The following is a 43209-nucleotide window of genomic DNA, read 5'->3' on the forward strand; positions in this document are numbered from 1 at the left end:
TTCTATCTTTTCAGGAATATGATATTTATTCTTGAAATAAGAAATGCAGATATTTGTATCAAGCAAATATTTCCGTCTAGTCATTTAAAGGAAGTATTTCGCGTTCGTAATCGGCTTTTCTACCTTCGGCAATGGTTTCTTCGATAGTATCCATACTCGGATCATTCTCCCAAACACCTGCCAACTGTTTGAAAAGTTTATATCTTTCAGTCTGCTTTGCCATATTATTCCTTTCTTTTCTAGCTTCTTCGATGAGCCTTTCTCCAAGTCACTGCTTATTACAATAGCTTAGTGAAAATGAATTGATATAATCTAATAGATTGTTGAGTGGAACTTGTGCCTGCATAAAATCTCCTTTTTATTCGTCTTCCTTGCAAACTTACACAAAAGTTTTGATATTCCATACAATGCGAGGGATTTATCATTGTGAGGCAATGCACAATAGGGATGTAGCAAGAATGATAAATGCTAGCACTAGAGATGGCATGTAGTCTGTCTCGCAAGGTCTCATACCGATGATTGGTAGACTGGCTATAGGGAGACGGAGTACACTCCGTCTCTACTGTTCGACACTGCTTTTTATAGGTGTTTTTGTTGGCGTTGAACTTACACTTCTTCTCCAAACAGTGTGGCACTCGTGCTTCCGGTGATTCTCACTTTCACGAATTCACCGATATGATGGTTGCCTTTATCGAAGATGACAGCCTTGTTTTGTTCGGTTCTACCCATCAATTGCTGGCGACTGCGTTTGCTGAATCCCTCTACAAGTACTGTAAATTCCTTGCCTTCATCCTTTTTATTCTGCTCGGCACTGACCTCTGTTTGCAATTGTATCAACTCGTTCAAGCGGGCAATCTTTTCTTCTTCCGGCACGTTGTCGGGTAAATGTTTGGACGCATAAGTACCCGGACGCTCGCTGTATTTGAACATGAAGGCCGAGTCGAAGCCTACCTCGCGTACCAACGATAACGTCTCTTCAAAGTCGGCACGGCTCTCGTTGTGGTAGCCGATGAATATATCGGTGGTGATACCGCATCTGGGGATGATGCGACGGATATTGTCTATCATCTTCAGATACTCTTCGCGGGTGTATTTGCGGTTCATCAGTTTGAGCTGACTGTTGCTTCCACTCTGTGCCGGGAAGTGGATATGCCGGCATAGGTTGGGCTCTTCGGCGATGGCATACAGGATGTCTTCGCTCATGTCTTCGGGATTTGAGGTGGTGAAACGTACGCGCATGTCGGGTACCGATTGCGCTACTGTCCTCAATAGTTGGGCGAATGAGGTGCTGCCTTCTTCGCGTTTGCCCGATGGCGACAGTCCGTAGCTGTTCACATTCTGTCCGAGTAGTGTTACTTCTTTGAATCCCTTGTCGTGTAGGTCGCGCACTTCTTTCAAGATGCTTTCTACATCTCGCGAGCGTTCACGGCCACGGGTGAAGGGCACAATACAGTAGTGGCAGAAGTTATTGCAGCCACGCATGATGCTCACAAAGCCACTCACATGGTTTCCACCGATACGTTGTGGCACCACATCGCGATAGGTCTCGGTCTTTGAAAGCTCGATGTTCATGGCCTTATGACCTGTCTCTACTTGCGCAATCATATCGGGCAGGTTCAGATAACTGTCGGGGCCGCATACCAAATCGGCATGGTGATTGTTGATTAAGTTGTCTCTCACGCGTTCAGCCATACAGCCCAATACGCCCAAAATCAGTTGTCTGCCTTTCTTTTGTTCGGCATGTAATGTTTCTAATCGGTTGTAAATCTTGTTCTCCGCATTCTCTCTGATGCTGCAAGTGTTCATGAATACAGCGTCTGCTTCGTCTTCTTTCTCGCAGATTTCGTATCCTGCCATCTGCATTACAGAGGCTACTACCTCGCTATCAGCAACGTTCATCTGACAGCCGTAGGTTTCTATATATAATTTCTTCATCCGTTTTAATTGGTTATATGGATCATCTGGGATGTGAGTTATCCGATGCAAAGATAGCACAAACGAGCGCAATGAAAATTTATTTTCAAATTGCCGAGTGCAGTTTAGCTTATGCAAAGGTAGTGTAAATCAATAAGATAAGCAAGTAAACGACTTCTTTTGTGATGATGACCAAGCTACTTGTTGATACACATTTAGTCTTATTCTCTTGTGGAATGAATAACTAATAAACTCAAAAACTTATGAACTCAATTTGCTGCAAAGGCGAGGCAATATTGCTGCAAAGCCCGGACAGCGTTGCTGAAGAACCGAGGCAGAAAGACTGGGGAGGCACTGCAAAAGCCCCTCTCCAACCATCTACAGCCCCACCCCAACCCTCCCCAAAAGGGGAGGGAGATGGTTTTAAGTTGACAAGTAGACGAGTTTAGGTTTTAGTATTTAAGTTTTTGAGTTTATAAGTTTTAAGTTGTGGAATCGAAAAGGCTCATCTCTTTCTCCCTCTTCTTTTGGAGAACCATCGGTCATCGACCGAGTAGTCGCAGTCGACTCAACCGGTGCGATAGAAAACGAGGGAGATAATGGCGGGGGAGAGACTCCTGTAGAGACGGAAAGTTTTCCGTCTCACAAGCAAAAGGGTGCAAAAAACAAGTCCCATCTTAGCTCTTTCTCAAGGGGAAGAATGTTGTATTGAGTTGATAAGTTATGGGTTGGGAATTAAGTTCATGAATTTTTGAGTTCATGGGTTCTTTGTTCTTCCTTCCTCTTTGGGGAGGGATAGGTTGGTTTTTATGGTATATGAGATTGGTGTACACACCATCTCTACAAAGCAAATATAAAGGTCATTGCTGGTCTTGTTTGATGGATTCTATCAGTCGGGCGAACATTTCGCGCATGCCGTAAGCCGGTTTCCAGCCCAAGGCCTGCATGCGCCCGGTGTCCAATCGCAGCTTAGTGGTGGGCGAGTAGCCCATTCCCTCGGTCAGGTTGACGACTACTTGCACGATAGGATTGAACTCGTGGCAGAGCATGCGAGCCATGTCGACGATAGAAATATAGGTCTCTTCGTTGGCTATGTTGTAAGCCCGACCGCTTTCTCCTTGTGTCGCAAGACAGAGCATGGCAGCCATGGCGTCCGTCGTGTAGCAATAGCAGCGGCTCAATTCGCCTGTGGTGTGCAGTTCAATGTCGCGACTGTCGATGATGGCGCGGGCAAACTGGGCAAACACCCGGTTGTCGTCGGCTGCCACACCGGCTCCAAACGTCTGTGCCAGTCGGGCTATCCTGACAGGCAGTCCGTACTCGGCGGCATAGGCATGGCATAGGCATTCGGCCGCGCGCTTGGCCATGGGGTAGCTGCTGCGCGTGTCCATAGGGTCTAAGAATCCCTGCCGGTCTTCGGTCAGCGGTGTGGAATCGTCGTACACCGTGCCGTAGACTTCGAGCGTAGATGCATAGACCACCGACTGCACGGCATGTCTTCGGGCATACTCAAGCAGCGTGCGTGTACCGTCGAGGACGGTCGTAAAGGTCTCCGCGGGATGTTCCACGAAGTAGCGCGAGGCCGTGGGAGCAGCGAAATGGATGATATGTGTGGGTGCCTCGTTGGGCAGGAAGGGCAGCGAAGCGGCGAAGTCGTAGACATAATATTGATGCTGTGGCGTGGCCGCACCGAGCAGCTGGGTGGCTTTTTCTAGGTTTCTCACCACGCTGATGATGCTGATATGGAGCTGTTGTTGCTCGTTGAGAGCCTGCAGACAGCGTACCATGCACGAGCCAAGGAGTCCGGTGGCACCGGTCACCATGATTCGGCTGCCTCGCAATGCGCTACCGTCAAAGTGGGCGGCAAAGCGGAGAAAGTCTTCTTTCTGGACGTTGTTCATCGTTTAGAGTCCGAATATTTGTTGGTCTTCGTGTACCTTCACCATCGCCCGGAACACGAAGAAGTCGGTCGGGGTGGTAATCTTGATATTCTCCATGGGACCGATGACGGTGCCTAGCTTGTAGCCATAGTGGCTCATCATGGTGCATGAGTCGATGAAATCGTGCAGCCCCTCGGCGATAGCCCGTTCGTGGGCGGAGAGAATGTCAGACAGTTTGAAACTCTGAGGTGCGCGTGCTATGAGCGAATCGGAGCGCGAGGGAATCTCCAAGGATCCATCGGGCTGGCGCACGATAAAGGTTTCTGTGGCCGGGATGCACGTGATGCAACTGCCGCATTCCTCTACTTTGCGCAGGTTGTCGGTGATAGTCTGCTCGGTAATCAGGGGGCGCACGCCGTCGTGGATGAGCACCGTGGCGTCGGCTTGGGCTATCTCCTGAGCTGCTTTCAGGCCGTTGTAGATGGACGCCTGTCCCGTCTGGCCGCCGGGAACCATCTTGACCACCTTGTTGATTTCAAACTTACGCAGTTGCTTTTCGAGGAAAGGTATCCAGTTTTCGATACATGCTACCACGATGGCATCAATCTCCGGATGGTTGTCGAACAGCTCTAATGTATAGATGATGATGGGTTTTCCGTTGAGATCGAGAAACTGTTTGGGGCGCGACTTGGTGTGCATGCGCAGGCCGGAACCACCGGCAAAAATCACAGCTATATTCATATCGTGAGATGTTTTTAGTCGTAGAAGACGATGTCTATCTGGTGTCGGTCGCGTTTATCGCGCGGTGGCAGATCCATATAGTTGCCATACGCGATGCGACAAAGCTCTTCGGGATTGGACGGTCCTTCGAAGGTATGCCCCTCGAAGACGATGGGTTTGTGCGGAACCATGTATTTCTTAGGGTTCTGCTCGTAGAACCATGCGCCGTAGGAGTGCATGTAGAGTTCGGGATTTCCAAAGCACCTACCGATGAGACGGAATGCAGGGAACACCACATGATGGAGTGTCTGATAGGTCATCTGTGCCAAACGGGGGTGCGAACCGGCCAGATAGAGGTTGGTGTTGACCGACAGCTTGGCGGCCAGATGCTGTAACCATGGAATCATGTGTCCCTCGTACGGGAAGATGTCGACGTGCAGTCCGCGGAATTTCTGGGCTTCGTGCATGCGCCGGTCTTTGCTGCCGGCTGCCGCGGTACTGCGGTTTTCGCTCTTCAGGTCGCGCAGACACGACCACTCTTTGTAGAATCCGGGGTCGGTATCGTTGTCTTGTAGCACGTATTGAGGATGTGGATGCATCTTCAGATAGCGGCATAGTTTCTTGTAATCCTTGTAGCTCAACACCATGTCTATATCGTCATCCCATGGGATAAAGCCTCCGTGGCGCAGCGCACCGAGTATGTTTCCGCCGTCGAGTCGGCATGCCACGCCTATCTTCTGGGCCGTTTCTTGCAGGTAGATGGCCATGTCGAGCATGCGAAGTTGTGCCTGTCGCAGCACCGAACCGTCAGGATTGTAGTCGCGGCGTAGGGTCTCGTCGGTCTCGCCCGTGTTATATTGTTTCGTCATTTCAAGTCTGTTTTTGGCAATTTACTTCTTCACCCAAAGGCGATAGTTGTACATTTGCATGATGGGATAGAGGAGGGCACGCAGCCATTTTACGATTCCACCACCCGGAGTTTGGAACAATCGGCTGCGATGTCGGATGAAAAAAGCGGTCAAACGAGCGTAGGCTATCAGCCCGTTGCCCAATTGTAAGCGAATGAGGCGGCATCCTTCGTCGTATATCCAAGTGTTCGGATGAATCTCACGAAACAGTGCTTGTCGGCCTCGGAAGTAGCGTTGCAGATGAGGTTTGGCCTTTGTGTAGTTGCAGAGTGACCATTTGAGGATGCGAAAGGCATTGCCTACAGTGGGTAGACTGCCACTGTATGCCACGTAGGTGGCCGCATTGGCATAGCGACGCTGGTGTACCAGTACCTTGTCTACAAATACAATGCTGTCGAAAGCGGCTGCCGTCATGCCTAGAATGGCATCGTAAAGCGAGATGCCATAGATAGGATTATCTTGGGGTAACAGCTCTATCAAGCGACGATTGATGAGCATGGTGTGACCGGGAAGGCTGGCAAAAAGCAATCGGATGAGGCTGGTGTTGGGACGACGGGCATCGAACGAGGCAAACGAACCGTCTTCAGAGAAAGGCTTGGAAAAGCAACTACACAGCAAATGGTCGCCAATGGCCACTGCTTGTTGCTCAAGTTTGGTAGGCTCCCACAGGTCGTCTTGGTCGCAGATAGCAATCAAATCACCAGTGGCTTTGCGTAGTGCACCGAAGAAATTGGAGTTGACGCCCTGCCCATCTTCATTCACACATACCTTGATAAACGGATAGTTGGCGGCATATTCTTGCAATATGGCCATGGTGCGGTCGGTGGAATGGTCGTCTTGAATGATAATCTCGTCGGGCAGTAGAGTTTGGGTGACAAGCGTATCTAACTGTTCTTTCAAAAACAGTTCGCCATTATAGGTGCACATCACCACTGAGATACGCTTTTTATCCATTGTTTTTCGCCCCTAAACACGGGTATTGGTTTCATGCAAAAGTACCATTAATATTTTAATATTCAAAAGAATTTACTACTTTTGTAGCTTGAAGCAAGACTCGAAATAACACTGATTTACATGAGTTCATTGAAAGAAAAAACCGCCAAGGGATTGTTTTGGGGAGCCGTGAACAGTGGCTCTACCCAATTGTTGAATGTTGTTATTGGTGTTTGTCTGGCTCGTTTGCTTGATTTGTCTGATTATGGTATCGTGGGTATGTTGACCATCTTTACGGCCATCGCAGGCAATTTGCAGGACAGCGGGTTCTCTACTGCTCTCATCAATCTGCCCAAGATACGGAATCGCGACTATAACTCCGTGTTTTGGTTTGGCGTCTCGGTGAGCATTACGCTGTATGTAATTCTGTTTTTCGGTGCGCCGTTGATAGCCGATTTCTTCCATCAACCCTGCCTGATACCGTTGTCCAGATTCATCTTTCTCACCTTTGTACTGGCCTCGCTGGGCATTCCTCATAGTGCCTATATGATTCGAAACTTCATGAATAAGGAGAAGGCCATCATGGGATTTGTGGCCTTGGTGGTGTCGGGAACAGTAGGTATTGTGTTGGCTTTCAATGGTTATGGCTATTGGAGCTTGGCTTGGCAACAGTTTCTCTTCATCCTTGTCTTGGATTTAGGCCGGCTGTATTATACACGCTGGTTGCCCACCTTTGAGTTCGATTTTGCCCCTATCCGCTCTATGTTCAGTTTCAGTAACAAGATATTGATAACGACAATGATCGGCACCATCAGCAATAACTTTCTCACATTCATATTCGGTCATCTCTTTACGGCGAAGACAGTGGGTAGTTTTACGCAGGCTTATAAGTGGGATACGATGGGTTATTCGCTCATCTCGAACACCGTAGCACAGGTGGCTCAGCCTGTTTTTGCGCAGGTGGGAGATGATAGGAGCAGGCTTAAAGGCGTGTTCCGGAAGATGATGCGGTTCACGGCTTTCCTCTCATTCCCGTTGATGTTCGGGCTTTGCATCGTCTCGCGGGAGTTTATCGTCGTCACGATCGGAGCGAAATGGATGGCCAGTGTGCCGCTGTTACAGATACTATGCGTGAGCGGTGCGTTCTTTCCTTTCTATACATTGTATCAAAATTTGGCCATCAGTCATTCGCGTTCCGACATTCTGATGTGGTGTAATGTGGGGCAAATCGCCTTGCAACTCATTTTGATATTGGTGTCGTCGCCCTATGGTATACAGGCGATGGTCGTGGTATATTCCTTGTTCAATATCGTGTGGTTGGGTGTATGGCAGTGTGTTGCCAAGCGTTTGGCCGGCATTGCCCTACTCGAATTGCTCCGCGACGTAGCGCCCTTCTTCCTCGCGTCAGTGGTGGTGATGGGGCTGACCTATGTCGTTACGCTGCCTATCCGTCCTCTTCTGCTTTTGCTTATCGTCAGAATCGTGCTGGCAGGTGGTCTCTATTTCGCCGTCATGAAAGTGGCTCATGTCGCCATTCTGGAAGAGAGTATGGGGTATTTGAGGAAAAGGCGGTAAGAATAAGAGGTTTTATGTCTTATACATAATAAAGGTGAAAAAGTGGAATCATGCTGTTATGCACGATTCCACTTTTTGTGTTCGGTCGCTCAATAGTGCTTTTTATCTGATAAACATGAGTTCGCGGAACTTCGGCAGCGTCCAGAGTTCGTCGGCGACAATCAGTTCCAGCTTGTCTATCTGATAGCGTATCTCCTCCATTTTGGGAGCTATGTTGTCGTGATAAGCGATGGCTTTCTCGCGCTCGCAGTCTATCTTGTTGGCCACTTTGCGCTCGTTGATGAGTTCTTCCACCTTTGTTTCGATGGCTTGGGTGCGCTCTGCTATCTCGCGGATAATCTTCAAGTTGCGCTCAGAGAGCTTCAAGGCCTCCTCGCGCCCGAAGATGTCGATCATGTTCTGCACGTTCTTAGCCAACTGGCTCTGGTAATGTGTGGCCACGGGGATGATATGATTCATGGTCAAGTCGCCTATGACGCGCGCCTCTATCTGTATTTTCTTGGTGTAGGTTTCCCACTTCACCTCGTTGCGTGCTCCCAGTTCGTTGCGTTTCATCACGTTCATCGACTCGAACATCTTGATGCTCGAGTCGTCCATGTAGCGGTCGAAGACCACCGGGCAAGACGTCTCGCAGTCCAATCCGCGCTTTTTGGCCTCTTCCACCCATTCGTCACTGTATCCGTTTCCGTCGAAGTGAATAGGCTTGCAAGTGCGTATGTCCTCGCGAATCACGTCGATGATGGCTCCGTTCTTGCTCTCGCCCTTGGCGATGAGGGCGTCCACGCGCTCTTTGAAGTTGGTCAATGCCTCGGCCACAGCTGTGTTCAGCACAATCATAGACGACGCACAATTGGCTTCGGAACCTACTGCGCGGAACTCAAAGCGGTTTCCGGTGAAGGCAAAGGGGCTTGTACGGTTGCGGTCGGTATTGTCTATCATCAGTTCGGGTATTTCCGGAATGTCGAGCTTGAAGCCTTTTTTGCCGGCTACGGTGAACAGTTCGTCCTTGTCGGCTTTCTCGATATGCTCCAGCAGATCGGTGAGCTGCTTGCCCAAGAAACTGGAGATGATGGCGGGGGGAGCCTCGTTTCCGCCCAGTCGATGGGCGTTGGTGGCACTCATGATGCTGGCTTTGAGTACGCCGTTGTGGCGATAAACGCCCATCAGCGTCTCTACGATAAAGACCACGAAACGCAGGTTGTCTTCCGAATTTTTGCCTGCTGCATGCAGCAACACGCCCGTGTCGGTGGTCAGGCTCCAGTTGTTATGCTTGCCCGAACCGTTGACTCCGGCGAAAGGCTTTTCGTGCAGGAGGGCACGGAAACCGTGTTTGCGAGCCACACGTTTCATGAGCGACATGAGTAGCATGTTGTGGTCGACAGCCAGATTACACTCCTCAAAGATGGGTGCCAGCTCAAATTGGTTGGGAGCCACCTCGTTGTGGCGTGTCTTACAGGGAATACCCAGTTCGAGAGCTTGTACTTCCAAATCCTTCATGAAGGCTTGCACGCGCTCCGGAATGGTTCCGAAGTAGTGGTCTTCCATCTGTTGATTCTTTGCGGAGTCGTGTCCCATGAGGGTGCGACCGGTCAACATAAGATCCGGACGAGCCAAGTAGAGGCTGTCGTCGACGAGGAAATATTCTTGTTCCCAGCCAAGATTGGTCTGCACTTTCTTCACTTTCGGGTCGAAATACCGGCACACGGCCGTGGCAGCCACGTCGATGGCGTGGAGCGAGCGCAGCAGGGGAGCCTTGTAGTCGAGCGCCTCGCCGGTGTAAGAGATGAAGATCGTCGGGATACAGAGGGTGTCGTCGATGATGAAGACCGGCGATGTGGGATCCCAAGCCGAATATCCGCGCGCCTCGAACGTATTGCGTATACCGCCGTTGGGGAATGAACTGGCGTCGGGTTCCTGCTGTACGAGCAGCTTGCCGGAGAACTCTTCGAGCATACCACCCTTGCCGTCGTGTTCCACAAAGGCGTCGTGTTTCTCGGCAGTACCCTCGGTCAGGGGTTGAAACCAGTGGGTGTAGTGGGTTACACCGCACTCCTTGGCCCATTTCTTCATGCCGTGTGCCACCGCGTCGGCGATGCCACGATCCAGTCGTGCGCCGTTGTCCATCACGTCGATGAGCTTATTGTATACGTCGGTGGGCAGATACTTGTACATCTTGGCACGGTTGAAGACGTACTTGCCGAAGTACTCGGAAGGGCGTTCTTTGGGTAACTCTACCTCGACCGGCTTCTTTCTGAAGGCCTCGGCCACAACCTCAAATCTTAAATTCGTCATATCCTCTTATTGCTATTTGTTTCCTATTCGGTCTCTATCTCTTGATACTTGGTGGCAGAAAACGAAAAAGGATTCTCATGGGCGCATGAGAATCCGTATCCGATATTTACCAGAATTTATTGTTTACTTCGCTATATTCGAAACCGGCTGTGGCCAGTTTGGCTACCAATGCTGTTCGATCTACGTCCATGTCGTCGCATAGCTCGTCGAGCGAACTGTAGTTGTCGCGCAACAACATATTGACCGTACTGAACAATATCATTGGATCTTGGGGTAATTTATCCATCTTTCGACAGTATGTTAGAATCAGATGCAAAGTTACAAAATAAAGATGAGATTTGTTGTTACTGTCACCAAAAAACGTTATGCATGTTTTTCTAGCTCTAAATAAAATTCTGCCATGTGTGTGGGCGAAGGGCATCCGACCGTATGACTTGTCACTTTTCCCTCCCAACTCGTCAGTTTGTTTACTTTTTGTCCATTTCCTTGGAACTTATCGATGTTTTTCCTAACTTGCGTCATGAATTGGGCAAACAGTATTTTTCGACCTTTATATAACCGTAATCAGTATGAATGTGATACTGACCTGTCTGATATATTTATCAGGCTGTCCATTATCGCAGCCTGTTCATGGTCTCTGTAATTCTCTGAAGACTCCCTACGCCGTCGATAGACTTTAATCGACCGGTAGACGACTCTGCCGTCTGATTGAGATATTCTATATACTTACAGTAATTATTTTCCGAAAAATTGAAACACAGAAATAATGAATAAATAATGATAATCCTTTTTATATCCAGCTTGTTAAGTGGGTATCAGGGGAGAGTAGAAGTTAAAGGGAAAAGGAATCAAAGCAAAGAAATACATTCTATAAGAACAAGGTGTGTCCGTAGAAAAATGAAAAAAGAGAACTTTAATTTCTTTATCAAGCGATTTATGAAGGATTCTACCTTTCAGAGGAGTCGTTTTGTTTTTCCACTTATAATTAAGACGTACGATCCTGATACCGATAGTTTTGCTGTCGAAGTAATCAGCGAAAAAAAGTGGAAGTTTAAGGATTTGTCAAATTTGCCCGACAATTACTTTGTGACGATAAATCGTATTTAGTGGAAATAATAGATGAAAGTACTTGATGCAACAGACTGTGTATGAAGAGAATAATAAGAAATTGAAGAAAAGAAAGAGGCAGATGGGAAATCGCACGTCAAGTTTTGTTTGTGAAATCGCATGTCGCCTTTAGCTATATATAATTTTAAGAGTTTGTTAAAACCGCTCGATAAAGTTATATATTGAATCGGCATGGATATAGCAGGAAAGGAAATGGTTAAAGATCTTGCCAAGCCTAATGTTGACGGCGAAGGACATTGGGTAAAGAAGATGGGCAAGTTACACTTCGGATACTTAATTGTACGCATCACACATTTTCTTGATAAATCAATCGAACAACATGTTTTTTCTGAATATTGCTTACACACGGTGTCTGGATACAGCTTTTACCATGCAGTAACAACAGCACATTCGAGATGCACCGAGGACAAAGTCGTGATAAAATACCTATTTTAAGGTATTGTAAGCAAAATTCCTTTTAGGTAATTTTGCACTTGTAAAAAAAATAAAAATATTCAAACATGTTTTTTAAAATTATTACTGCTATTCTTCTCTCAGCAACAATCACTTCGTACGCGATGGCGAATGACCAGACGCACAACATGATAGAGAAAGACAATAAGGAAATATCAATTTCTGGAAAAATCGTTGATTATGAAGGTAGACCTGTGATCGGTGCCAGTATCACGCTCAACGGCAAAAAAGCTGTTGCAACGAGCGACACTGATGGCAAATTCCATTTTCATGCCATCTCATTACCTGCCCCGTCTTACATACAAGTAACTTACTTAGGCATGGAAGCTAAAAAAATAACTCTGCAACCTCCATATCACGATCTTTTGATTAGGCTAAATGACAAAATCAATATGTTGGACGAAGTGGTTTCCACAGGATACAACAGACTTTTAAAAAGACGTTCGGCCGGTTCTTTTGCTGTAATCACACACGAGCAAATAGAAAATCAAGTGTCTACGTCGATTGACAAGATTCTGCAAGGACAAATTGCTGGCATGCACGTAAGCGTTCCAAACGGGAAACCCGGAGAAAGCGCTCAAGTAAGGATACGCGGAATTAACACCGTCAATGGCTCGGCTGAACCACTGTGGGTGGTTGACGGAGTCATCATGCAGGACAACTTGCCGAAAATATTGGGAACTGGCATGATGGATGCAAGTGATTTCAACAATATCTTTCGAAACGGAATTGGAGATATCAATCCTAACGACATAGAAAGTATAACCATCTTGAAAGACGCCGTAGCCTCGGCTATCTATGGCTCAAGGTCAGCAGGTGGCGTAATCTCTATCACTACCAAGCATGGAAAAGTCGGTAAGCCACGTGTGAACTACTCCACTCTGTTTACCATCGGATTATACCCCCAACGGCAGGAAAATATTATGAATACGGAAGAAAAGATACGATGGGAGCAGGAATTATGGAACGAATTTTCAGCGAAACCTTTCAAATCGGGCAATGGCTGGTACCCCGTGATCGGTATTGTGGGGATGATCCATGCAGACAAAATTGGTAAAAATGGGAAATTATGGACTGAAAACGGTTTCGAAAAAATGACAGAGGAAGAAAAGAGTGCTTATATAGAAGGACTTAAAAGAAATAATGTCAACTGGTATGACGAGATCTTCAGGAATTCCCTATCGCAAAATCACAACCTATCGTTGTCAGGAGGAACAGGCAAGATGGATTATTATACCTCGCTATCGTACACAAAGAATATGGGATTGGTCAAAAGAAATGACTATCAACGTTATACCTTTAACATGAAAATCAACGTGAATCCCACTTCAAAGTTAAAGCTCGGGTTCAAGTCAACAGTTTCCTTTCAAAAAAGCGGCGATTTCGTATCAAGCGTCGACCCGTTTAGATACGCCTATTTTGCCAATCCTTACGAAACGCCATACAACGCTGACGGAAGCTATCGGGCAGATATGACCTATTTCAATCTCACCGAAATAAATGCAGGCGACGCATCACTCCCCTACATCCCTACAAATGGTTTCAACATACTGAGGGAGATGAATGAAACATCAAGTTGCAATACCAAATTGGGAATCAACATCCAAGGAACCTTCGATTATTTTCTTACCGATAATCTTAAATTTACGGGAATAGCAGCATACGGACGAAACAACATCAATGGTACTGACGAATTGGGCAAGAATACTTATGCTGCGTTCAAGAATCGGCTGCCATGGGACATGCAAAATAGAGAATGGAATGGTTATGGAATTCTGAGACAGAACTTCAGCGAAGGGAATAATTTCATGGGAAGGCTCATGCTTCGTTACGCACAAGACTTTCGGAAATTGCACCACATAGTCATGATCGGAGGCAGCGAAATCCGATCCTCTAAAAACCAAAGGTCTATTATGATGCAATATGGATATGATCCGGAGACAAAAATAACAGGTATGCCCGAACCTCCTGAGAATGGAAATATGTCTTACTCGAAGTGGATACAGTTGATCAATAATCTTTCCTCCTCGCAGTGGAACGAGCAAAAATATGCCTCTTTTTTCGCTACCGTGGACTATGACTTCAATAATACTTACACCCTCAATGCAGCTTTGAGAACTGATGGGTCAAATAACTTCGGTGCCAAGGAACAATTTAATCCAACATATTCTATAGGCGCGGCATGGAACATTGACAACGAAAGATTTTGGAGAAGCATAAAGCCTGTAATCAACCGACTAACCATGCGCGTATCCTATGGCTTTACAGGAAACGTAGTTCAAGGCATGTTGAAAAGCTTAGTCATAAGCACAGGGCGAAAAAAATGGAACGATCATATAACAGGAACGGTGAAAAACGCCCCAAATCCACATTTGCGGTGGGAACGGACACGCGACATGAAACTGGGCATCGACATGGGACTGTTCAACAACAGATTGAACATTAATACCGAGATTTATGAAAAACTCAGCTCCGACATCATCACCAGAGTGGGAACAGTGTCCACCACTGGATTCACGGCATACAGTTTCAATACTTCAAAAATACGGAACAGAGGCTTGGAAATATCCATCTATGGAACTCCCATAAAGACGAAGAAACTAACTTTATCGACATCGGTCAATCTATCATGGAACAGAAACGAACTCGTGAAATTTGTAGCACCTCTTTTTGGAGTCAGCGATGGGAAATATCAAGGTTACCCGCTTGACGCCATTTTCAACGGTATATCAACGGGAATAGACAAGGAAACAGGATATTACAACATGAAGACAGTTCCTAATGCAAAGTTCGAAACAATTGCCGACAAGAAGAACGTGGCAAACTACAAGTTCTATCTCGGTACCCGTAACGCTCCCTATTCAGGAGGCGGAAGTATAAATGTATCCTATGAAAGATTCACGTTCAGTGTACAAGCCGCCTATTCAATAGGGGGAAAGGCACTCAACGAAATTAATTCTCCTGTCAACTATTCCATGGTAGGATATTCTAGAAACAACACTCCCCAAACATCTTTCAGCGACATTTATACCAACCACCTCAACGTGGCGCGAGACAGGATGGACAGATGGACAACAGAGAATCGCGAAGGAACGAAATATCCTCGCATTGTAGATGCGTTCGGAGCACCCCTAAACCTTGAAGGCAATATGGTTACTGGTTCAAACATCATGGACGGAATTTATCTACAGGAAACATCATTCCTGCGCATAAGAAACATTTCTTTGAGCTACCTTTTTAATAAAAACGTGACAGAAACATTGGGACTTTCAAATCTTGGCATCACCTGCTCGGCACAGAACTTCTTCACTTTCACTAATTTTCGAGGCATTGACCCAGAACAACCGGGGCTTACCTATCCAATTACGAGATCAGTAACTTTCGGCTTGCAAATAGGTTTCTAACATCATTCAAAAAGATATATATATGAAGAACTATTATCACACGGGGATCTTAATTGCGATCACGCTAATCGTATCCTCATGTAGCGAATATCTCAAAGAGAACAATTATAACAACGTTTTGCCTAAAACACCAGAGGATTACGGCACATTAATATATGCGCAACTGTCATCATTGGAGACTACCCCCTCGTCCGTTACGCTGGAATCCTACAAGCGTGCCATCGAAAAGGAATTATATGCCGACAATCTGAACGCTTCCATGAATAAAGGTAGAAGTTTGAAAGTCTTTTATGTAGGCGACGGAGCCATAGGAAACATGTATGTTTTAATGAGAGGATACAAGGAAATCAAGGATTACAACATTGTTCTTGACGCACTGAATGCATCGGACTCCATCTCACGTACACTCAGCGTTACAGCTCGTATCATGCGTGCAGTCGCATACTATAACCTGATGCGCGATTATTGCGATCCATGGAATGCAAATTCACCGGAGAAACAGATGGGACTGCCTCTTGTTACCGAGTTCAATATGGAATCAAGACCCGGACGAAGCAGCTTGCAAAAAACGGCAGAATTTATCATCAAAGAATTACAGACCGCCATCAATGACAAGCAAGAGAATGAAGAGATGTACTTTACCACCGATGTAGCAAAAGCTTATTTGGCACGGACCTACTTTTGGAGTGAGAAATGGGAGAAAGCTTTGCCAATATGCTTAGAATTGCTCAATAAATATCCTTTGCTACAAGGCAAGGAATACACCAATATGCTTGAAAATAAACTACAACGCTCGGGAAATATATTAATCATGTCAAATACAGGCTATTCCGTTTACGCATATGACAGAGACGTGAACAAACTGAAGGAGCGTCCACTTTCCATCGGCTTTTATAAGTTATTTTCCGAAAAAGAAAAGGATATTAGATTCAAATACATAGACAAGAAACTTAGAACCACAAAAGCTGCATTTACAGGGATACGAGGTGCCGAGTTCGCACTAATGGGCATGGAATGTCTAGCTCATTTAGGACGCCTAGATAAGGCTCTAAAAATGCTTAACGACTTTCGCTCACATCGTATCACCGACTATTCACCTTATATAGTAGCCACTCTTCCATCCGTTGACCATTCCGCCCTTATAAAGATTGATGCCGAGGGAAAGCCTCTGACGCCACTGATGCAAGCCATACTGAATGAGCGCAGAAAGGAACTGATGCTAGAAAACGATCGATGGTATGAACTCAAGCGCAATGGAATGCCAGAATTTTGGGTGACAGACGGAAGAACAAAAAAGATTACCAAAAAGTATCTTTACAACTTCCCGTTCCAACTACGCGACTATTTAATAAATCCTGAATTGGAAATAAATCAGGGATATGTATATCAAAATTGACAGACCATTCAAAAAGGAAACGAACATGAGATTTTTACATTGCATTTACACTTTTTCGAGCATCCTTATTTTGGCTGCCATGTCATGCACCAGCATAGAAGAAGGTGTCGCACCAGAAGGACTAACTGAGGCTCACGACAAGGGGATGGGAAATATCTACATCAAACAAGACCCTCTGTCTGAGGAAGAAAAAGATTCCATAGAACGGCTCAAGCTACAATATGAAAAAATTGAACAACAGGAGCCACATGCCATCATAGATATCAATCAACGATAACGGCCATGATAGGCCCCCAACTCTATCCTCCTTGTTTAAGGTTAGTTGGTCATCGTCAGATCAAACAGCCCCTTTTCTCTCAACTCGATCAGCCAATCGATTGGAATCCCATCTGTGGACTAGTTGAGATTGCTTATACCAAAGATGACCGTCCCACCGGTCGTCCGAGCTATGACAGCCTTGTGTTATTCAAGACCGAACTCCTTCGTACATGGTACAGCCTGAGTGACGGCGGGGGCGAGGAGCAGGTCAATGCCCGCTTGTCTTTCAGTTGATTTGTCGGCTTAGGATTGGACGACTGCGCTCCAGATAGTACGACGGTGTGTCGTTTCCGCAACATTCTGCTTGAAACCGACCTTTACGACGATGTGCTGGAAGAGATTGATCGCCAGTTAGAGTCGGCCGGTGTTTTGGTTAAGCGTGGCACCATAGTTGACGCCAGTATCACGGACATCCCTCGTCATCCCCGCGGGCGTAAGGAATACGAAGTAGTCGAGGAACGCAATGAGGAGACAGGTATGGATATAGCAGGAAAGGCTATGGTTAAAGGCCTTGTCAAGCCTAATGTTGACGGCGAAGTATATTGGGTAAAGAAGATGGGCAAGTTACACTTCGGATACAAGCGACATTTGGTTACGGGCGAGATGGGTTTGGTGATTGCCTAGGAAACTACATCGGCTAACAAAGTGACATCAAACATTTGGAAAGGCCGTTAGCAAAAGCCAAACTTCCGCAGGGTACACCTGTTTATGCCGACAAGGGACATGACTCTGCGGGGAACAAGGGTGTACTTAAACGTGTGAAGTTCAAGAGTCGTATCATGCACAAAGGAGTAAGAGGATGCAAGCTGACTGAAAGAGAGCAGCGTATCAATGTAGCCACCAGCAAGACAAAATACAAAGCGAAACGTACCTTTGGCTCTATTCGCAGGCGGTTTCATGGTGGCATTGCCAGATATGTACATTTTAATTCCGCCAACGGGTTATCCTTTTTATATCCAGCTTGTTAAGTGGATGTCAAGGAAAAGTAGAAGTTAAAGGAAAAAGGGGTCAAAGCAAAGAAATAATTTCTATAAGAAAAGGAGTATCTGTGGAGAAATAAAACAGACTAAGAAAGAAGTCATTTATGACTTTCAAATAGATGATACGGGAGTGAGCATCAAATATGTCTTTAGAATTTGTGACGATAAATGGTATTTAGTAGAGATAATAGATGAAAGTACTTGATGCAATAGATTGTATATGAAGAGAATAATAAGAAATTGAAGAGAAGGGAAAGGCAGATGGGAAATCGCACGCCAAGTTTGTTCGTGAAATCTCATGTCGCCTTTAGCTATATATAACTTTAAGAGTTTGGCAATATCGCTCAATAAAGTTATGAAAAGTGCGGCAGTGCAGACTGACGGTACGGTGGGGCAGATGAGTCTTTGTTTTCTCTTCATGCTCTATATATAATATGGTGGAAGTCTTGGATTATGAGTAAGGGGAGGGATGGAAGGGAGTCTGTGTTTGTTAACTATATTGTTTGGCAATTTACAAATTCAATAAGTTATAGGCTCATAAAACTCAATAACTCATAAGCTAGTACTTTTATATGATAGTTACAAATAACTTACTAAAGTTATATTTTGTTAAATATTTAATCTGTAAAAATATCGCGGCTTATATATGTTAGGTAATTCAAATAATTGTTCGTACCTTTGCAGCCCGAAATAGCATGTTGTATTGTGTCTGTTTCGTAACGGTTTGATAATAAACAAAATATATATAATTAAAAAGTAAAATTATGCCTACTATTTCACAATTGGTAAGAAAAGGCAGAAAGGACATCGTAGACAAGAGCAAGTCTCCGGCTTTGGACAATTGTCCTCAGCGCCGTGGCGTTTGTGTTCGTGTTTACACTACAACTCCTAAGAAGCCTAATTCGGCAATGCGTAAGGTTGCCCGTGTACGTTTGACAAACTCTAAGGAAGTGAACTCTTACATCCCCGGAGAAGGTCATAACTTGCAGGAGCACAGTATTGTGTTGGTACGCGGTGGTCGTGTAAAAGACCTCCCTGGTGTTCGTTATCACATCGTACGTGGTACTCTTGATACCGCAGGTGTAGCTAACCGTACCCAGCGTCGCTCTAAGTATGGAGCTAAGCGTCCTAAGGCAGCTAAAAAGTAATAAGCTGTAAAAGACATTGCGAGTAGGCTTGGTGCTAGTGTTTTTGCTAGCCTTCTTGTCTACTTGTTATTTAAAGAAAAATCGTTTTGCTGGAGAATTGTTAACGACAGGTTGAGTAAATGTCCGAGTGAGGATGTTGAAGAAGACAGAAGTACAGCCCCAAGCAGAATTTTATTTTAAAAACAAAAATGAGAAAAGCAAAACCAAAGAAGCGTGTGATCTTACCAGATCCAGTCTTCAATGACCAAAAGGTCTCTAAATTCGTGAATCATTTGATGTATGATGGTAAGAAGAATACATCTTATGAAATTTTCTACAAAGCTCTTGATGTGGTAACAGAGAAGATGGCTAAGGAAGAAAAGTCAGCTCTTGAAATCTGGAAGCAAGCTCTTGATAACATTACTCCTCAGGTAGAGGTAAAGAGTCGCCGTATCGGTGGTGCTACATTCCAGGTACCTACAGAAATTCGTCCCGATCGTAAAGAGAGTATTTCTATGAAGAATCTAATCCTCTTTGCTCGTAAGCGTGGTGGTAAGACGATGGCAGAGAAACTCGCTGCTGAGATTGCAGATGCTTACAACAATCAGGGTGGTGCTTATAAGCGTAAGGAAGATATGCATCGTATGGCTGAGGCTAACCGTGCATTTGCTCACTTCAGATTCTAATCATATTAATCAGGAAAAGAAAAAATGGCAAATCGCGATTTACATTTGACTCGTAATATCGGTATTATGGCTCACATTGATGCCGGTAAGACAACAACATCAGAGCGTATCCTTTTCTACACAGGAAAGACTCACAAGATTGGTGAGGTACATGATGGTGCTGCAACCATGGACTGGATGGCTCAGGAGCAGGAGCGTGGTATCACTATTACATCTGCTGCTACTACTTGTAACTGGAATTACAATGGTAAGTCATTCAAGATAAACCTGATTGATACTCCGGGACACGTTGACTTTACAGCAGAGGTTGAGCGTTCACTTCGTGTGCTTGATGGTGCTGTGGCTACATATTCTGCAGCTGATGGTGTTCAGCCTCAGTCTGAAACTGTATGGCGTCAGGCAGATAAGTACAATGTGCCTCGTCTCGGTTACGTAAACAAGATGGATCGTTCTGGTGCAGACTTCTTTGAGACTGTTCAGCAGATGAAGGATATCTTGGGTGCTAATCCATGTCCTGTTCAGATTCCTATTGGAGCTGAGGAAAACTTTAAGGGTGTTGTGGACTTGATCAAGATGAAGGCTATTCTGTGGCATGATGAGACCATGGGTGCTGAATATTCTTTGGAAGAAATTCCTACAGACCTCGTAGATGAAGCTAATGAGTGGAGAGAGAAGATGGTAGAAAGTGCTGCCAACTTTGACGACGAGCTGATGGAACTTTATCTTGAGGGTAAGGATATTCCTGAAGAGATGTTGATGAAGGCTATCCGCAAGGGTACTATCTCTATGGAGTTGACTCCGATGGTGCTCGGTTCTTCTTATAAGAATAAGGGTGTTCAGCCTTTGCTCGATTATGTTTGTGCTTTCCTTCCTTCACCACTGGATACAGAGAATATCGTTGGTACCAATCCTGATACTGATGAAGAAGAAGATCGTAAGCCTTCGGATGACGCTCCTACTTCTGCACTCGCATTTAAGATTGCTACTGATCCGTTTATGGGGCGTTTGGTATTCTTCCGCGTTTACTCTGGTAAGGTTGCAGCCGGTTCTTATGTTTATAACCCACGTTCGGGTAAGAAAGAGCGTATCAGCCGTCTGTTCCAGATGAACTCTAAGCAGGAGATTCCAATGGAGTCTATCGATGCTGGTGATATCGGAGCAGGTGTAGGTTTCAAGGATATCCGTACAGGTGATACACTCTGTGATGAGAATCATCCTATCGTATTGGAATCTATGACATTCCCTGATACTGTAATCTCTATTGCCGTAGAACCAAAGAGTCAGGCTGACGTAGCTAAGATGGATAATGGTCTTGCTAAGCTTGCAGAAGAAGACCCAACATTCACAGTACGTACTGACGAACAGAGTGGTCAGACTATTATCTCTGGTATGGGTGAGCTTCACTTGGATATTATTATCGACCGTTTGAAACGTGAGTTTAAGGTAGAATGTAACCAAGGTAAGCCTCAGGTTAACTATAAAGAAGCAATTACCAAACCTGTTACACTTCGCGAGGTTTATAAGAAGCAGAGTGGTGGTCGTGGTAAATTCGCTGACATCATTGTTACAATCGGTCCTAAGGACGAAGACTTTAATGAGGGCGATTTGCAGTTTGTTAACGAGGTGAAAGGTGGTAACGTTCCTAAGGAATTCATCCCCTCAGTACAGAAGGGTTTCCAAGATTCATTGAAGAATGGTGTACTTGGTGGTTATCCTATGACAGGTTTGAAGGTTACTTTGACCGATGGTAGCTTCCACCCGGTAGACTCAGACCAATTGTCGTTTGAACTTGCTGCACACAACGCATTCAAGAACGGATGTCCTAAGGCAGGCCCTGTTTTGATGGAGCCTATCATGAAGGTAGAAGTTGTAACTCCGGAAGAGAACATGGGTGATGTCATTGGTGACTTGAATAAGCGTCGTGGTATGGTTCAAGGTATGGATGAGGCTCGTAGCGGTGCTCGTATCGTAAAAGCTATGGTTCCTCTAGCAGAGATGTTCGGCTATGTAACAACTTTGCGTACCATCACTTCTGGTCGTGCTACTAGCTCTATGGAGTATGATCATCATGCAGCTCTTTCTTCAAGCATTGCTAAGGCTGTACTTGAGGAAAGTCACGGACACGCAGAACTTCTGTAATAAATAGAATAGGTGAGGAGAGACGTTGCTTAGCGAATGACTCTTAAGCAATGTATCTCTCTTCCTAATAATAACAACAATTATCATTTAAAGAAATGAGTCAGAAAATCAGAATTAAGCTGAAGTCTTACGACCACATGTTGGTAGACAAGTCAGCAGAGAAGATTGTTAAGGCCGTTAAGGCTACCGGTGCTATCGTGAGTGGTCCTATTCCATTGCCAACACGCAAGCGTATCTATACTGTAAACCGTAGTACTTTCGTTAATAAGAAAGCTCGTGAACAGTTCCAATTACAGGACTTTAAGCGTCTTATCGATATCTATAGCTCTACAGCTAAAACTGTTGATGCTTTGATGAAACTTGAGTTGCCTAGTGGTGTAGAAGTAGAGATTAAGGTATAAGAAAGGTTGACAGGCTGGGATGTAGCTGGATGATTTGTCGATAATTCGAGAGATAAAGGTTCTCCTAAGTCTACAAACTCATAAATCATTTTAAAATAAAAATTGAAATGCCAGGATTAATTGGAAGAAAAATCGGAATGACATCCGTTTTCAGTGTCGACGGTAAGAATGTACCGTGCACTGTTATCGAAGCTGGTCCTTGTGTTGTAACCCAGGTTAAGACCGTAGAAAAAGATGGTTACAAGGCTGTTCAGTTAGGTTTCGCAGAAGCTAAGGAGTCTCGTACTTCTCAGCCTATGAAAGGAATCTTTAAGAAAGCTGGCACAACACCGAAGAAGCACTTGGCCGAGTTCAAGTTTGACGAGGAATACAACCTCGGCGACACCATTACGGTTGAACTGTTCAACGGAGCAGAATTCGTTGACGTGGTCGGTACATCTAAAGGTAAAGGTTTCCAGGGAGTTGTTAAACGCCATGGATTTGGTGGTGTAGGCCAGAGTACTCACGGTCAGGATGACCGCGCTCGTAAGCCGGGTTCTATTGGTGCTTGTTCTTACCCTGCAAAGGTATTTAAGGGTATGCGCATGGGCGGCCAAATGGGAGGCGACAGAGTTACTACTCAGAACCTCAAAGTGTTAAAGGTAATTCCAGAGCAGAATCTTATCATTGTAAAAGGTTCATTCGCTGGATGCAAAGGTTCAACCGTATTAATAGAGAAATAATGGAAGTTAGCGTATTAAATATCAATGGTCAGGAGACCGGGAGAAAGGTTACGTTAAACGAATCTATCTTCGGAATTGAACCTAACGATCACGTGCTTTATCTTGATGTAAAGCAGTATCTCGCTAATCAGCGTCAGGGTACCGCTAAGTCGAAAGAGAGAAGTGAAGTTAGTGGTTCTACCCGTAAGTTGGGACGTCAGAAAGGTGGTGGCGGTGCTCGTCGCGGTGATATCAACTCACCTGTACTTGTTGGTGGTGGTCGTGTATTCGGTCCTAAGCCACGTGACTATCGTTTCAAATTGAACAAGCAAGTAAAGGCTCTTGCTCGTAAATCTGCTTTGTCTTACAAGGCTCAAGATAATGCGATTGTTGTTGTTGAGGACTTCAATTTTGATGCTCCAAAGACAAAAGATTTCGTAAACTTTGCTAAAAATATCAAAGTTGACGGTAAGAAGACACTCGTTCTTTTGCCAGAAGTAGATAAAAATGTATATTTGTCAGCTCGTAACTTGCAGCGTTCTGAAGTTATGCTCGCGTCTACACTCAATGCCTATAAAGTTTTGAATGCAGATGTTGTAGTCATTACTGAGAATTCACTGAAGACCATCGACGAGATCTTAACAAAGTAATCAAGGAGAAGTAAATTATGGCATTTATTGTAAAACCTCTGGTCACCGAGAAGATGACCAAAATTACAGAGAAGCGTCCGAACCGTTTCGGTTTTATCGTGCGCCCTGAGGCAAACAAGCTCCAAATCAAGAACGAGGTCGAAGGTCAGTACAATGTGAAAGTAGTGGATGTGAATACCGCTCGTTATGCTGGTAAGCGCCAAAGTCGTTATACCAAGGCCGGTCTTGTGAAAGGACAGAAGAACGCATTCAAGAAGGCAGTCGTTACGTTGAAAGAAGGCGACACAATTGATTTTTACAGCAATATTTAAATAAAAAATGGCAGTACGTAAATTAAAGCCCGTTACTCCGGGTCAAAGACACAAAGTTATTGGCACGTTCGAGGATATTACTGCATCCGTGCCAGAGAAGTCTCTCGTTTACGGTAAGCGTTCTACCGGTGGTCGAAACAACACCGGTAAGATGACCGTACGCTACATTGGCGGTGGCCATAAGCGTAAGTATCGTTTGATCGATTTCAAGCGAGAGAAAGATGGTGTTCCAGCTGTAGTAAAGACAATCGAATACGATCCGAACCGTTCGGCTCGTATCGCTTTGTTGTACTATGCTGATGGTGAAAAACGTTACATTATTGCTCCCAATGGACTGCAAGTGGGTACAACCTTGATGTCAGGTGCAGAAGCTGCTCCTGAGGTTGGTAACTCTCTGCCTTTGGCAAACATCCCCGTGGGTACTGTAATTCATAATATTGAGTTACGTCCGGGTCAGGGTGCTTTGCTCGTTCGTTCGGCTGGTAATTTTGCTCAGTTGACTTCTCGTGAGGGTAGTTATTGTGTAATCAAGCTCCCTTCTGGAGAGACTCGTAAAGTCCTCTCTGCTTGTAAGGCTACTGTAGGTAGTGTAGGTAACTCCGATCACGCATTGGAGCAGTCTGGTAAGGCTGGGCGCTCACGCTGGTTGGGTCGTCGTCCTCACAACCGTGGTGTTGTTATGAACCCTGTTGATCACCCAATGGGTGGTGGTGAAGGTCGCCAGAGTGGTGGTCACCCACGTTCACGTAAGGGCTTGTACGCTAAGGGTCTCAAGACTCGTGCACCTAAGAAGCTCTCTAACAAGTATATTATTGAAAGGGCTAATAAATAATTAAGTTAACTAAGAGTAAATTATGAGTCGTTCATTAAAAAAAGGTCCATATATCAACGTATCACTCGAGAAGAAAATTCTCGCCATGAATGAGAGTGGTAAAAAGAATGTCGTAAAGACATGGGCCAGAGCATCAATGATTTCCCCCGATTTCGTGGGACACACTGTTGCAGTTCATAACGGAAACAAATTTATCCCTGTTTACATTACTGAGAACATGGTAGGACACAAGCTCGGCGAATTTTCTCCGACACGTCGCTTCGGTGGTCACTCAGGTAACAACAAGAAGTAAGCGGGTTTAATCCATTTAAAAATTAGAAATAATAATGGGAGCAAGAAAACATATAGCAGCTGAAAGAAATAAAGAAGCTCGCAAAAATCTGTACTTCGCTAAGCTCAATGGCGTCCCCTCATCTCCCCGAAAGATGCGCTACGTGGTAGACATGGTTCGTGGTATGGAAGTGAATCGCGCCCTCGGAGTACTGAAGTTCTCTAAAAAGCAGGCTGCTGCAGACATTGAGAAATTGCTGCGCTCAGCTATCGCTAACTGGGAGACTAAGAATGACCGCAAGGCTGAAGACGGTGAACTCTATATCAGCAAAATCTTCGTAGATGAAGGTGTTACTATGAAGCGTATGCGCCCTGCACCTCAGGGTCGTGGTTATAGAATCCGCAAGCGCTCTAATCACGTGACATTGTTTGTTGATGCCAAAACTAACGACGAAAAATAATAAATAGAATGGGACAGAAAGTTAATCCAATAAGCAACCGTCTTGGTATTATCCGTGGTTGGGAATCAAATTGGTTTGGTGGCAAGGACTTCGGAGACAGCCTCGTAGAGGATATGAAAATCCGTAAGTATCTGAACGAGCGCTTGGCTAAAGCTAGCCTTTCTCGTATTGTCATTGAACGTACTTTGAAGCTCGTCACCATCACTATTTGTACTGCTCGTCCGGGTATCGTCATCGGTAAGGGTGGACAGGATGTAGACAAGCTCAAAGAGGAGTTGAAGAAACTTTATAAGAAAGATATTCAAATCAACATCTTTGAGGTTAAGAAACCTGAGTTGGACGCTAACATTGTAGGTTACAACATCGCTCGTCAAGTAGAGGGAAAGATTTCTTATCGTCGTGCCATCAAGATGGCAGTTCAAAATACAATGCGCGCTGGTGCAGAAGGTATTAAAGTTCAAATTACTGGTCGTCTGAACGGAGCTGAAATGGCTCGTAAGGAAATGTTTAAGGAAGGACGTACTCCACTCCATACATTCCGTGCAGACATCGATTATTGTCAGACCGAGGCGCTCACAAAGGTGGGTCTGCTGGGTATAAAGGTTTGGATTTGCCGTGGAGAAGTTTACGGAAAGAAAGACTTGACACCTAACTTCACACAGGAGAAGCAGAGTGCTGGCCGTCAGAATGGTGGCGCTCGTCAGGGTGGTCGCGGTAATCGCAAGAGAAACAATAACCGTTAAAAGTAGAAGCTATCATGTTACAGCCAAAAAGAGTAAAATATAGAAGGCCTCAAGATGGACGTGGCAATAAAGGCAACGCCCACAGAGGGACACAACTGGCTTTCGGTTCTTTTGGTATCAAGACTCTTGAACCAAAATGGATAGATAGCCGTCAGATAGAAGCTGCTCGTGTAGCCTTGAACCGCTACATGAATCGTCAGGGGCAGGTTTGGATTCGTATTTTCCCGGACAAGCCTATTACTCGTAAGCCTGCTGATGTCCGTATGGGTAAAGGTAAAGGTGATCCAGCAGGATGGGTAGCACCGGTAACTCCCGGTCGCATCCTCTTCGAAGTTGAAGGTGTAAGTTTTGACATTGCCAAAGAGGCTCTTCGTCTTGCTGCACAGAAACTACCTGTGAAGACTAAGTTTATTGTTAGACGTGATTACGATAAAAACGCTTAAGCTATGAAGATTAAAGAAGTAAGAGAACTCGAAACCAAGGAATTGGTTGAGAAATTGGAAGCTACCCGTGCCAAGCTTCAGCAGATGAAGTTGAATCATGCGATTGCTCCTCTTGAAAATCCATCACAGATTAAGGTTGCTCGTCGTGATATCGCGCGTATTGAGACCGAACTTCATCAGAGAGAACTTAATAAATAACAATGGTCCAGATGGAAACAAGAAATTTAAGAAAAGTAAGACAGGGTGTCGTTGTCAGCAACAAAATGGATAAAACCATTGTTATCGCTGCTAAGTTCAAGGAGAAGCACCCGATATATGGTAAGTTTGTCCAGAAGACAAAGAAATACCATGCTCATGATGAAAAGAACGAGGCCAATGTAGGCGATACCGTACTCATCATGGAAACTCGTCCTTTGTCAAGAACAAAGAGATGGAGATTAGTACAAATTGTTGAAAAAGCTAAGTAATTATGATACAAGCAGAATCAAGACTTACAGTATGTGATAACAGCGGTGCACGTGAGGCTCTTTGCATCCGTGTTCTCGGTGGTACCGGCCGTCGTTATGCAAGTGTTGGTGACGTGATTGTCGTTTCTGTCAAGAACGTTATCCCATCAAGTGATTTGAAAAAGGGTGCAGTATCTAAGGCTTTGATCGTACGCACAAAGAAGGAGATTCGTCGTGCCGACGGTTCTTATATTCGTTTTGACGATAATGCATGCGTGCTTTTGAACAACGCCGGTGAACTCCGCGGTAGCCGTATCTTTGGTCCGGTAGCTCGTGAGTTGCGTGCAGTGAATATGAAAGTGGTTTCTTTGGCACCTGAAGTTCTTTAATTTTTAATGAGTAGAGTAATGAATAAATTACATATAAAGAAAGGCGATACCGTTATCGTACTTGCTGGAGATCGCAAGGATAAGGGTAAATCAGGGAAGGTTCTTAAGGTCTTGGTAGACGAGAATCGTGCCATCGTTGAAGGCCGTAATCTTGTTTCTAAGAGCGCGAAGCCTTCAGCAAAAAATCCTCAAGGAGGAATTGTTAAGCAAGAAGCTCCTATCCATATCTCTAATCTGAGCTTGATAGACCCTAAGAGTGGCAAGCCTACTCGTGTTGGTGTTAAGGTTACAGAGGATGGAAAGAAAGTTCGCATCGCTAAAAAGTCAGGGGAGGAAATTAAGTAATGGATACAGCACAGTTAAAGAATGTCTATAAAGAGACTATCGCTCCTGAACTTCAGAAGCAATTCAACTATTCTTCAGCAATGCAGATTCCTGTACTGAAGAAGATTGTTATCAACCAAGGACTTGGCGATGCTACACAAGACAAGAAGATTGTTGACGTAGCTGTCAATGAGATTACTGCAATTACTGGTCAGAAGGCTGTGGCAACATATTCTAAGAAGGATATCGCCAACTTCAAACTTCGTAAGAAGATGCCTATCGGTGTGATGGTAACTCTTCGTCGCGAGCGTATGTATGAGTTCTTGGAGAAGCTTGTTCGCGTCGCTCTTCCTCGTATCCGTGACTTTAAGGGTATTGAGAGCAAGTTTGATGGTCGTGGTAACTATACATTGGGTATCACAGAACAGATTATCTTCCCAGAAATCAACCTCGATGAGATTGATCGTATTCAGGGTATGAATATTACATTCGTGACCTCAGCTAAAACCGATGAGGAGGGCTATGCTCTTCTTAAGGCATTTGGTCTTCCATTCAAGAACGCTAAAAAGGATTAAGCAATATGGCAAAAGAATCAATGAAAGCTCGCGAGGTAAAGCGTGCAAAACTTGTTGCTCGTTATGCTGAAAAGCGCGCAGCTCTGAAAAAGATTATAGCTACTTCTGAGGATTATGCAGAAGCTTATGAGGCAGCTCGTAAGCTTCAGGCTATTCCAAAGAATGCAAACCCTATCCGTCTTCATAACCGTTGCAAGGTGACTGGACGTCCAAAAGGATATATTCGTCAGTTCGGTCTCTCTCGTATTCAGTTCCGTGAGATGGCTTCAGCAGGTTTGATTCCCGGAGTGAAGAAAGCAAGCTGGTAATCCTTAAACGATTTAGTTCGTTCAAAACAAGATTATTTAATATTGTCGGGAAGGTCCCGATCAATTAAACTTTTATATAATATGACAGATCCAATAGCAGATTATCTGACTAGACTCAGAAATGCCATTATGGCTCACCACCGTGTGGTTGAAGTACCTGCGTCTAACTTGAAGAAAGAAATCACAAAGATTCTCTTCGAGAAGGGTTACATCCTGAACTATAAGTTCATAGAGGATGGTCCTCAGGGTTCTATTAAGGTTGCTCTTAAGTACAACCCAACAACAAAAGAGAGCGCTATCAAGAGTTTGAAGCGTGTATCAACTCCTGGTCTCCGTAAATATACGGGATACAAGGATATGCCGAGAGTTATTAACGGATTAGGTATTGCTATCTTATCTACATCCAAAGGTGTTATGACAGACAAAGAGGCTGCTGGTTTGAAAATTGGCGGTGAAGTTCTTTGCTACATTTATTAATTGGAGGATTTTATATGTCAAGAATAGGAAAATTGCCAATTAGTATTCCCGCTGGAGTTACTGTTAATTTCGATGAGAAGACAAATGTAGTATCTGTTAAAGGCCCTAAAGGTGAACTTTCGCAGCAGATTGATCCTTCTATCAAGTTTACAAATGAGAATGGCCAGATAATTTTCGATATTGATGAGAATAGCTCTGTAGATGTTAAGCAGAAACAGGCTTTCCATGGTCTATACCGTTCGTTGGTAAACAACATGATTGTTGGTGTAAGCGAGGGTTACAAGAAAGTTTTGGAACTGGTAGGTGTAGGTTACCGTGTTTCTAACCAAGGCAACTTGATTGAGTTGTCATTGGGTTATACACACCCTATCTTTATTGAATTGCCTTCTGAGGTGAAGGTTGAGACAAAGTCTGAAAGAAACCAGAATCCACTTCTTATTTTGGAAACTTGTGATAAGCAGTTGTTAGGACTTATCTGTGCAAAGATTCGTTCTTTCCGTATGCCTGAACCTTACAAGGGTAAGGGTATCCTTTTCCAAGGCGAGGTTATTCGCAGAAAGTCTGGTAAGACAGCTTCAGCTAAGTAATTTTAATTATTTACGATTATGACAACAAAGAAAGTTGAAAGACGAATTAAGATAAAGTTCCGTGTTCGTAAAAGAGTAAACGGAACAGCTGAGCGTCCTCGTCTTAGCGTATTCCGCTCTAACAAGCAAATCTACGCTCAGGTTATTGACGATTTGACAGGTACAACTCTTGCTGCTGCTTCTTCATTAGGTCTTGAGAAAATGGCTAAGTGCGAGCAGGCTGCTAAAGTAGGTGAGCTGGTTGCCGAAAAGGCTAAAGCTGCAGGTATAGAGTCTGTAGTGTTCGACCGTAATGGCTATCTTTATCATGGCCGTGTCAAGGAATTGGCAGATGGTGCACGTAAGGGTGGTCTTAAATTTTAAACGATTATGGCAATGAATAAAGTAAAAGTAAATAGTGACGTAGAATTGAAGGATCATCTGGTTGCTATCAACCGTGTAACCAAGGTTACTAAGGGTGGTCGTACATTCACATTCGCTGCTATCGTCGTTGTTGGTGATGGCAAAGGTGTTATCGGCTGGGGCCTCGGCAAAGCCGGTGAGGTAACTACTGCTATCGCTAAAGGCGTAGAATCTGCAAAGAAGAACCTTGTAAAAGTTCCTGTACTTAATGGAACCGTTCCTCATGAGATTGAGGTCTCATTTGGCGGAGCTCAAGTATTCTTGCGTCCGGCTGCTGCCGGTACAGGAATGGTTGCAGGAGGTGCTATGCGTGCCGTACTGGAATCAGCAGGTGTTACAGATGTTCTTGCAAAATCTAAGGGTTCATCAAATCCTCATAACCTTGTAAAGGCTACAATTCTAGCTTTAAGCCAGATGCGCGATGCCTATACAATTGCAGGTGCACGTGGTATCAGCATGCAAAAGGTGTTTAATGGTTAATAGGAAAGACAATGGCAACAATTAAGATCAAGCAGATTAAAAGTAAGATTGGTTATCCAGTTGACCAGAAGCGTACCCTCTTGGCTTTAGGACTTCGTAAAATCTCTCAGATTGTAGAGGTTGAAGATACCCCTAGCATCCGTGGTATGATCCGCAAGGTGCATCACCTGGTAACCGTAGTTGAATAATGAATCTTTAATATCGAATCGATTATGAAATTAAATAATTTGAAACCAGCAGAGGGTTCTACTCATTCTCGTCGTCGAATCGGTCGTGGTACCGGTTCTGGACTTGGTGGAACTTCTACCCGTGGTCACAAGGGTGCTAAGGCTCGTTCTGGTTATAAGAGAAAGATTGGTTTCGAAGGTGGTCAGATGCCACTACAGCGTCGTGTTCCGAAGGCTGGTTTCAAGAATATCAACCATAAGGAATATTTGGCAGTGAACTTGTCTACTCTTCAGAAGATTGCTGAGAGCAAGAATCTGGCAAAGATTGGAATCGCAGAACTCAAAGAAGCAGGACTTACCAATGGTAAGGAACTCGTTAAAATTTTGGGTAATGGCGAGTTGAAGGCTAAAATTGAAGTTGAAGCAAATGCTTTCTCTAAGACTGCCGAAGAAGCTATCAAGGCAGTTGGTGGTAACGCAACTATAATCTAACAAATGAAAAAGTTTATTGAGACACTAAAGAACTGTTGGAAGGTGGAGGACTTGCGTCAGCGACTCCTTATCACTCTTCTGTTTACGGCTATCTACCGTTTTGGGTCGTTCGTTGTACTTCCCGGTATCAATCCGGCTATGTTGGACAAACTTCAGTCGCAAACCTCAGGTGGCCTTATGTCACTTTTGGACATGTTCTCTGGTGGAGCATTTTCCAATGCATCTATCTTTGCACTTGGAATCATGCCCTACATCTCAGCTTCTATTGTTATGCAGCTGCTTGCTGTCGCTGTTCCTTATTTCCAGAAGATGCAGCGTGAAGGTGAAAGCGGTCATAAGAAAATTAACTGGTATACACGTGTGCTTACAGTAGCTATCCTGCTATTCCAAGCACCGTCTTACCTGTTGAATCTAAAGATGCAGGCAAGCCAAGCTTTGGCTTCCGGCATCTCTTGGACCGTCTTTATGATTCCTGCCACAATTATATTGGCAGCAGGCAGTATGTTTATCCTCTGGTTGGGTGAGCGTATCACGGATAAAGGTGTCGGAAACGGTATCTCTTTGATTATTATGCTCGGTATCATTGCACGTTTGCCACAGGCATTCGTACAGGAAATCGGCTCTAGATTCACTGCTATCTCTGGTGGTGGTCTAGTAATGTTCATTGTTGAGCTGTTGATACTGTATTTTGTGGTATGTGCATCTCTTCTGTTGGTTCAAGGAACTCGTAAGGTTCCTGTTCAGTATGCAAAGCGTCTTGTAGGAAACAAACAATATGGTGGTGCTCGTCAGTATATTCCTCTGAAACTTTTCGCAGCTAATGTGATGCCTATCATCTTTGCTCAGGCACTGATGTTCATCCCTTTGGCTATTGTTCAGTATCAGTCTGAAAGTACTTCTTGGGTTATCAGTTCTTTGATGGACAACCACAGCTTGTTGTACAATATCATTTATGTGACTTTAATCATCGCATTTACATATTTCTACACGGCTATTACATTGAATCCAACCCAGATGGCTGAGGATATGAAGCGTAACAATGGATTCATTCCGGGAATCAGACCCGGAAAGGAAACCGCTGATTATATAGACACCATAATGTCTCGTATTACTTTGCCGGGTTCATTATTCATTGCGTTCATTGCCGTCATGCCAGCTCTTGCTGGACTGTTGAATGTTCAGAATGCGTTTTCCCAGTTCTTCGGAGGAACATCATTATTGATTCTTGTCGGTGTGGTTATTGATACGCTACAGCAGATTGAAAGCCACTTGATGATGCGTCACTATGATGGATTGTTGAATTCTGGGCATACGCGCAATAACGGAGGTGTCTCAGCATACTAAGCTGTAAGATGAAGATATCTCTGAAAACGGATGATGAAATAGAACTGATGCGCAAGGCAAACCGACTCGTCGGGGAGACGCTTGCGGAATTAGCAAAACATATCAAGCCGGGTGTAACGACTCTCCATTTGGATAAGATTGCAGAAGAGTTCATTAGAGACCATGGGGCTGTCCCTACGTTCAAGAACTTTCCTAATCCTTATGGAGAGCCTTTTCCCGCCTCTATCTGCACTTCGGTGAATGAGGTTGTTGTTCATGGGATTCCCAATGAGCAAACTATATTGAAAGATGGTGACATTATATCAATAGACTGTGGCACGTTACTTGATGGATACAATGGAGACTCTGCCTATACTTTTTGTGTAGGTGAGGTTGTAGAAGAGACTAAACAATTGCTAAAGATTACAAAGGAGTCTCTTTATTTGGGTATCGAACAAGCAGTTGCTGGGAATAGAGTGGGAGACATTGGATATGCTGTTCAACATTATTGTGAAACCCAAGGATATGGAGTTGTCAGGGAATTGACTGGGCATGGAATTGGAAAGGAAATGCATGAACACCCTTCAATTCCAAACTATGGTTCTCGTGGTTCCGGTATCTTGCTGAAAGCAGGGATGTGTATTGCGATAGAGCCCATGATTACTCAGGGTGATCGACATATAGGGCTGTTGCCCGATCGATGGGGAATTATGACTCTTGATCGTAAGCCGGCAGCTCATTTCGAGCACACAATTGCAATTTGTAAGGGCAAAGCAGAGATTTTATCAACGTTCGAAGATATTGAACATTTTGAAAGAGATTTAAATTAGTTATGGCAAAACAATCCGCTATCGAACAGGACGGAACCATTTTGGAAAGTCTTTCCAATGCAATGTTCCGTGTGGAACTTGAAAACGGGGTTCAGATTATAGCGCATATCTCAGGTAAGATGAGAATGCATTACATTAAAATCCTTCCCGGAGACAAGGTTAAAGTAGAGATGAGTCCCTACGACCTGACAAAGGGCAGAATAGTTTTCAGATACAAGTAATATTTCAAGATATGAAGACAAGAGCATCATTAAAGAAGCGTACACCCGACTGCAAAATCGTTCGTCGTAAAGGTCGTTTGTTCGTTATCAACAAGAAAAACCCTAAGTACAAGTTGCGTCAGGGTTAATGTTAAAGTATTGTAAAAGTAAAAAGATATACAATTTTATCTTTAACTTTGCAAACTCTTTAGCAAGAAATCAGATTTTATTAATTTATTTTTATTCAATTAAGAATGGCAATAAGAATTGTTGGAGTAGATTTGCCCCAGAATAAGCGTGGCGAAATCGCATTGACCTATATCTATGGTATCGGTCGAAGTAGTTCAGCAAAGATATTGGATAAAGCCGGCGTAAGCCGCGACCTGAAGGTCAGCGAATGGACTGATGATCAGGCAGCTAGTATCCGTGAAATTATCGGCGCTGAATTCAAAGTAGAAGGTGATCTCCGTTCTGAGATCCAGATGAATATCAAGCGACTGATGGATATTGGTTGCTATCGTGGAGTTCGTCATCGTAATGGTCTTCCTGTTCGTGGTCAGAGCACCAAGAATAATGCACGTACCCGTAAGGGAAAGAAGAAGACTGTTGCTAACAAGAAGAAGGCTACTAAGTAAAATTTAGTTTTCGGTTCTTTAGTTTTTTTGTCGATTGCTTCATAAGCTAAACTCAAAAACTCAAAAACTTAAAACTCAAAACTAAAAAAGATTATGGCAAAAACAAAAGCAACATCTAAGAAAAGAAATGTAAGAGTTGACGCTATCGGCCAGCTCCATGTGCACAGCTCTTTCAATAATATCATTGTGTCTTTAGCAAATAGCGAGGGTCAGGTTATCTCTTGGTCTTCTGCTGGTAAGATGGGATTCCGTGGCTCAAAGAAGAATACTCCTTATGCTGCTCAGATGGCAGGTGAGGATTGTGCGAAAGTAGCTTTCGATTTGGGTCTACGCAAGGTGAAGGCATACGTTAAAGGTCCGGGTAATGGACGTGAATCAGCTATCCGAGCCGTACATGGTGCAGGTATCGAAGTGACAGAGATTGTCGATGTTACTCCATTACCACACAACGGTTGCCGTCCTCCCAAGCGTCGTAAGGTCTAATCCTTCTTGAGAAGATTGCACTATCACAGATACAATTAAATTATAAGCATATTTTTATTTTATGGCTAGATACATAGGTCCGAAATCTAAGATTGCACGTCGATTTGGTGAACCCATCTTCGGCGCTGACAAAGTTTTGTCCAAGAGAAACTTCCCTCCTGGACAGCATGGCAACAACCGTCGCAGAAAAGTTTCTGAGTACGGTGTCATGTTGGCAGAGAAGCAAAAGGCCAAGTACACTTATGGAGTACTTGAGCGTCAGTTCCGTAATATGTTTGATAAGGCAGCTAAGGCTGAGGGTATTACCGGTGAGGTTCTGCTCCAAAACTTGGAGAGCCGTCTCGACAACGTAGTGTTCCGTTTGGGAATCGCTCCTACTCGTGCTGCTGCACGTCAGTTGGTTGGTCACAAACATATCGTTGTTGACGGTCAGGTAGTAAATATTCCCTCTTACGCTGTAGCACCGGGTCAAGTTATTGGTGTTCGTGAGAAGTCTAAGTCACTCGAAGTTATCGAAGCAGCTCTTGCTGGTTTCAACCACAGCAAATATCCATGGATGGAGTGGGATGATAATACAAAGAGTGGTAAGTTCCTGCACAAGCCGGAGCGTGCTGACATTCCAGAGAATATTAAGGAACAGTTAATCGTTGAGTTGTACTCTAAATAAATCATTAAATTAATGGCGATATTAGCATTTCAAAAACCTGATAAAGTTGTAATGCTGGAGGCTGATGATAAGTTCGGAAAGTTTGAATTCCGTCCTTTAGAGCCGGGCTTCGGAGTTACCATTGGTAACTCTTTGCGCCGCATTCTTCTTTCATCCCTCGAAGGCTATGCTATCAATACCATCCGTATCGCTGGTGTTGAGCATGAGTTCTCTTCGGTACCGGGGGTCAAGGAGGATGTTACCAACATTATCTTGAATTTGAAACAAGTAAGATTCAAGCAAGTAGTAGAAGAATTCGAGAACGAGAAAGTTAGTATCACTGTTGAGAATTCAACCGAGTTCAAGGCAGGAGATATAGGCAAGTATCTGACTGGATTTGAAGTGTTAAACCCTGATTTGGTGATTTGTCATTTAGATGTCAAAGCTTCAATGCAGATAGATCTTACTGTTAACAAGGGGCGTGGCTATGTGCCGGCTGACGAGAATCGTGAGTTCTGTACAGACGTCAACGTCCTTCCTATAGATTCTATCTACACCCCAATCCGTAACGTAAAGTATTCAGTTGAGCCATATCGTGTTGAACAAAAGACCGACTATGATAAACTGGTTATCGAAGTTACAACAGATGGTTCCATATCTCCTAAGGATGCACTGAAAGAGGCCGCTAAGATTTTGATTTACCATTTCATGCTCTTCTCTGATGAGAAGATTACTTTGGAAAATCCTGATCAAGATGGTAACCAAGAGTTCGACGAAGAAGTTCTTCACATGCGCCAGCTTCTCAAGACAAAGTTGATTGATATGAACCTTAGTGTTCGTGCTCTTAACTGCTTGAAAGCAGCTGATGTTGAGACGCTCGGCGACTTGGTACAGTACAACAAGACCGACCTCTTGAAGTTCCGCAACTTTGGTAAGAAATCGCTTTCTGAGCTTGATGATTTGCTCGAAGGTCTGAATCTGTCATTTGGAACCGACATCACAAAGTATAAACTGGATAAGGAATAAAGACAGTTTTGAGTTCTTTAGTTTCTGAGTTGACGAGTAATAAGCTCATAACAGAGCTAGTTGACAAGTTAATAAATAGACTAGAACAATATAATTTCTAAATTCCATCCATCAAAGTAAAAAACAAAAATGAGACATAATAAAAAATTCAACCACCTAGGTCGTACTGCATCTCATCGTGATGCCATGCTCGCAAATATGGCTATCTCTTTGATTATGCACAAAAGAATCACTACGACCCTTGCTAAGGCTAAGGCCTTGAAGAAGTATGTAGAACCCCTTATCACCCGTTCAAAGGATGATAGCACAAACTCTCGTCGTGTAGTTTTCCGCTATTTACAAAATAAGGAAGTTGTGAAGGCATTGTTTGGTGAGGTAGCTGCAAAGGTGGCTGATCGTCCCGGTGGTTATACACGTGTTATCAAGTTGGGTACTCGTCAGGGTGACGCAGCTGAGATTGCTTTCATCGAACTCGTAGACTTCGATGAGAACATGGCAAAAACTCCTGCAGCAGCTAAGAAGACACGTCGTAGTCGCAAGTCTACTGCTACCGCAACAGAGGCTGCTCCTGTAGCAGAAGAAGTTAAGGCAGAGCCTGCAGCAGAAGAAACCAAGACAGCAGAATAATCACACGCTGATTATTACAACAATAAAGCGCTTCCATTCGAAAGAGTGGAGGCGCTTTTTTATTCTATGTCTCATCTCTTTATTTCTTTTTATTGCTGTCCGCTAAAAAAATATGATTCTGGGCTAAGTGCTTAAAGTACAAGGTTCTGCGATTAAATGCAGGTCGTATAGGTAACGATTTAGAAATGAGCGATATGCTTGAAAGTTCATTGCTTTGTATAACCAAAGAACGCTCACTATTTCAGTTGCAAAGGTAACACTTTGCGTGGAAAAGTGAGCGTTATTTCGTGTTTTTCATCTTGCCAGTGAAAGAAAAAAGCAATCTATCTACCTTATAGTGGAAGTCTGATTTTTGAATATTTTCTAGATATTATTGTTATATGGTGCTTTTTTGTTTCTTAGTTATTGATAGTCTGTAACTATTTTGCTTTTAAACATAAAAAAAACATTCGACGATTTGTTGGTATCAATTGAAAATATTATTTTTGCTACGATTGAGTGAGAATAATAGCGGTGGGAATAACCCTCAAAAACGTTTCTTAAGTGAATATTCCCAGCGATGATACAAACCTTTTAATCAAGGAAAGGAGGTCAATACCATCAGAAAGATTCTATGAGCGCATGCGAAAATGCGCTATATCATTGATGAACACTTAGAGCGTCATGTTGTTATTATTAAAGTCTAATTATAATCTAATAATGTAAAACCTAATATACTATGCTTCATTACAAAATCAAAAGGTATGGTTTGTTAGCACTTTGTGCGGCCGGTGTCATTACGCCATTCGGTCAAAACCAAAACAATCTGTTGGCCGGAAACACCCGTGTGGGCGTTCTTCATTCGCAAAATATGCGCTATGAAGTTCGTAAGGGAGCCGATGCCATTCTTGCGAACAATATAGAAAGTGAGAAAATACAGACTCGTTCTGTCAACAATACACAACAAACGAAAAGAATCACCGGTCGCGTGGTCGACTCAAAAGGAGAACCGCTGATAGGGGCAGCTGTCAAAGTGAAAGGCGGAACAGCTGCTGCTGTGACCGATATTGATGGTAATTTTGTCCTAACCGGTGCTCCCGACAATGCTACGCTGGTCATCACTTATGTGGGATATACTGCCAAGACTGTGGTTGCCAAAGCCGGTTCAAATCTGGAAGTGGTTATGGATGAAGATTCACAATCGCTCGAAGAGTTGGTTGTTGTGGGGTATGGTACACAGAAGAAAGCCAATCTGACCGGTGCCGTGGCTCAGGTTAATGGCAAGGTGTTGGCCGATCGCCCCATCACTAATATCGGTCAAGGACTTCAAGGTGTGGTTCCTAATTTGAATATCACGATGAATTCGGGTGGTGCTCCGGGTTCTAGCTCGGCTTTCAACATCCGTGGTACCACGTCATTGAATGGTGGTGGGCCACTCGTATTGGTCGACAATGTTCAGATGGATGCCAATTTGGTAAATCCGGATGACATCGAATCCATTTCAGTATTAAAGGATGCGGCCTCGGCAGCCATCTATGGTGCCCGTGCAGCTTATGGCGTTATCTTGATTACTACCAAGAAAGGACATTCCGGTAAGCCCACAGTTTCATTGAATGCAACGGGCTATTGGCAGAATCCGGCGCGTTCTATGCATAACATTAACTCTGTAGATTTCCTGAAAATGAAAGATCTTGCCAATGAGGGAAACGCCTATTATCCTTCGCAAATCTACAAGTACACCAATGATTATTTCAACGGGAATTACGACTCTCCGGTATTTTTCGATCCCTCTATGGGCGGTGATGCTACTTATAAGTATCAGTATTGCGGTAACACCGACTGGTGGAAAGAACTTTATAAGACTTCTTTCTCACAGATTTATAATGCCAATATCAGTGGTGGTAGCGAGAAGACCACTTATTATATGTCTGTCGGTATGAACGATCAGGGTGGTATTCTCAAGGCAGCCAATGACCAATACAAGAAGTACAACGCCAATATCAATGTGTCTACGCAGGTTACTCCTTGGTTGAATGTATCCGGAAAGATTGCTCATACTTATACCACGGAGTTGCATCCAACCGGTGGTACCACTGCCATGAACTCTACTGCTTACAGTGGATTGTCGGCTTATAGCGGCATGTTGAAGAGCGACTTGAGTCCATTGATGCCGGTTAGGCATCCCGATGGGCACTATGCCGGACAGGGTAGCTATACCAATCCGGTGGCTTTACAGGCTCAAGGTGGTAACGCCAATTACAGGAATAACGACCTTTGGATGACCGGTGCCGTGCGAATCACGCCAATAAAAGGGTTGGTCATTAATGCCGATTATACTTGGAACTACTATGGATATTCTTCTCAAGAGCATGTCAGAAACTTCTACGACTATACGGCTGTTGCCGGAACAGAGAATTATTATCCTTGGACTAATCCAAGTAGTGTCACCTTGGCCAATGAAGACGATTACTACAATGCCTTCAATGCCTTTGCCGAGTATTCTTTCTCATTGCAAGATGTGCATAATTTTAAGGTGATGATGGGTTATAACCAAGAGAAGAAACACACCAGATATCATTATACAGGGCGCGCTAATCTGATTGATGCAGAGAATCCATCGCTTAATTTAGCGACCGGTGACATGCGTATGAGTTCTAAAGAGAGCCAGTGGGCGGTCAATGGTATGTTCACAAGAATCAATTATGACTATCGTGGTCGTTACTTGCTGGAACTCGATGGTCGTTACGATGGTTCCTCTAAATTTGCTAAAGGTAACCGCTACTCTTTCTTCCCCTCGGCATCAGCAGCTTGGCGTGTATCCGAAGAAAAATTCTGGGAACCGCTCCGTAGTTGGTGGGATAATTTGAAGGTTCGCGTTTCCTACGGCTCACTGGGTAACCAAGTGGTCGATGGCGACTTTCCTTATTTGGCTACGTATGGTGTCAATAGCTCTTATGGTATTTTGTTGAACGAGGTTCGCCCGGTTGCTATTACGGCTCCGGGGCTTGTAAGTCCTACCTTCACATGGGAGACTGTCAATCAGATAGATTTCGGTTTCGATGTCAATATGTTCCGTAATCGCTTCAATCTCTCTTTCGATTGGTATCGCCGTAACACCAAAGATATGTTGACCACTGGTCAGGTTCTACCCGCAACTTTGGGTGCTGCCGTTCCTCGTGAGAATGCTGCCGACCTGAAAACTGTGGGTTGGGAACTCTCAGCAGGGTGGCAAGACCAGTTGAAGAATGGCTTGAGTTACCACATCAAGGCTGTTCTTTCCGACTACCAGTCTACCATTACGCGCTTCTCCAATCCTACCGGTTTGATTAGCAATTACTATGTTGGCCACAAGATAGGCGAAATTTGGGGATACGTCTCTAACGGTTTGTTCCAGACAGATGCTGAAGCAGCCTCTCAAGACCAGTCTTACCTCTATGGTGGTAAATGGCAGGCCGGCGACGTGAAGTACGAAGATTTGAACGGCGATAAGAAGATTAATGTGGGTAAGAATACTATCGACGATCCGGGCGACCGTAAGATAATTGGTAATAACACACCTCGTTATGCCTTTGGTATCACAGCCGGTTTGGAGTATAAGGGCTTCGACTTCGATATGTTTTGGCAGGGTATAGGCAAGCGCGACTATGCCGTGGGTGGTTCAGCATTCTGGGGATTCACCGACGAATGGCAGACTCCGCTTACCACCGCACTCGATTATTGGACCAAGGACAATCCGAATGCTTACTTCCCACGTCCAAGTTGGCGTAATGGTGGTAACCGCCAGACAAGTTCACGCTATCTCCAAAATGCCCGTTACGTGCGATTGAAGAATATCGTTCTCGGCTATACGATTCCGCGTACCATCACTTCCAAGGTAGGTATTCAGCGTCTCAGAGTATTTGTTCAGGGCGAGAATTTGCTTACATTCACTCCGTTGATTAAGGCGTTCGATCCCGAAACGTTGAGCAATATGACCTATCCTATCAACAAAAAAATCTCTGTTGGATTGAATCTTACTTTCTAATCTTAAATATCAAATACTGAAATGATGAAACTAAAATATATAATCCTTGTGGCATCAGTCGTTTCGGGAACGATACTGACTTCATGCAACTATACGGACTTATCGCCTATCGACTCGTTCACCGACGAATCTTATTGGCACACGCCCAACGACTTGAAGCTTTATGCCAATGGTCTTTATGGGTACTTGAGTAGTCCTACGGCTACCGGAGATAATACTAGTGACAACTTCGTAACCAATAGTTATGTGGGCTATTTGTTCGATGAATATACGATACCTACCGATGCCAACTCTGGTAATGGATGGTATTGGAATGATATTCGTTCTTGTAACTACTTCTTGAAGCGTTATCATACAGTCACCGGGACAGAAGCCGAAATCAATAAATATGTAGCCGAAGTGAGATTTTTTAGAGCACTTCTCTATTATGATAAGCTGCGTATGTTTGGCGATGTGCCTTGGTACGATGCCGACTTGACGACTACCGACACCGAGCAGTTGTACAAAGCACGCGATAAGGCTGACTTTGTATTGGGCAAGGTGATTGAAGACTTGGAGTTTGCCGTGACCAATTTGCCTGAAGCAGGTAATGAGGAGAAAGGGCGTTTGAATAAAGAAGCAGCCCGTACACAGTTGGCTCGTGTGTGTCTCTACTTTGGTACTTATAAGAAATACCACAAACAGTCGGGCAACCTTACAGCCGAATCGCTTCTCAAGAAAGCTGCCGATGTCACCGATGCTATCATGGCTACCGGTAAATTCGATATTGTTAAGGGAACTGATAATGGCGCCAGACAGTTGGCATTTGAAGGTTATCCGCTGTATTATGGCAACCAGTTTGTACAAGAAGATCTCACAGGTAACAAGGAGGTAATTCTTGCTCGTTATTATGCATCGGGCGTGTTGACTCATGAGACAGGCCGTCAGGTATCGCAAAATGGTATGGGGTTGTCTAAAGATTTCGTGGAATCGTTCTTGATGAAAGACGGTACTCCTATTTATAATAGTGGTTCAGGCTACCAAGGCGACGACGATCAAGAGAAAGAGTTTGCTAATCGCGACCCACGTATCTACCAGATTATCGACAACGTCCATCGTCCGTTTACCGTACAGAATGGTGTCCGTGAATCGCACGTTGGCAACGTTAATTCCAACAGTGGCGTTACGGGTTATCCCTGTGTGAAGTATCGTTCGGCCGATACCAAGCAAGCCGAGGCTCGTAATACGTCTTACGATTGGTTTGTATATCGCTATGCTGAAGTCTTGTTAATCAATGCCGAGGCTAAAGCCGAGCTTGGTACTTGTACCCAAGATGTACTCGACAAGACCGTCAACAAACTTCGCGACCGTGTGGAAATGGCTCATTTGACAGTGAATCCGGTGGCTGATGCCAAACCTGTCGCTTATGGTTATGCCCTGTCTAACCTTCTTTATGAGATTCGTCGCGAGCGCAGAATAGAGTTGGTAGCAGAGGGGCAGCGCCTCGATGACCTCAAGCGTTGGAATGCCATGAAGTTGTTGGAGAATCCCAAGACCATGTTTGGTTTGAAGATAACAGACGCAGTCAAGACTACTTATGCTAAGCAGAATGTGACCTTTGGTGGCGAGAATGGGCGTCCGGTTATTAACTATGATGGTGCTACCTACCTTTATCAGTATGCTTCTTCCAAAGCTCTCGATGACAAGGGACGCAAGTGGACCGATACCGACCGACGTTGGTTCTATCCGATACCGACCAACGAATTGACGCTGAACAAGAATCTGATACAGAATCCGGGTTGGAAATAGAGTGCGGTATATGTATGAATACGAGAGAGCAGGTGACCATGTCCCTGCTCTCTTTTTGTTAGATGACTCCCAATCTCTAGTATCGGGTATGTGCAATTAACGTATTTCTCGCTTCAAACACGCCCCTACTTCTCACTCTAAACTCGTCTACTTATCCACTTAAAACCATCTCCCTCCCCTTTTGGGGAGGGCTGGGGTGGGGCTGTTGCAACGGCTTCTCAGCATCGCTGCCTCGACTTTTCAGCATTTCGGAATAGGCTTGACAGTAGAGCTGCCGAGCCCTTGCAGCAACCTTACTCTGACTCTCCCCAAAAGGGGAGGGAGATGGTTTTAAGT

Annotated in this window: 51 protein-coding genes and 1 pseudogene (1 of these 52 cut by a window edge); 42 read left to right on the forward strand and 10 right to left on the reverse strand. The window is 44.4% G+C overall.

The window, feature by feature from the left end:
- From HMPREF3034_RS04200 to HMPREF3034_RS04225, 7 genes are all read right to left on the reverse strand, one after another.
- Window positions 1-84: the 5' portion of a type II toxin-antitoxin system VapC family toxin gene (locus HMPREF3034_RS04200; protein ID WP_062433479.1), read on the reverse strand. It extends 324 nt beyond the left edge of the window; only the first 84 of its 408 coding nucleotides appear in the window; it begins with the start codon at window positions 82-84; the stop codon falls past the left edge of the window.
- Complete coding sequence (locus tag HMPREF3034_RS12520) at window positions 77-223, reverse strand: hypothetical protein (RefSeq protein WP_156431034.1); 147 nt, start codon at window positions 221-223, stop codon at window positions 77-79. The genes HMPREF3034_RS04200 and HMPREF3034_RS12520 overlap by 8 nt, the downstream gene beginning before the upstream one ends.
- A 383-nt stretch (window positions 224-606) precedes the next feature.
- Window positions 607-1935, reverse strand: a complete 1329-nt coding sequence (gene miaB, locus HMPREF3034_RS04205; RefSeq protein ID WP_062433482.1) for a tRNA (N6-isopentenyl adenosine(37)-C2)-methylthiotransferase MiaB — start codon at window positions 1933-1935, stop codon at window positions 607-609.
- An 839-nt stretch (window positions 1936-2774) separates the two neighbouring features.
- Entirely contained in the window at window positions 2775-3815 is a 1041-nt protein-coding gene (locus tag HMPREF3034_RS04210) for an NAD-dependent epimerase/dehydratase family protein (RefSeq protein ID WP_062433485.1), read from the reverse strand.
- A 3-nt stretch (window positions 3816-3818) separates the two neighbouring features.
- On the reverse strand, window positions 3819-4535 hold the full coding sequence (locus HMPREF3034_RS04215) for an IspD/TarI family cytidylyltransferase (RefSeq protein WP_062433497.1): 717 nt from the start codon (window positions 4533-4535) through the stop codon (window positions 3819-3821).
- Window positions 4536-4549: 14 nt separating this feature from the next.
- Entirely contained in the window at window positions 4550-5383 is an 834-nt protein-coding gene (locus HMPREF3034_RS04220) for a LicD family protein (protein WP_036896846.1), read from the reverse strand.
- 21 nt (window positions 5384-5404) lie between these two features.
- The gene (locus HMPREF3034_RS04225) at window positions 5405-6376 is read right to left on the reverse strand and encodes a glycosyltransferase (RefSeq protein ID WP_062433500.1); all 972 of its coding nucleotides are present in this window, start codon (window positions 6374-6376) and stop codon (window positions 5405-5407) included.
- Between the two features lie 120 nt (window positions 6377-6496).
- On the opposite strand from HMPREF3034_RS04225, the gene HMPREF3034_RS04230 reads away from it, so the two are divergent.
- A complete protein-coding gene (locus HMPREF3034_RS04230) occupies window positions 6497-7930 on the forward strand; it encodes a lipopolysaccharide biosynthesis protein (protein ID WP_036896849.1) in 1434 nt (477 codons plus the stop codon).
- Between the two features lie 102 nt (window positions 7931-8032).
- Here HMPREF3034_RS04230 and HMPREF3034_RS04235 read toward each other — a convergent pair whose 3' ends face one another.
- Complete coding sequence (locus HMPREF3034_RS04235) at window positions 8033-10222, reverse strand: glutamine synthetase III family protein (protein ID WP_036896535.1); 2190 nt, start codon at window positions 10220-10222, stop codon at window positions 8033-8035.
- Between the two features lie 106 nt (window positions 10223-10328).
- A complete protein-coding gene (locus HMPREF3034_RS04240) occupies window positions 10329-10508 on the reverse strand; it encodes a DUF4250 domain-containing protein (protein ID WP_036896537.1) in 180 nt (59 codons plus the stop codon).
- Between the two features lie 491 nt (window positions 10509-10999).
- Between HMPREF3034_RS04240 and HMPREF3034_RS13120 the strand changes: the two genes are divergently transcribed.
- The 41 genes and pseudogenes from HMPREF3034_RS13120 to HMPREF3034_RS04445 all read left to right on the forward strand — a co-directional run bounded on the left by HMPREF3034_RS13120 (window position 11000) and on the right by HMPREF3034_RS04445 (window position 42873).
- A complete protein-coding gene (locus HMPREF3034_RS13120; RefSeq protein ID WP_062433503.1) occupies window positions 11000-11329 on the forward strand; it encodes a DUF4348 domain-containing protein in 330 nt (109 codons plus the stop codon).
- 192 nt (window positions 11330-11521) lie between these two features.
- Window positions 11522-11785, forward strand: coding sequence for a hypothetical protein (locus HMPREF3034_RS04250; RefSeq protein WP_062433506.1), 264 nt, complete (start codon window positions 11522-11524; stop codon window positions 11783-11785).
- Window positions 11786-11907: 122 nt separating this feature from the next.
- Complete coding sequence (locus tag HMPREF3034_RS04255; protein WP_197421728.1) at window positions 11908-15207, forward strand: SusC/RagA family TonB-linked outer membrane protein; 3300 nt, start codon at window positions 11908-11910, stop codon at window positions 15205-15207.
- A 22-nt stretch (window positions 15208-15229) separates the two neighbouring features.
- On the forward strand, window positions 15230-16603 hold the full coding sequence (locus HMPREF3034_RS04260) for a RagB/SusD family nutrient uptake outer membrane protein (RefSeq protein WP_036896541.1): 1374 nt from the start codon (window positions 15230-15232) through the stop codon (window positions 16601-16603).
- A 25-nt stretch (window positions 16604-16628) separates the two neighbouring features.
- Complete coding sequence (locus HMPREF3034_RS04265; protein WP_156431035.1) at window positions 16629-16880, forward strand: hypothetical protein; 252 nt, start codon at window positions 16629-16631, stop codon at window positions 16878-16880.
- A 5-nt stretch (window positions 16881-16885) separates the two neighbouring features.
- A pseudogene (locus HMPREF3034_RS04270) lies at window positions 16886-17841 on the forward strand (IS5 family transposase); the annotation flags it as partial.
- An 824-nt stretch (window positions 17842-18665) separates the two neighbouring features.
- Window positions 18666-19049, forward strand: coding sequence for a 30S ribosomal protein S12 (gene rpsL, locus HMPREF3034_RS04275; RefSeq protein ID WP_036896543.1), 384 nt, complete (start codon window positions 18666-18668; stop codon window positions 19047-19049).
- Window positions 19050-19237: 188 nt separating this feature from the next.
- A complete protein-coding gene (gene rpsG / locus HMPREF3034_RS04280) occupies window positions 19238-19714 on the forward strand; it encodes a 30S ribosomal protein S7 (RefSeq protein WP_036896544.1) in 477 nt (158 codons plus the stop codon).
- A 24-nt stretch (window positions 19715-19738) separates the two neighbouring features.
- Window positions 19739-21853 carry an elongation factor G gene (gene fusA / locus HMPREF3034_RS04285; protein WP_036896545.1) on the forward strand — a complete coding sequence of 705 codons (2115 nt, stop codon included), beginning with the start codon at window positions 19739-19741 and terminating at the stop codon, window positions 21851-21853.
- A 95-nt stretch (window positions 21854-21948) separates the two neighbouring features.
- A complete protein-coding gene (gene rpsJ, locus HMPREF3034_RS04290; protein WP_036896546.1) occupies window positions 21949-22254 on the forward strand; it encodes a 30S ribosomal protein S10 in 306 nt (101 codons plus the stop codon).
- A gap of 107 nt (window positions 22255-22361) precedes the next feature.
- Complete coding sequence (gene rplC / locus HMPREF3034_RS04295) at window positions 22362-22976, forward strand: 50S ribosomal protein L3 (RefSeq protein ID WP_036896547.1); 615 nt, start codon at window positions 22362-22364, stop codon at window positions 22974-22976.
- On the forward strand, window positions 22976-23605 hold the full coding sequence (gene rplD / locus HMPREF3034_RS04300) for a 50S ribosomal protein L4 (protein ID WP_036896573.1): 630 nt from the start codon (window positions 22976-22978) through the stop codon (window positions 23603-23605). Before rplC ends, rplD begins: the two co-directional genes overlap by 1 nt.
- Before the next feature lie 17 nt (window positions 23606-23622).
- On the forward strand, window positions 23623-23916 hold the full coding sequence (gene rplW / locus HMPREF3034_RS04305) for a 50S ribosomal protein L23 (RefSeq protein ID WP_036896548.1): 294 nt from the start codon (window positions 23623-23625) through the stop codon (window positions 23914-23916).
- 7 nt (window positions 23917-23923) lie between these two features.
- Window positions 23924-24748, forward strand: a complete 825-nt coding sequence (gene rplB / locus HMPREF3034_RS04310) for a 50S ribosomal protein L2 (RefSeq protein WP_036896549.1) — start codon at window positions 23924-23926, stop codon at window positions 24746-24748.
- A 22-nt stretch (window positions 24749-24770) separates the two neighbouring features.
- Entirely contained in the window at window positions 24771-25040 is a 270-nt protein-coding gene (gene rpsS, locus HMPREF3034_RS04315; protein WP_036893606.1) for a 30S ribosomal protein S19, read from the forward strand.
- Window positions 25041-25074: 34 nt separating this feature from the next.
- A complete protein-coding gene (gene rplV, locus HMPREF3034_RS04320) occupies window positions 25075-25479 on the forward strand; it encodes a 50S ribosomal protein L22 (protein WP_036896550.1) in 405 nt (134 codons plus the stop codon).
- 8 nt (window positions 25480-25487) lie between these two features.
- Window positions 25488-26222: a 30S ribosomal protein S3 gene (gene rpsC / locus HMPREF3034_RS04325; protein ID WP_036896552.1), complete on the forward strand. Its 735-nt coding sequence runs from the start codon at window positions 25488-25490 to the stop codon at window positions 26220-26222.
- Between the two features lie 14 nt (window positions 26223-26236).
- Window positions 26237-26665, forward strand: a complete 429-nt coding sequence (gene rplP / locus HMPREF3034_RS04330) for a 50S ribosomal protein L16 (protein WP_036896554.1) — start codon at window positions 26237-26239, stop codon at window positions 26663-26665.
- Window positions 26666-26668: 3 nt separating this feature from the next.
- Window positions 26669-26863, forward strand: a complete 195-nt coding sequence (gene rpmC, locus HMPREF3034_RS04335; protein ID WP_036896555.1) for a 50S ribosomal protein L29 — start codon at window positions 26669-26671, stop codon at window positions 26861-26863.
- A 2-nt stretch (window positions 26864-26865) separates the two neighbouring features.
- The gene (gene rpsQ / locus HMPREF3034_RS04340; RefSeq protein ID WP_036896556.1) at window positions 26866-27132 is read left to right on the forward strand and encodes a 30S ribosomal protein S17; all 267 of its coding nucleotides are present in this window, start codon (window positions 26866-26868) and stop codon (window positions 27130-27132) included.
- Between the two features lie 2 nt (window positions 27133-27134).
- Window positions 27135-27500: a 50S ribosomal protein L14 gene (gene rplN, locus HMPREF3034_RS04345; RefSeq protein WP_004369535.1), complete on the forward strand. Its 366-nt coding sequence runs from the start codon at window positions 27135-27137 to the stop codon at window positions 27498-27500.
- A gap of 18 nt (window positions 27501-27518) precedes the next feature.
- Window positions 27519-27845, forward strand: a complete 327-nt coding sequence (gene rplX, locus HMPREF3034_RS04350) for a 50S ribosomal protein L24 (RefSeq protein ID WP_036896574.1) — start codon at window positions 27519-27521, stop codon at window positions 27843-27845.
- Entirely contained in the window at window positions 27845-28399 is a 555-nt protein-coding gene (gene rplE / locus HMPREF3034_RS04355; RefSeq protein WP_036896557.1) for a 50S ribosomal protein L5, read from the forward strand. The genes rplX and rplE overlap by 1 nt, the downstream gene beginning before the upstream one ends.
- 5 nt (window positions 28400-28404) lie before the next feature.
- Complete coding sequence (rpsN, locus tag HMPREF3034_RS04360) at window positions 28405-28707, forward strand: 30S ribosomal protein S14 (protein ID WP_036896558.1); 303 nt, start codon at window positions 28405-28407, stop codon at window positions 28705-28707.
- A gap of 81 nt (window positions 28708-28788) precedes the next feature.
- Entirely contained in the window at window positions 28789-29184 is a 396-nt protein-coding gene (rpsH, locus tag HMPREF3034_RS04365; RefSeq protein WP_036896559.1) for a 30S ribosomal protein S8, read from the forward strand.
- 14 nt (window positions 29185-29198) lie between these two features.
- A complete protein-coding gene (rplF, locus tag HMPREF3034_RS04370) occupies window positions 29199-29771 on the forward strand; it encodes a 50S ribosomal protein L6 (protein WP_036896560.1) in 573 nt (190 codons plus the stop codon).
- Window positions 29772-29789: 18 nt separating this feature from the next.
- Window positions 29790-30134, forward strand: a complete 345-nt coding sequence (gene rplR / locus HMPREF3034_RS04375) for a 50S ribosomal protein L18 (protein ID WP_036896561.1) — start codon at window positions 29790-29792, stop codon at window positions 30132-30134.
- A 6-nt stretch (window positions 30135-30140) separates the two neighbouring features.
- Window positions 30141-30653, forward strand: a complete 513-nt coding sequence (gene rpsE, locus HMPREF3034_RS04380) for a 30S ribosomal protein S5 (protein WP_036896562.1) — start codon at window positions 30141-30143, stop codon at window positions 30651-30653.
- An 11-nt stretch (window positions 30654-30664) separates the two neighbouring features.
- Window positions 30665-30841 (forward strand): 50S ribosomal protein L30, encoded by a 177-nt coding sequence (rpmD, locus tag HMPREF3034_RS04385; RefSeq protein ID WP_036896563.1) that lies wholly within the window; start codon window positions 30665-30667, stop codon window positions 30839-30841.
- A gap of 24 nt (window positions 30842-30865) precedes the next feature.
- Entirely contained in the window at window positions 30866-31312 is a 447-nt protein-coding gene (rplO, locus tag HMPREF3034_RS04390; protein ID WP_036896564.1) for a 50S ribosomal protein L15, read from the forward strand.
- A gap of 3 nt (window positions 31313-31315) precedes the next feature.
- Entirely contained in the window at window positions 31316-32656 is a 1341-nt protein-coding gene (gene secY / locus HMPREF3034_RS04395; protein ID WP_036896565.1) for a preprotein translocase subunit SecY, read from the forward strand.
- A gap of 8 nt (window positions 32657-32664) precedes the next feature.
- On the forward strand, window positions 32665-33465 hold the full coding sequence (gene map / locus HMPREF3034_RS04400; protein WP_036896566.1) for a type I methionyl aminopeptidase: 801 nt from the start codon (window positions 32665-32667) through the stop codon (window positions 33463-33465).
- Window positions 33466-33467: 2 nt separating this feature from the next.
- On the forward strand, window positions 33468-33686 hold the full coding sequence (infA, locus tag HMPREF3034_RS04405) for a translation initiation factor IF-1 (protein WP_036896567.1): 219 nt from the start codon (window positions 33468-33470) through the stop codon (window positions 33684-33686).
- A gap of 11 nt (window positions 33687-33697) precedes the next feature.
- Window positions 33698-33814 carry a 50S ribosomal protein L36 gene (gene rpmJ, locus HMPREF3034_RS04410; RefSeq protein WP_006950529.1) on the forward strand — a complete coding sequence of 39 codons (117 nt, stop codon included), beginning with the start codon at window positions 33698-33700 and terminating at the stop codon, window positions 33812-33814.
- Between the two features lie 105 nt (window positions 33815-33919).
- Window positions 33920-34300, forward strand: a complete 381-nt coding sequence (rpsM, locus tag HMPREF3034_RS04415; RefSeq protein ID WP_036896568.1) for a 30S ribosomal protein S13 — start codon at window positions 33920-33922, stop codon at window positions 34298-34300.
- Between the two features lie 93 nt (window positions 34301-34393).
- The gene (gene rpsK, locus HMPREF3034_RS04420) at window positions 34394-34783 is read left to right on the forward strand and encodes a 30S ribosomal protein S11 (RefSeq protein ID WP_036896569.1); all 390 of its coding nucleotides are present in this window, start codon (window positions 34394-34396) and stop codon (window positions 34781-34783) included.
- Window positions 34784-34844: 61 nt separating this feature from the next.
- A complete protein-coding gene (gene rpsD, locus HMPREF3034_RS04425) occupies window positions 34845-35450 on the forward strand; it encodes a 30S ribosomal protein S4 (protein ID WP_036896570.1) in 606 nt (201 codons plus the stop codon).
- A 12-nt stretch (window positions 35451-35462) separates the two neighbouring features.
- Entirely contained in the window at window positions 35463-36455 is a 993-nt protein-coding gene (locus HMPREF3034_RS04430; RefSeq protein WP_036896571.1) for a DNA-directed RNA polymerase subunit alpha, read from the forward strand.
- A 129-nt stretch (window positions 36456-36584) separates the two neighbouring features.
- Window positions 36585-37082: a 50S ribosomal protein L17 gene (gene rplQ / locus HMPREF3034_RS04435; protein ID WP_036896572.1), complete on the forward strand. Its 498-nt coding sequence runs from the start codon at window positions 36585-36587 to the stop codon at window positions 37080-37082.
- Window positions 37083-37800: 718 nt separating this feature from the next.
- Entirely contained in the window at window positions 37801-41085 is a 3285-nt protein-coding gene (locus tag HMPREF3034_RS04440; protein WP_231725603.1) for a SusC/RagA family TonB-linked outer membrane protein, read from the forward strand.
- A gap of 24 nt (window positions 41086-41109) precedes the next feature.
- Window positions 41110-42873 (forward strand): RagB/SusD family nutrient uptake outer membrane protein, encoded by a 1764-nt coding sequence (locus HMPREF3034_RS04445; protein ID WP_036896576.1) that lies wholly within the window; start codon window positions 41110-41112, stop codon window positions 42871-42873.
- 151 nt (window positions 42874-43024) lie between these two features.
- Here HMPREF3034_RS04445 and HMPREF3034_RS12925 read toward each other — a convergent pair.
- A partial coding sequence (locus HMPREF3034_RS12925; protein ID WP_231725604.1) for a hypothetical protein occupies window positions 43025-43209 on the reverse strand: 185 nt, incomplete at its 5' end.

Origin of the sequence: Prevotella sp. DNF00663 (assembly GCF_001553265.1) — a bacterium.
Taxonomy (GTDB): domain Bacteria; phylum Bacteroidota; class Bacteroidia; order Bacteroidales; family Bacteroidaceae; genus Prevotella.

Bases quoted from the DNA above. Each gene is read 5' to 3' on its own strand.
- HMPREF3034_RS12520 (WP_156431034.1), bottom strand. From the start codon at position 223: ATGGCAAAGCAGACTGAAAGATATAAACTTTTCAAACAGTTGGCAGGT.
- miaB (WP_062433482.1), bottom strand. From the start codon at position 1,935: ATGAAGAAATTATATATAGAAACCTACGGCTGTCAGATGAACGTTGCT.
- HMPREF3034_RS04210 (WP_062433485.1), bottom strand. From the start codon at position 3,815: ATGAACAACGTCCAGAAAGAAGACTTTCTCCGCTTTGCCGCCCACTTT.
- HMPREF3034_RS04215 (WP_062433497.1), bottom strand. From the start codon at position 4,535: ATGAATATAGCTGTGATTTTTGCCGGTGGTTCCGGCCTGCGCATGCAC.
- HMPREF3034_RS04220 (WP_036896846.1), bottom strand. From the start codon at position 5,383: ATGACGAAACAATATAACACGGGCGAGACCGACGAGACCCTACGCCGC.
- HMPREF3034_RS04225 (WP_062433500.1), bottom strand. From the start codon at position 6,376: ATGGATAAAAAGCGTATCTCAGTGGTGATGTGCACCTATAATGGCGAA.
- HMPREF3034_RS04230 (WP_036896849.1), top strand. From the start codon at position 6,497: ATGAGTTCATTGAAAGAAAAAACCGCCAAGGGATTGTTTTGGGGAGCC.
- HMPREF3034_RS04235 (WP_036896535.1), bottom strand. From the start codon at position 10,222: ATGACGAATTTAAGATTTGAGGTTGTGGCCGAGGCCTTCAGAAAGAAG.
- HMPREF3034_RS04240 (WP_036896537.1), bottom strand. From the start codon at position 10,508: ATGGATAAATTACCCCAAGATCCAATGATATTGTTCAGTACGGTCAAT.
- HMPREF3034_RS13120 (WP_062433503.1), top strand. From the start codon at position 11,000: ATGATAATCCTTTTTATATCCAGCTTGTTAAGTGGGTATCAGGGGAGA.
- HMPREF3034_RS04250 (WP_062433506.1), top strand. From the start codon at position 11,522: ATGGATATAGCAGGAAAGGAAATGGTTAAAGATCTTGCCAAGCCTAAT.
- HMPREF3034_RS04255 (WP_197421728.1), top strand. From the start codon at position 11,908: ATGGCGAATGACCAGACGCACAACATGATAGAGAAAGACAATAAGGAA.
- HMPREF3034_RS04260 (WP_036896541.1), top strand. From the start codon at position 15,230: ATGAAGAACTATTATCACACGGGGATCTTAATTGCGATCACGCTAATC.
- HMPREF3034_RS04265 (WP_156431035.1), top strand. From the start codon at position 16,629: ATGAGATTTTTACATTGCATTTACACTTTTTCGAGCATCCTTATTTTG.
- rpsL (WP_036896543.1), top strand. From the start codon at position 18,666: ATGCCTACTATTTCACAATTGGTAAGAAAAGGCAGAAAGGACATCGTA.
- rpsG (WP_036896544.1), top strand. From the start codon at position 19,238: ATGAGAAAAGCAAAACCAAAGAAGCGTGTGATCTTACCAGATCCAGTC.
- fusA (WP_036896545.1), top strand. From the start codon at position 19,739: ATGGCAAATCGCGATTTACATTTGACTCGTAATATCGGTATTATGGCT.
- rpsJ (WP_036896546.1), top strand. From the start codon at position 21,949: ATGAGTCAGAAAATCAGAATTAAGCTGAAGTCTTACGACCACATGTTG.
- rplC (WP_036896547.1), top strand. From the start codon at position 22,362: ATGCCAGGATTAATTGGAAGAAAAATCGGAATGACATCCGTTTTCAGT.
- rplD (WP_036896573.1), top strand. From the start codon at position 22,976: ATGGAAGTTAGCGTATTAAATATCAATGGTCAGGAGACCGGGAGAAAG.
- rplW (WP_036896548.1), top strand. From the start codon at position 23,623: ATGGCATTTATTGTAAAACCTCTGGTCACCGAGAAGATGACCAAAATT.
- rplB (WP_036896549.1), top strand. From the start codon at position 23,924: ATGGCAGTACGTAAATTAAAGCCCGTTACTCCGGGTCAAAGACACAAA.
- rpsS (WP_036893606.1), top strand. From the start codon at position 24,771: ATGAGTCGTTCATTAAAAAAAGGTCCATATATCAACGTATCACTCGAG.
- rplV (WP_036896550.1), top strand. From the start codon at position 25,075: ATGGGAGCAAGAAAACATATAGCAGCTGAAAGAAATAAAGAAGCTCGC.
- rpsC (WP_036896552.1), top strand. From the start codon at position 25,488: ATGGGACAGAAAGTTAATCCAATAAGCAACCGTCTTGGTATTATCCGT.
- rplP (WP_036896554.1), top strand. From the start codon at position 26,237: ATGTTACAGCCAAAAAGAGTAAAATATAGAAGGCCTCAAGATGGACGT.
- rpmC (WP_036896555.1), top strand. From the start codon at position 26,669: ATGAAGATTAAAGAAGTAAGAGAACTCGAAACCAAGGAATTGGTTGAG.
- rpsQ (WP_036896556.1), top strand. From the start codon at position 26,866: ATGGTCCAGATGGAAACAAGAAATTTAAGAAAAGTAAGACAGGGTGTC.
- rplN (WP_004369535.1), top strand. From the start codon at position 27,135: ATGATACAAGCAGAATCAAGACTTACAGTATGTGATAACAGCGGTGCA.
- rplX (WP_036896574.1), top strand. From the start codon at position 27,519: ATGAATAAATTACATATAAAGAAAGGCGATACCGTTATCGTACTTGCT.
- rplE (WP_036896557.1), top strand. From the start codon at position 27,845: ATGGATACAGCACAGTTAAAGAATGTCTATAAAGAGACTATCGCTCCT.
- rpsN (WP_036896558.1), top strand. From the start codon at position 28,405: ATGGCAAAAGAATCAATGAAAGCTCGCGAGGTAAAGCGTGCAAAACTT.
- rpsH (WP_036896559.1), top strand. From the start codon at position 28,789: ATGACAGATCCAATAGCAGATTATCTGACTAGACTCAGAAATGCCATT.
- rplF (WP_036896560.1), top strand. From the start codon at position 29,199: ATGTCAAGAATAGGAAAATTGCCAATTAGTATTCCCGCTGGAGTTACT.
- rplR (WP_036896561.1), top strand. From the start codon at position 29,790: ATGACAACAAAGAAAGTTGAAAGACGAATTAAGATAAAGTTCCGTGTT.
- rpsE (WP_036896562.1), top strand. From the start codon at position 30,141: ATGGCAATGAATAAAGTAAAAGTAAATAGTGACGTAGAATTGAAGGAT.
- rpmD (WP_036896563.1), top strand. From the start codon at position 30,665: ATGGCAACAATTAAGATCAAGCAGATTAAAAGTAAGATTGGTTATCCA.
- rplO (WP_036896564.1), top strand. From the start codon at position 30,866: ATGAAATTAAATAATTTGAAACCAGCAGAGGGTTCTACTCATTCTCGT.
- secY (WP_036896565.1), top strand. From the start codon at position 31,316: ATGAAAAAGTTTATTGAGACACTAAAGAACTGTTGGAAGGTGGAGGAC.
- map (WP_036896566.1), top strand. From the start codon at position 32,665: ATGAAGATATCTCTGAAAACGGATGATGAAATAGAACTGATGCGCAAG.
- infA (WP_036896567.1), top strand. From the start codon at position 33,468: ATGGCAAAACAATCCGCTATCGAACAGGACGGAACCATTTTGGAAAGT.
- rpmJ (WP_006950529.1), top strand. From the start codon at position 33,698: ATGAAGACAAGAGCATCATTAAAGAAGCGTACACCCGACTGCAAAATC.
- rpsM (WP_036896568.1), top strand. From the start codon at position 33,920: ATGGCAATAAGAATTGTTGGAGTAGATTTGCCCCAGAATAAGCGTGGC.
- rpsK (WP_036896569.1), top strand. From the start codon at position 34,394: ATGGCAAAAACAAAAGCAACATCTAAGAAAAGAAATGTAAGAGTTGAC.
- rpsD (WP_036896570.1), top strand. From the start codon at position 34,845: ATGGCTAGATACATAGGTCCGAAATCTAAGATTGCACGTCGATTTGGT.
- HMPREF3034_RS04430 (WP_036896571.1), top strand. From the start codon at position 35,463: ATGGCGATATTAGCATTTCAAAAACCTGATAAAGTTGTAATGCTGGAG.
- rplQ (WP_036896572.1), top strand. From the start codon at position 36,585: ATGAGACATAATAAAAAATTCAACCACCTAGGTCGTACTGCATCTCAT.
- HMPREF3034_RS04440 (WP_231725603.1), top strand. From the start codon at position 37,801: ATGCTTCATTACAAAATCAAAAGGTATGGTTTGTTAGCACTTTGTGCG.
- HMPREF3034_RS04445 (WP_036896576.1), top strand. From the start codon at position 41,110: ATGAAACTAAAATATATAATCCTTGTGGCATCAGTCGTTTCGGGAACG.